The sequence below is a fragment of the Streptomyces sp. SJL17-4 genome, from assembly GCF_036826855.1.
Classification (GTDB): domain Bacteria; phylum Actinomycetota; class Actinomycetes; order Streptomycetales; family Streptomycetaceae; genus Streptomyces.
In genome coordinates this window covers 4,298,907-4,355,719 of record NZ_CP104578.1, presented here as the reverse complement: position 1 = coordinate 4,355,719, position 56,813 = coordinate 4,298,907, and the positions used below count along the sequence as shown (strand labels likewise).

Below are 56,813 nucleotides of genomic sequence, written 5' to 3'. Positions count from 1 at the left end.
GCGAAGGCGTCCGGCTCGGGCTCCTCCTCACCGGCCCGGGTCACCAGGTCGTCGACGCCGGTGAACTGGACGGTGCGCGCGTCGTCGCCGTACGGCAGGTGGCGGGACGGCCCCTCGGGCTCGGGCGCCGGGGTCTGGGCCCACACCCGGGGGTCGGGAGCGTGGTGGGGCGCGGCCGGCTGCTGGTAGAGCGGCTGCGGCTCCTGGTACGTGCCGGGCGGGGGCGGCGGATGCGCGGCGCGGTCGTAGAGCGCCTCGGTCACCGGGTCCTGCGCGGACAGGTCCTGGGCCCGGTACGGGTCGTGGGTGAAGACGTCCTGGACGTAGGGGTCCTGGGCGTAGGGGTTCTGCTGGTAGCCGTCCTGTGCGTAGCCGTCCGGCGTGTAGGGGGTGTGGCCTTGCGGGCCAGGGGAGCCCGGCGGCGGGGGCGGCACCGGCGGGTAGCCCGAGCCGGGGGGTGCCGGGGGCGGCCCACCGGACGGCGGCGTGCCGCCCGCGCCCTGGCCGCGGTCACCGTCGTACGGCGCGTTCATGGTTACCCCACCTCATCGTCCCCGGCCGACCGGCCACGACATCGCTCAACGGTCCACTTTCTCACTCGGGCCCGACGGGTTGCCGCTTTCGGGCCCGGTGTCCGGTGTCGGGTCACTCGGCTGCTCGGGTTCGTCCGCGGCGGGCTCCTCCGAAGGGGCTTCCGGCTCGCGCGGCGTGTCCGCCGTGGGCTCCGCCTCGTGATCCGCCCCGGATTCCGGCTGCGGCTCCGTCTCCTCCGGGGTGGTGTCGTCCGTCTCCGCCGCTTCGGCCTCGGCGTTCCGCGCGGCCACCCGCTTGCGCTGGCTGTACATCCGCACGCCGGCCAGGACGAGGAGGAGGACGCCACCGGCGATCACGAGCATCACCGTGGCGGTGATCTCGGAGACCTTCACGGTGAACGTCATCGGCTGACCGTAGGGGGTGCCGTCCTCGGTGTAGAGCTGGGCCGTCATCGGCACCTGGCCGTTGACATTGGCGGAGGCGGAGAACTTCACCGACTGGCTGTGGCCGCCGCTGATCTTCACGGGCAGCTCTTTGTACCGCTCGCCGTTCAGGTTGAGGCGGTTCTTGCTGCCGGAGGTGAGCCGCAGCACGAGATGTACGTCCTGCAGCAGCTTGTTCTGGACGGTCACGGGGATCGTCGCGCTGCGGCCGGAGAGGGTGAGGTCGGACTTGTCGACCAGCTGGACCCCCTCGGTGAGGGTCTGCAGATACTCCAGGACGTTGATCCGGTAGAGCGCGGCGGCTCGGGCCTGCCCCCGCCACGAGGTCGCCATCTCGCGGTTGATCGCGTTGGTGAACGGAGGCACGACGCGGTACTGGGCGGTGAGGATGACCTTGAAGTCGTCCAGCTCGTCGCGCGTGGTCTTCATGTCGCGGAAGGCCTGGACCGGAAGCTCCCGGTCGCGCAGCTTCTTGGGGTACCGGGAGCCGGCGGGCACCGCGGTGGAGGCGTCGGGGTCCGGCTTGGCGCCGGCGGCCGCCAGGAGGTCGCTCGGCTGGCTCCACCGCTTGGCGGAGAGACCGCGCAGGGCGGTCGCCATGGTCTGCGCCTGCGCGGCGGTCGGCACCCGCTGCGGGGCGACCACGATGCTGCGCTGGTCCTCCGGCTGTTCCAGGGTGATCGCGAGGGACTGGGCGAGGAACTCCTGGACCGCGAGGGTCGAGTTCTCCGTCCGGACCATGTCCCCCTCGAAGGTCGTGGACAGGAGCGCGTCGCTCACCACGGCGGTGGTGCCGTTGCTGAAGGGTCGGGCCGCGGTGGGCGTGTACGAGAGGTCGTCGCGGACGCTGTCGCTGCGGGCGATCACCTTGTCGGCGCCGGCCGAGGTCGCCACCGCCACGATGGACGGGTCGACGGCCCCGTCGACGGGCCAGGCGAAGTCGGTGGCGGGCTGGACGTGGAGGATGGTCTCGACCGTGGTTCCGGCGAGGGCGGTCGCCGACTGGAGGTGCTCCAGCGAGCCGGGGACGTCCTTGCCGCGGTGGGCGAGGGAGGCGAGGTCGGGGTCGGCGAAGGGCAGGGCGACGACCTTGTGGCCCTGGACGGCCTTCTCCAGCGCGTCCAGCCACCGCTCGGCGACGGCCTGGTGCTTGCCCGGGACGTGCAGGGTGCCGTCCTTGACGCGGTAGCCGTTCGCCATGGCATCGACGGAGGCCAGCAGATCCGGATCGACCACCCAGGTGACCGGGAGGTCCTTGCCCAGCGAGACGAGCTCGTCGAGCCGCCCGCCCGGCTTCAGCTCGGCCGCCAGGGTGTCGTCCTCGAACACCGGGGTCTGCTGGTCGTCGGTCGCCGTCTCGGCCGACACATGGGCCGAGGAGATCAGCGGCCAGAGGTAGGTGAGCTGGGTTCTCTTCTCGGTGGCCTCGGGCTGGTACGGGACGAAGGTCCGCTCGATGCCGAGCACCCGGTCGTAGCGGCGGTCCGAGGTCTGACCGGTGAGCGAGACGCCCAGCTGGTAGACGCCCGCCTCGTCGAGTCCGAGGTCGGAGACCGGCACGGAGAGGGAGAAGTCCGCACTGAGGCCGGGGCCCAGCCGGGGGATCTTGACCGTGGGGGCGTCTTCGAGGGGAGCGGGATCGCTGTCGTCCCGGTAGCCGGTGCGCCCCGTCACCTGCTCGATCTCACTGCGGCTCGTCATCTGCGGCCCGACGCGCAGGTTCACGGTCGCGTCGGTCACCGCCTTCTTGCCCCGGTTGGTCACCGTGCCGGTGACGGTGACCGTGTCCCCCTCGACGGGCGCGCTCGGCGCCAGCGTGTCGAGAGACACATCGACGGTCTTCGAGCCGGTGGCGTCTTCGGCGGCGAACGCCGGGGAGGACGTGGCCGGGGCCTGGAGGAGACCGGCGAGGAGCGGCGCGCCGAAGGCGACGGTGATCGTGCGCCGCAGCCATCGGCGGGCAGGTGAGGGACCGGTTCCCTGGATGTCTGCCGCCTCGGCCACGCGTTCGCCCGTCCTCGTCGTTGTCTCTGGTGTCAGTGGGGTAGGTGGTTCCCGGTTGCTGTGTCCAGGCATGGTAACGAGGCACGCTGGGAGCAAGTGCCGGGGACTGCTCCAGCCGATCTTCGACGGGACCCCTCCGGCGGCTCCCTGTGCACCGCCCACGGGAAAACGAGGACGTCGGCGCGGGCCGGGGCACGTACCCTTTTCTGTTGTGCCGAACGCCAACGAAGACACCCCGACTGCACTGAGCCAGGTGCAACGCCGCGCGGTCAGTGAACTGCTGCGTGTGTCCCCTGTCGCCGACGACCTCGCCCGCCGTTTCCAGGAGGCCGGCTTCAGCCTCGCGCTGGTCGGTGGCTCGGTACGGGACGCGTTGCTCGGCCGGCTCGGCAACGACCTGGACTTCACCACCGACGCCCGCCCCGAGGACGTACTGAAGATCGTCCGTCCGTGGGCCGACGCGGTGTGGGAGGTCGGCATCGCCTTCGGGACCGTCGGCTGCCAGAAAGAGGCCCGCGTCGGAGACGTCGATCAGAGCTACCAGATCGAGGTCACCACGTACCGCTCGGAGGCGTACGACCGGACCTCACGCAAGCCCGAGGTCTCCTACGGCGACTCCATCGACGAGGACCTCGTCCGGCGCGACTTCACCGTCAACGCCATGGCCGTGGCCCTGCCGGAGAAGGAGTTCATCGACCCGTACGGCGGCCTTGAGGACCTCGCCGCCCGGGTGCTGCGTACGCCGGGTACACCGGAGGCGTCCTTCTCCGACGACCCGCTGCGCATGATGCGGGCCGCGCGGTTCGCCGCTCAGCTGGACTTCGAGGTGGCCCCCGAGGTCGTCACGGCCATGAAGGAGATGTCCGGCCGGATCGAGATCGTCTCCGCCGAACGGGTCCGTGACGAACTCAACAAGCTGCTGCTCTCCTCCCACCCGAGGAAGGGCCTCGGGCTCCTCGTGGACACGGGCCTCGCCGACCATGTGCTCCCCGAGCTCCCGGCGCTGCGTCTGGAGAGCGATGAGCACCACCGCCACAAGGACGTCTACGAGCACTCCCTGACCGTGCTCGACCAGGCCATCGACCTGGAGGAGGACGGCCCCGACCTGGTGCTGCGCCTTGCGGCCCTGCTCCATGACATCGGCAAGCCGCGCACCCGCCGCTTCGAGAAGGACGGCCGGGTCTCCTTCCACCACCACGAGGTGGTGGGCGCGAAGATGACCAAGAAGCGCATGACCGCGCTCAAGTACTCCAACGAGATGATCAAGGACGTCTCGCGGCTCGTGGAGCTCCATCTCCGCTTCCACGGCTACGGGACCGGCGAATGGACCGACTCGGCCGTGCGCCGCTACGTCCGGGACGCCGGGCCGATGCTCTCGCGTCTGCACAAGCTGACCCGCTCGGACTGCACCACCCGCAACAAGCGCAAGGCGGGCGCGCTCTCCCGTGCCTACGACGGCCTGGAGGACCGCATCGCCCAGCTCCAGGAGCAGGAGGAGCTCGACGCGATCCGTCCCGACCTGGACGGCAACCAGATCCAGGAGATCCTGGGCATCGGTCCCGGTCCCGCCATCGGACAGGCGTACAAGTTCCTGCTGGAGCTCCGGCTGGAGAACGGGCCGATGGAGCACGACCAGGCCGTGGCCGCGCTCAAGGAGTGGTGGGCCGCGCAGGGCTGAGCCCGGTCCGCAGGCTGAGCCTCGTCCGCAGGCAGAGCCTCGTCCGCGCGTCGATGTTTCACGTGAAACATCGACGCGCGCGACAGCTGCGAGGGGTGGCGTTTCACGTGAAACATCACCCCTCCGCGCGTTCTCCGCGCAAGGCCAGCGCGATGACCGCGTAGAGCACGGCCACCAGCACGATCAGCAGGACGGAACGGCCGTCGGGCGGCAGCATCAGCGCCGCGACGCCGGCCGCGGCCACGAAGGCCACGTTGAACAACACGTCGTAGAGCGCGAAGACCCGGCCTCGGTAGGCGTCGTCCACGGAGGTCTGCACCACCGTGTCCGTCGCGATCTTGGATCCCTGGGTGGTGAGCCCGAGGACGAAGGCCGCGACGAAGAAGGGCGCCGGGGCGAAGGTCAGGCCGAGCAGCGGTTCGAGCACGGCGGCCGTCGCCGCGCACACCGTCATCCAGCCGAAGGGCCCGAACCGTCCCACCGCCCACGGGGAGAGCAGGGCCGCTGCGAAGAATCCCGCGCCCGAGGCGGCGACGGCGATCCCGAGGAGGCCGAGCCCTTCGGACTCCGTGGAGTCCCACTCGTAGCGGCAGAGCATGAGCACCGTGACGAGCAGGGCGCCGTAGCAGAAGCGCATGACACCCACCGCGGCGAGGGCGCGAGCGGCGGGGCGTCGCTCCGAGAGGTGTCGCAGTCCCTCGCCCAGCCCTCGGGCCGTGGAGGTCAGGGCGGAGATGAGCCGTTGGGGCACGAGGGCCGGATCGGGCCCCAGGAGCTCCCGGGACATCCGCAGGGAGGCGAGGGCGGCGCAGAGGTAGAGGACGGCGCCGAAGGCCACCACGGCCGCGTCGGACCTGTCGGCGATCAGCTGGATGCCGAACGCGAGACCGCCGCCCGCGGTCGCCGCGAGGGTACCGGCGGTGGGGGAGAGCGAATTCGCCACGACCAGCCGTTCGGCGTCGACGACCCGCGGGAGCGAGGCCGAGAGCCCCGCGAGGACGAAGCGGTTGACGGCCGTGACGGAGAGCGCGGAGGCGTAGAAGAGCCAGTCGGGGACGGAGGCGAGCACGAGTACGGCGGTCCCGCCGGCGAGGAGGGCCCGCAGGAGGTTGCCGTACAGGAAGACCTGGCGGCGCTGCCAGCGGTCGAGGAGCACACCGGCGAAGGGCCCGACGAGCGAGTACGGCAGCAGGAGGACCGCCATGGCGGAGGCGATCGCGGCCGGGGAGGTCTGTTTCTCGGGGGAGAACACGACGTACGTGGCCAGGGCCACCTGGTAGACGCCGTCGGCGCACTGGGAGAGCAGCCGGACGGCGAGCAGGCGGCGGAAGTTCGTCAGGCGCAGGAGTACGCGCAGATCACGTACGACGGACATGGCAGCAAGACTCACATACGAAGAGGGCCCCCGGGCAGTGCCGCGGGGACCCTCGATCGACAAGCGTGGGGCGCTTAGCGCTCGACCTCACCCTTGATGAACTTCTCGACGTTGGCCAGGGCCTCGTCGTCGAAGTACTGGACCGGCGGGCTCTTCATGAAGTAGCTCGACGCGGAGAGGATGGGGCCGCCGATGCCGCGGTCCTTGGCGATCTTCGCGGCGCGCAGGGCGTCGATGATGACACCCGCCGAGTTCGGGGAGTCCCACACCTCGAGCTTGTACTCCAGGTTCAGCGGAACGTCGCCGAAGGCACGGCCCTCGAGGCGCACGTACGCCCACTTGCGGTCGTCCAGCCAGGCCACGTAGTCCGAGGGACCGATGTGGACGTTCTTCTCGCCCAGCTCGCGGTCGGGGATCTGCGAGGTGACGGCCTGCGTCTTGGAGATCTTCTTGGACTCGAGGCGGTCGCGCTCGAGCATGTTCTTGAAGTCCATGTTGCCGCCGACGTTGAGCTGCATCGTGCGCTCAAGACGGACACCGCGGTCCTCGAACAGCTTCGCCATCACGCGGTGCGTGATGGTCGCGCCGACCTGCGACTTGATGTCGTCGCCGACGATCGGGACGCCCGCCTCGGTGAACTTGTCGGCCCACTCCTTGGTGCCGGCGATGAAGACCGGAAGGGCGTTGACGAAGGCGACCTTGGCGTCGATGGCGCACTGGGCGTAGAACTTCGCGGCGTCCTCGGAACCCACCGGCAGGTAGCAGATGAGAACGTCGACCTCGCGGTCCTTGAGGATCTGGACGACGTCCACCGGCTCCTCGGCGGACTCCTCGATGGTCAGGCGGTAGTACTTGCCGAGACCGTCGAGGGTGTGACCGCGCTGGACCGTGACGCCCTTGTTCGGGACGTCGCAGATCTTGATGGTGTTGTTCTCGCTGGCGCCGATGGCGTCCGAGAGGTCGAGGCCGACCTTCTTCGCGTCGACGTCGAAGGCGGCGACGAAGTCGATGTCACGGACGTGGTAGTCGCCGAACTGGACGTGCATCAGGCCGGGGACCTTGGCCGCCGGGTCGGCGTCCTTGTAGTACTCGACGCCCTGAACCAGCGAGGCGGCGCAGTTGCCCACGCCGACGATGGCTACGCGAACCGAACCCATTCCGGTTGCTCCCTGTGTGATCGTTGAAGCCCTGCAGTGCGCAGGGATTCACTTGGCGGTGTCGTCGGACGGATCCGGCCGGGTACTGCCCCCGTGCCGGGGCAGGCCGCCCGTTTCTCCAGAATCGTTGTCGTGCAGAGCGGGGGCGTCGGGGCCGGATCGCTGATCCCGCCCTGCCCGCTCGCTCTCGATGAGCTCGTTCAGCCAGCGCACTTCGCGCTCCACGGACTCCATACCGTGGCGCTGCAGCTCAAGCGTGTAGTCGTCGAGGCGCTCGCGGGTCCGGGCCAGGGAGGCGCGCATCTTCTCCAGGCGCTCCTCCAGCCGGCTGCGGCGGCCCTCGAGGACCCGCATCCGCACCTCGCGCTCGGTCTGCCCGAAGAAGGCGAAGCGTGCGGCGAAGTGCTCGTCCTCCCAGGCGTCCGGGCCGGTGTGGGACAGGAGCTCCTCGAAGTGCTCCTTACCCGCGGCCGTCAACCGGTAGACGATCTTGGCTCGGCGTCCTGCGAGTGAAGCGGCCAGGGCTTCCTCGGGAGCGCTGCCCGGTTCCTCGATCAACCAGCCGTTGGCGACCAGCGTCTTGAGGCAGGGATACAGCGTTCCGTAGCTGAAGGCCCGGAAGACGCCCAGCGAGGTGTTGAGGCGCTTCCGCAGCTCGTACCCGTGCATCGGAGCCTCGCGCAGCAGGCCGAGGACGGCGAACTCGAGAATGCCGGAGCGTCTGCTCATTCGTCGCCTCCTCCTTCGCCTTCGGAGCCCTTATGCCGTGCTGATGTATCGACTCGATACATCAGCACGATAGAACGGCCCCCGGGTCCCGACAAGTGGGACCGCCGTGACCGGCGTCACATCGTCAATTCACAGCGTTCGACTTGCCTGATTTGGGGTGAACTCCGGCCCTAGGTGGGTTTTGGCCGTGCGTAGTCTGTGCGGCATGCAGAACACCGGGAACCGAGCGCTGCCGCGGGGCGTCAGTGCTCCGGGTGACCGGCTGCGATACGGAGGGGCCTCCGATGGGGTTCCGGCCGTGCGCATTTCGGGGGGACCGGAACTCAACTGCCGCTTCCAGGCGTTCGCGCCTGCCCGAGGAGTAGTCGTTCGATGAGCGAGCATCGTCGCAAAATGCCGCCGCAGCAGCCGCCGACGGGCGGTCGCGCGGCGGCACGGCGCGCTGCCCAGCAGCCGGTGGGCCGCAGGTCGGCCCCGGTCCAAGACGTCGGTACGGGGGCCCCGTCGGCCTCGTACGGGCCTGCTTCCTCCCCCGGGGAGGAGCAGCGGCCCTACGGGGGTCGCGCGGAGGCCCGTAGGGCTGCCCAGCGCGGCAGCCGCCGGAGGGGAGCCGAGACCGGCCCCGGGGGGCCCGGTGGTCCCGGCGGGGGCGGGCGGCGTGGTGGCGGCGGCGGTGGCCGCGGCAGCGGTCCTGGTCGTGGCTCCGGTGGGCCGGGCAAGAAGCGGATCATCGACTACCCCCGTTACGGAAAGTACGGCTGGCGTCGCTGGATGCCGTCGTGGAAGCTCGTGACGGGTACGTTCCTGTTCTTCGTGGCGAGCCTGATGGGCGCGGCCGCCATCGCGTACTCGCGGGTGGACATTCCCAATGAGGCGCTGACGGCGAAGTCGCAGAACAACATCTACTACTGGGCCGACAAGACCCGCATGGTCGCGACGGGCAGCGGCACGAACCGCCAGATCGTCCCGTTCGACAAGATCCCGAAGTCCATGCAGAACGCCGTGATCTCGGCGGAGAACAAGACCTTCTGGGAGGACTCCGGAATCGACCCCATGGGTATCGGCCGTGCCGTGTGGAACATGGCCAAGGGCGGCGAGACCCAGGGTGGTTCGACGATCACCCAGCAGTACGTGAAGAACAACCGTCTTGACGACCAGTCGCAGACCCTCAGCCGGAAGGTGAAGGAACTCTTCATCTCCATGAAGGTCGGCGGCGAGGTCGAGAAGGACGAGATCATGGCCGGCTATCTGAACACCGCGTACTACGGACGTGGCGCCTACGGTGTCCAGGCGGCGGCCCGCGCGTACTTCAACGTCGACGCCGAGAAGCTCGACCCCAGCCAGGCGGCGCTGCTCGCCGCGGTCCTCAAGGGCGCGACGTACTACGACCCCGCCGGCTACCCCGAGATCGACTCCGAGGCCACGCCCGAGAAGAACACGGCGCGCGCCACCGAGCGGTGGTCGTGGATCCTCGACGAGATGCAGAAGGACGGGCACCTCCCGGCGGCGGAGCGTGCGAAGTACACGACGTTCCCCAAGGTCCAGGGGCCGAAGAAGAGCGCCAACCTGAGCGGTCAGATCGGCTATCTGGTCACCACCGCGAAGGCCAACATCAAGGCCCAGTTCGGTATCACCGAGCAGGATCTGGAGCGCGGCGGCTACGAGATCTACACCACCTTCGAGAAGAAGAAGGTGGACGCTCTCGAGGACTCGGTCACGAAGATCCTGGACGAGTACATCGACCCGGAGAAGCGCCCCGACACGGACACGAACGTGCAGTTCGGCGGAGCATCGGTCGACACGGCGACCGGGAAGATCGTCGCCATCTACGGTGGTGTCGACGCGACCAAGCACTTCAGGAGCAACGCGGACAACACCGGTGCCCAGGTCGGATCGACGTTCAAGCCGTTCGTGCTCGCCGCCGCGATGAAGGACGGGGTCCGGGACAAGGACCTGGGGCCGGTCCAGGACGCCTCCAGCCGCACGATCGTGGACCCGGACAAGAGCCGCTACTCCGGCAAGAACGAGTTGAAGATCCGCAAGTACAACGGCGAGATCTGGAAGGACGAGAAGGGCAAGGAGTGGCTCCAGACCAATGACGACGACGCGAGCTACAAGGACATGACCCTGCGTCGCGCCATGGTCCGGTCGGCCAACTCGCCGTACGTGCAGCTCGGCATGGACGTCGGCATCGACAAGGTCCGCAAGGCCGCCGTCGACGCGGGTCTGCGCCCCGACTCGCTCGTCGAGGGCGAGGTGCCCTCGTTCTCCCTCGGTATCTCCAGCCCGAGCGCCATCCGCATGGCCGGCGCCTACGCGACCTTCGCCAACGAGGGCGAGCAGAACGACCCCTACTCGGTGGAGAGCGTGAAGAAGGAGGGCGTCGTCATCCATCAGCACAAGGCGGACCCCAAGATCCCCTTCACCTCGGCCGTCGCCAACAACGTCACCGACGTCCTCCGTTCCGTCGTGGACGAGGACGAGGGCACCGGCAAGAAGGCCCGGATCCCGGGCCGCGAGGTGGCCGGCAAGACCGGTACCACCGACGGCAACAAGTCGGCCTGGTTCGTCGGATACACCCCGCAGCTGTCGACCGCGATCGACATGTACCGGTTCGACGACGACGAGACGAAGAAGAACCGCGAGTTCCAGAAGATGTACGGCACGGGTGACCAGCCGCAGATCCACGGTTCGTCGTTCCCGTCCCGGATCTGGCAGGACTACATGACCGAGGCCGTGGAGAGCTACCCGGCCAAGAGCTTCCCGGAGCCGGAGAAGCTGGAGGGCGCCGAGGCCGTCTTCGGCGGTGGCGCCGCCAGCCCGACGCCGACCCCGACGGCCACCCCGACGCCCACCGAGACCTCGGCCACGCCGACGACGACCGCGCCGACGACCACGCCGCCGCCGACGACGACCGCCCCGACGACGACGCGGACGCCGAAGCCGGGCAAGACGACCTGCGGCGTCTGGGGCTGGGGCTGCACCGAGGAACCGGGTGACCCGGGCGGCAACACGGGGGAGCCCACCACCACGCCACCCACGACCGACACACCGACCGGGACCGGCACACCGACGGACGACGGAAGCGGCCCGGGCGGGGGGAACGGCAAGCCCGACGACGGGTCCTGGGTCCCCTGATCCTCCGCCGGGGGCACTCCCCGGTCCCCCGCCGACGTGTGAACCGAGGGCCGTCGCGTCCGATCCGTACTTTCCTGTACGGGCCGGCCGCGGCGGCCCTCGCCGTTTTCCCGGAGGCGTACGGCAGGATGTCCCCCATGCCGAGCCTCCAGAAGACGAGCGCGCCGCAGGACCGGCCCCAGGGCCGCTCGCAGACGGTCATCCCCACCCACCGGGACAAGGTGGCCGCAGCGGGCAGCGAACTGATCGGCGGCCCCTACGGCCGTCGGGCGAGGACCGGCACCGGGCAGTTCACGCCGGTACGGGTGATCGCCCTCGTGGCCCTCGGCATGTTCGCCCTCGGCATGGTGCAGAAGCTGCCCTGCTACAACTGGGCCTGGTTCCGGGGCACGACCTCCCAGTACACCCACGCCTGCTACTCGGACATCCCGCACCTCTTCACGGGGCGGGGCTTCGCCGAGGGCCTGGTGCCCTACTTCGACCGGCTGAGCGGCGACATACCGTTCCTCGAGTACCCGGTCCTGACCGGGCTCTTCATGGAGGTCGCGGCCTGGCTGACGCCGGGCGGCGGCGACACGATGCAGCGCGAGCAGTCGTACTGGCTGGCCAACGCGGGTCTGCTGATGGTCTGCGCGGCCGTCCTCGCGGTCTGTGTGGCCCGTACGCACCGGCTGCGGCCCTGGGACGGGCTGCTCGTCGCGCTGGCGCCCTCGATCGCGCTGACCGCGACGATCAACTGGGACCTGCTGGCCGTCGCGCTGACGGCCGCCGCGATCCTGATGTGGTCGCGCGAGCGGCCGCTGGCCTTCGGGATCCTGCTCGGCCTGGCCACCGCCTCCAAGTTCTACCCGATACTGCTCCTCTGCCCGCTGCTGCTGCTCTGCTGGCGGGCCGGGAAGTGGCGGGAGTACGGGACCGCGGTGCTGGCGGCGGGCGGCGCGTGGCTGGTGGTGAACCTGCCCGTGATGCTGCTCGCACCGGAGGGCTGGAAGCAGTTCTACCTCTTCAGCCGGGACCGGAACGTCGACTTCGGTTCGATCTGGCTGCTGGTCAGCCAGCGGACGGGCGACGCGATAACGCCGGGCCAGGCCAACCTGTACGCGCTGCTGCTGATGGTGGCGGCGATCGCCGGGCTCGCCTACCTGGCGTTCACGGCGCCCCGCAGGCCCCGCTTCGTCCAGCTGGCGTTCCTGATCGTCGCCGCGTTCGTCCTGACCAACAAGGTCTACTCACCGCAGTACGTGCTGTGGCTGGTGCCGCTGGCGGCGCTCGCCCGGCCGCGCTGGCGCGACTTCCTGATCTGGCAGGCGTGCGAGGTCATGTACTTCGTGGGCGTCTGGATGTACCTGGCGTTCACGAACAGCGGCAACAAGCAGGGCCTGCCGGTGGACGGCTACCAGTTCGCGATCGTGCTGCACCTGCTCGGCACCCTGTACCTGTGCGTGATGGTCGTACGCGACATCCTCACGCCCGAGAGGGACCCGGTGCGGCAGGACGGCGCGGACGACCCCTCGGGGGGCGTCCTGGACGGCGCCGAGGACGTCTTTGTGGCGGGCAGGGCCGCCCATCCCGCCCGGCACGCGGCCCCGGTCGCCGAGGACGGGCCGCTGGTGGAATGGGGAACCCCCAGGAGCTGAGCTCCCGGGGGTGAGGGGCGACCGGCCGGCTCAGCGCTCGACGAGCCGGTCGAACTGCGTCGTGGTGTGGCGCAGATGGGCCACGAGCTCGTCGCCGACCCGGGGCTCCTGGGCGTCGGCCGGCACGAACAGGATCGACACCTGCATGTGCGGCGGCTCGGCGAACCAGCGCTGCTTCCCGGCCCACACGAAGGGCGAGAGGTTCCGGTTGACGGTGGCGAGACCGGCCCGTGCGACGCCCTTGGCGCGCGGCATGACGCCGTGCATGGCCTTCGGCGCCTCCAGGCCCACACCGTGCGAGGTGCCGCCGGCGACGACGACCAGCCAGCCGTCCGACGCGGCCTTCTGCTGGCGGTAGCCGAAGCGGTCGCCCTTGGCGACCCTGGTCACGTCGAGGACCGCGCCCCGGTACTCCGTGGACTCGTGGTCGCCCAGCCACAGCCGGGTGCCGATGCGGGCGCGGAAACGGGTCTGCGGGAACTGCTGCTGGAGCCGTGCCTGTTCCTCGGCCCGCAGGTGGCTGACGAACATGGTGTGCAGCGGCAGCCGGGCGGCGCGCAGCCGGTCCATCCAGCCGATGACCTCCTCGACGGCGTCGGTGCCGTCCGGGCGGTCCAGCGGGAGGTGGAGCGCGAAGCCCTCCAGGCGTACGTCCTCGATGGCGGAGTGGAGCTGCTGGAGCTCCTCCTCGCGGACGCCGTGCCGCTTCATCGAGCTCATGCACTCGATGACGACCCGGGCCCCCACCAGGGCGTGGACGCCGTCCACGGACGACACGGAGCGGATGACCCGGTCGGGCAGCGGAACCGGTTCCTCACCCCGGCGGAAGGGGGTGAGGACCAGCAGGTCGCCGCTGAACCAGTCCTTGATCCGCGCGGCCTCGTACGTGGTGCCCACGGCGAGCATGTCGGCGCCGAACCGGGCCGCCTCGTCAGCGAGGCGTTCGTGGCCGAAGCCGTAGCCGTTGCCCTTGCAGACGGGGATGACACCGGGGAACTGGTCGATGACGGTCTTCTGGTGCGCCCGCCAGCGAGCGGTGTCGACGTAGAGGGAGAGCGCCATGGCCGGCCCGGAACCTTTCTGATGGCAGCGGTGTATCAAAGGTATGTACGAGACTACGGAAACGTCAGCGGCACGGCACGGGTCAGCGGCGCGACATGTAGATGTCGAGCGCCTTGTGCAGCAGCTTGTTCAGCGGGAAGTCCCACTCGCCGACGTACTCGACGGCCTCGCCGCCCGTGCCCACCTTGAACTGGATGAGCCCGAAGAGGTGGTCGGTCTCGTCGAGCGAGTCCGAGATGCCCCGCAGGTCGTAGACGGTCGCGCCCATCGCGTAGGCGTCGCGCAGCATGCGCCACTGCATCGCGTTCGAGGGCCGGACCTCACGGCCGATGTTGTCGGAGGCGCCGTAGGAGTACCAGACGTGGCCGCCGACGACGAGCATCGTCGCCGCGGAGAGGTTCACGCCGTTGTGGCGGGCGAAGTAGAGCCGCATCCGGTTGGGGTCCTCGCTGTTGAGGACGGTCCACATGCGCTGGAAGTACGAGAGCGGACGCGGCCGGAAGTGGTCACGGACGGCCGTGATCTCGTACAGCCGCTGCCACTCGGCCAGGTCCTCGTAGCCGCCCTGGACGACCTCGACGCCGGCCTTCTCGGCCTTCTTGATGTTGCGGCGCCACAGCTGGTTGAAGCCCTTGAGGACATCGTCGAGCGAGCGGTTCGCGAGCGGGACCTGGAAGACGTAGCGGGGCTGCACGTCGCCGAAGCCGGCGCCGCCGTCCTCGGCCTGCTGCCAGCCCATCTTCCGCAGCCGGTCCGCCACTTCGAAGGCGCGCGGCTCGATGTGGGTGGCCTCGACGTCCTTGAGGCGCTTGACGTCCGGGTCCTGGATGCCGGACTTGATGGCGGCCGAGTCCCAGCGCCGGATGACGACCGGCGGGCCCATCTTCACCGAGAAGGCGCCCTGCTGCTTGAGGTGCGCCAGCATCGGCGTCAGCCAGTCGTCGAGGTTGGGCGCGTGCCAGTTGATGACCGGGCCCTCGGGCAGATAGGCCAGGTAGCGCTTGATCTTCGGGAGCTGGCGGTAGAGCACCAGGCCGACGCCGACGAGCTCGCCGTTCTTGTCGAACCAGCCGAGGTTCTCCGAGCGCCACTCGGTCTTCACATCAGCCCACGCCGGGACCTGGCAGTGGCTCGCCGCGGGCTGGCTCTGGATGTACGCCAGATGCTGCTCACGGCTGATGGTCCTCAGGGTCAGGCTCATGCGGGGCGCTCCTCGGCAGGTGTGTCCCCATCGGTCAGGGGCTCCGGCTCTCGCGCCGAAGCCTACTGTGACCGGGGAGCGCCCCGAATGGGTGTGTGCGTCCTGACGTGGCCCGGGGCTCAGCTGACTACCCCGCCGAAGAGCCCGCCGTGGGCCATGCCGAGGTAGAAGCCGAACGCCGACGCGCCGAGTCCGAGGATCAGCAGGAAGCGCTCGCGTGTCGTCACGGAGATGAACTGTCCGTAGCCGCCGGTCAGGATGCCGATGAGCCCCGTCCAGGAGCTGAGCAGGTGCAGGCTGTGGAACTGCGCGGTGACGAAGGCGATGACGCCGAGGAGCAGCGTCACTCCCACCAGGGCGTCCTGGATGGGGTGCGGTTTGCCGTCGGTGGCGAAGAGGGAGTGGCCGGGGTCGGGTCGCATTGCCTGTGCCATGGGGCACCTCCTGGCGTAGCTGCCGGAAGGCGGCGCATCGTAGCGCCGCCGACATCCGTTGTGTACAGATTGCGTCCCCTCGCCGGTGAATTTCAACCGCAGGGCGGTGAGCGGGTACTCTGTACGGTCTGCACCGGTGTCTGCCCTGGTCCGTCTGGATCCCGGCAGTCCCCCTCGTCCGCGAGGGGGACTGTCAGTGGTAGCGGATACCGTTGCTTACGCATCACGACCCTCCTGCCACGGAACGACCGTGGCCGCTGAGTCCAAAGGAGGTGGGTTCCACATGCGTCACTACGAAGTGATGGTCATCCTCGACCCCGATCTCGAGGAGCGCGCTGTCTCCCCGCTGATCGAGAACTTCCTTTCCGTCGTCCGTGAGGGCAACGGAAAGGTCGAGAAGGTCGACACCTGGGGCCGTCGTCGTCTCGCCTACGAGATCAAGAAGAAGCCCGAGGGCATCTACTCGGTCATCGACCTGCAGGCCGAGCCTGCGGTCGTCAAGGAGCTCGACCGACAGCTCAACCTGAACGAGTCGGTCCTCCGGACCAAGGTCCTCCGTCCCGAGACCCACTGAGCTTCTAGCTCAGTGGTCATCGGTTCCGAGTAGCAGCAAAGCAGCCAGAAGCAATCCCGCCGAGAGGTTCCCCCATGGCAGGCGAGACCGTCATCACGGTCGTCGGCAATCTTGTCGACGACCCCGAGCTGCGCTTCACCCCGTCCGGTGCGGCGGTCGCGAAGTTCCGTATCGCGTCCACCCCCCGCACCTTCGACCGTCAGACCAACGAGTGGAAGGACGGCGAAAGCCTCTTCCTCACCTGCTCGGTCTGGCGTCAGGCGGCGGAGAACGTCGCCGAGTCGCTTCAGCGAGGCATGCGCGTCGTCGTGCAGGGCCGACTGAAGCAGCGGTCCTATGAGGACCGTGAGGGCGTCAAGCGCACGGTCTACGAGCTGGACGTCGAGGAAGTCGGCCCCAGCCTCAAGAACGCCACGGCCAAGGTCACCAAGACCACCGGTCGAGGCGGCCAGGGTGGTTACGGCGGGGGCGGCGGCGGCCAGCAGGCCGGCGGCGGCGGTGGCAGCTGGGGTGGAAACTCCGGCGGTGGCCAGCAGGGTGGTGGCGGTGCTCCCGCCGACGACCCGTGGGCGACCGGCGGTCCCTCCTCCTCCGGCGGCGGCCAGCAGCAGGGCGGCGGAGGCGGCTGGGGTGGAAACTCCGGCGGCGGCTACTCGGACGAGCCCCCCTTCTAGGGCACGCCCTAGAAGCAGCTCGTACCCCCATTCTTGATCACACAGGAGAAACACCATGGCGAAGCCGCCTGTGCGCAAGCCTAAGAAGAAGGTCTGCGCGTTCTGCAAGGACAAGACCCAGTACGTGGACTACAAGGACACGAACATGCTGCGGAAGTTCATTTCCGACCGCGGCAAGATCCGTGCCCGCCGCGTGACCGGCAACTGCACGCAGCACCAGCGTGACGTCGCCACGGCCGTCAAGAACAGCCGTGAGATGGCGCTGCTGCCCTACACGTCCACCGCGCGATAAGGAAAGGGTGACCGAATAATGAAGATCATCCTGACCCACGAGGTCTCCGGCCTCGGCACCGCCGGCGACGTCGTCGACGTCAAGGACGGCTACGCCCGCAACTACCTGGTCCCGCGTGGTTTCGCGATCCGCTGGACCAAGGGTGGCGAGCAGGACGTGGCGCAGATCCGCCGCGCCCGCAAGATCCACGAGATCGCGACCATCGAGCAGGCCAACGAGATCAAGGCCAAGCTCGAGGGTACGAAGGTGCGCCTGGCCGTTCGCTCCGGCGACGCCGGCCGTCTCTTCGGCTCCGTGACCCCGGCCGACATCGCCTCGGCGATCAAGGCTGCGGGCGGCCCCGACGTCGACAAGCGTCGCGTCGAGCTCGGTTCGCCGATCAAGACCCTGGGCTCGCACCAGGTGTCCGTGCGTCTGCACGCCGACGTTGCCGCGAAGCTCGGCGTCGAGATCGTCGCCGCGTAACGCTGCCGTTGGCGCTCTGCGCTCAGCAGTGAGGAAGGGCCGCACCCCTCGGGGTGCGGCCCTTCCGCTGTGTCACGGGGTGTTTCACGTGAAACATTCAGCGCGTGGCGCCGGTGACGATCCAGCGGCCCGAGCGGGAGCGGAGCCACAGCGTGGCCATGCGGACGGTCATCATCAGCGTCATCGCCCACCAGAGTGCCGTCAGACCGCCGCCGAGCGCCGGGACCAGCAGGGCCACCGGGGCGAAGACGGCGAGCGTCAGGAGCATGGCCCAGGCCAGGTAGGGGCCGTCCCCCGCGCCCATCAGGACGCCGTCGAGAACGAAGACGACCCCGGAGATCGGCTGCGAGAGCGCGACCACGAGCAGAGCCGGGAGCAGGGTGTCCTGGACGGTGGTGTCGCCGGTGAAGAGCGGGATGAACAGAGGGCGGGCGAGGATGAGCAGCGCGCCGAGCACCACACCGGAGACCACGCCCCACTGGACCATGCGGCGGCAGACCTGGCGGGCGCCCTCGGCGTCGTTCGCCCCGAGATAGCGACCGATGATGGCCTGACCCGCGATGGCGATCGCGTCGAGGGCGAAGGCCATCAGGCTCCACAGGGACAGGATGATCTGGTGGGCAGCGACCTCGGCGTCGCCCATCCGGGCCGCGACGGCCGTGGCGATCATCAGGACCGCGCGGAGTGAGAGCGTACGGACGAGGAGCGGGACGCCGGCCTGGGCGGAGGCGCGTATGCCGGCCGCGTCGGGGCGGAGGGAGGCTCCGTGTCGCCGGGCGCCCCGGACGACCACGACGAGGTAGGCGACGGCCATGCCGCACTGGGCGATCACGGTGCCCCAGGCCGAGCCCGCGATCCCCAGACCGGCGCCGTAGACAAGGCCGACGTTGAGCGCGCCGTTGGCGGCGAAGCCGCCGATGGCCACGTAGAGCGGTGTACGCGTGTCCTGGAGGCCCCGCAGGACGCCGGTGGCGGCCAGGACCACCAGCATGGCGGGGATGCCGAGGCTGGAGATCCTGAGATACGTGACGGCGTAGGGTGCGGCGGTGTCGGAGGCCCCGAAGAGCTCGATGAGCCAGGGTGCTGTGGGCAGGGTCAGTGCGACGACGGCAGCGCCGAGGAGGAGGGCGAGCCAGATGCCGTCCATGCCCTGCCGGATCGCGGCCTGGAGGTCTCCGGCGCCGACGCGGCGGGAGACGGCGGCCGTCGTGGCGTAGGCGAGGAAGACGAAGACGCTGACGGCGGTGGACAGCAGGGCGGCGGCGATCGCGAGACCCGCGAGCTGAGGGGTGCCGAGATGGCCGACGATGGCGCTGTCGACCATGAGGAAAAGCGGCTCGGCGACAAGGGCACCGAAGGCCGGCAGGGCGAGGGAGACGATCTCGCGGTCGTGCTGTCGGCGGACGGCCTTCTTGGGTGTCGCGGGGGCCTGGGTCATGGGGTCAATCTAATCTTCCACAGGTAAGCGATGCAATGCTCTGTGATCCTTACTTGTGGAGGGCAAGGCGCTTCGGGTGTGGGTCGTTTGTTCTGATCTTGGTCCAGGGGGAAAAGTTTTTCTCCCCCACAGCCGGTGGATGGGAAAAGCGCAGGTCAGGACTGTGAGGGTGGGGGTGCTATGAGTTTGTCCACATGGCTGTCCCCCGCTCCGTGCACAGGTTCCGGCGAGTTCTCCACAGGCTGAGGCCCTTCACCCACAGGGCCTGTGGATAACCAGATTGGCTGACGCCTCTCGCGGGCCTACCGTGGTCCGGCGCCCGACGCGCCAGAAGCGGTCGCAAAGCCACTCGTTGATCAAGCCCGTGGCGTAAGAAAGAGTGGCATGGCGAGGTCCGCGGAGCGGACGGGAGGAGGTGCTTGGTGAGCATTCCCGAGCCCCTGGACGACCCTTGGGCCGACAGCGGACCGAGCGACCGACTGCCCACCCGTACCCGCGTTGACGGGCGCGGCCGCGGCCGTGGGCGGGACGACCAGCACGAGCGCGGCGGCGAAGGCGGGCCGTGGGACGGCGGGCTCTCCGGCTTCGAGCGTGTTCCCCCGCAGGACCTCGATGCCGAGCAGTCCGTCCTCGGCGGCATGCTGCTCTCCAAGGACGCCATCGCGGACGTCGTGGAGATCATCAAGGGCAACGACTTCTACAAGCCCGCCCACGAGACCGTCTACGCCGCGATCCTCGACCTCTACGCCAAGGGCGAGCCGGCCGACCCGATCACGGTCGGTGCCGAGCTCACGAAGCGCGGCGAGATCACCCGTGTCGGCGGTGCCTCCTATCTGCACACCCTGGTCCAGTCGGTACCGACGGCGGCCAACGCCTCGTACTACGCGGAGATCGTCCACGAGCGAGCCGTTCTGCGTCGCCTCGTCGAGGCCGGCACCAAGATCACGCAGATGGGCTACGCGGCCGATGGAGACGTCGACGAGATCGTGAACTCGGCCCAGGCCGAGATCTACGCGGTCACCGAGCAGCGGACCACCGAGGACTATCTGCCGCTCGGCGACATCATGGAGGGGGCGCTCGACGAGATCGAGGCGATCGGCTCCCGCAGCGGTGAGATGACCGGTGTGCCCACCGGCTTCACCGACCTGGACTCGCTCACCAACGGTTTGCACCCCGGCCAGATGATCATCATCGCGGCACGTCCCGCCATGGGTAAGTCGACCCTCGCGCTGGACTTCGCGCGGGCGGCCTCCATCAAGCACAACCTGCCCAGCGTCATCTTCTCCCTCGAAATGGGCCGCAACGAGATCGCGATGCGTCTGCTGTCGGCGGAGGCCCGGGTCGCGCTGCACCACATGCGCTCCGGCACGATGACCGACGAGGACTGGACCCGGCTCGCCCGCCGGATGCCGGACGTCTCCCAGGCCCCGCTGTACATCGACGACTCCCCGAACCTGTCGATGATGGAGATCCGCGCGAAGTGCCGCCGGCTCAAGCAGCGCAACGGCCTCAAGCTCGTCATCATCGACTATCTGCAGCTGATGCAGTCCGGTGGCTCGAAGCGGCAGGAGAGCCGTCAGCAAGAGGTCTCCGACATGTCGCGAAACCTGAAGCTGCTCGCCAAGGAGCTGGAGCTGCCCGTGATCGCGCTCTCCCAGCTGAACCGTGGTCCCGAACAGCGCACCGACAAGAAGCCGATGGTCTCCGACCTGCGTGAGTCCGGCTCGATCGAGCAGGACGCGGACATGGTCATCCTGCTGCACCGCGAGGACGCCTACGAGAAGGAGTCACCGCGAGCGGGCGAGGCCGACATCATCGTCGGCAAGCACCGTAACGGCCCGACGGCCACGATCACCGTGGCCTTCCAGGGCCACTACTCCCGCTTCGTGGACATGGCTCAGACCTGATCCTGCCCGAGGAGCGCGCGTGAGGCCGCTGGTCGGGGGATCGCGTTGGATGGGGCCCATGACGACAACCTTCGAAGCTCTGTTGCCCGGTACCGAGCGAGCTCTGCTGCATCGCGTCGCGGTCGCCCAGTCGGAGGGACGGACGCCCTCCTTCGTGGGGGCCGTGGTGCGCGACGGAGCGCTGGTGTGGAGCGGCTCGCGCAGTTGCGTGGACGGGCACGCGCCGGACGCCGACACCCAGTTCAGGATCGGGTCGATCACCAAGGTGTTCACCGCCGTGCTGGTGATGCGGCTGCGGGACGAAGGGCTTCTCAGCCTCAACGAACCGCTGGCGCGGCACCTCAAGGGCACCGGCGTCGGAGACGTGACGATCGCTCAGCTCCTCGGCCACAGCGGCGGTCTGGCGGCCGAGACGCCCGGTCAGTGGTGGGAGCGTTCGTCCGCAGCGCTGCGGCCGGAGCTTTCCGACGTCCTGGGGGAGCAGCCCTTCCGCCACGCGCCTGGGCGCCGTCACCACTACTCCAACCCCGGGTACACGCTCCTCGGTTCACTGGTCGAGGCCGTGCGGGGGGCGTCCTGGGAGGAGGCGCTGCGCCGCGAGATCCTGGAGCCGCTCGGGATGAGCCGGACGACGCTCGATCCGGTCGCCCCGCACGCGGGCGGCTGGGCGGTGCACCCCTGGGCCGATGTGATGCTGCCGGAGCCGTCCGAGGACCTCGGGCTGATGGCTCCGGCCGGGCAGCTCTGGTCGACGGCGGCGGATCTCGCCCGCTTCGCCGCCTTCCTCGCGGCCGGTGACGAGCGGGTGCTCGTCGCGGCCTCCGTGGCGGAGATGCGGGCCCCGGCCGCCGCGGCCGGGGAGGGCGACTGGGAGGGAGGCTACGGGCTCGGTCTCCAGCTGCTTCGCAAGGACGGGCGGACCCTGATCGGTCACACCGGTTCGCTCCCCGGCTTCGTCGCCGCCCTCTGGGTGAGCGTGGAGGACGGGCTCGCGGCGATCGCCCTCTCCAATGCCACCTCGGGGCCGCTGACGGGGGTCGTGGCCGCCGACCTCGTACGGATCGTGGCGGAGGCGGAACCGAAGTTCCCGGAGCCCTGGCGCCCGCTTCCGGAAGCCGAGGCGGACGAGGAGCTGCTGGCCTTGACGGGCCTCTGGTACTGGGGCACGTACGCCTACGGGCTCCGGATCTGCCCCGAGCGGAGTGTGGTGCTCGAACCCCTGCGGGGAGCCGGGCGGCGGGCCCGCTTCCGGGCCCTGCCCGAGGGCGGCTGGGTCGGGCTGAACGGCTACTACGAGGGGGAGACGCTCCGGGCGGTGCGGCGCGCCGACGGCAGCGTGAGCCATCTCGACCTCGGCTCCTTCGTCTTCACACGGGAGCCGTACGCGCCGACGGACGTGGTGCCCGGTGGCGTGGACGAGGCGGGCTGGCGCGGTCTCTGAGCCGTTCCGAACTGTTTCACGTGGAACAGAGCCCTTCTGTGCTGTTTCACGTGAAACAGCGCGCCGGGACGGTGGCCCGGCGCGCTGTTCTCCCGTTTCAGAGGCTCTTCTTGAAGCCCACGTGGGACGCCTCGAAGCCGAGGCGCTCGTAGAAGCGGTGGGCATCGGTGCGGGTGATGTCGGAGGTCAGCTGCACGAGCCGGCAGCCCTGCCGTCCGGACTCTGTGACGGCCCATTCGATGAGCTGGGATCCGAGACCGCTGCCGCGCTCGTCGGCGTGGACGCGGACGCCCTCGATGATCGAGCGGATGGTGCCCCGGCGGGAGAGCCCTGGGATGACCGTCAGCTGGAGGGTGCCGACGACTTTGTCCTCGCGGACCGCCACGACGACATGCTGGTTCGGGTCGCCCGCGAGGCGCTCGAACGCGGTGAGGTACGGGCTGAGGTCGTCCGGAGATTCACGCTGCGCGCCCAGGGGGTCGTCGGCGAGCATCGCGACGATGGCTTCGAGGTCCTCCGCGGTGGCGGGGCGTATCTCAAGATCGCTCATGCCCGCAGCGTACGCCGGGCCACTTATGCGGGAACGCCCACGCCTTCCACGACCCGGACCAGCGGGGCCAGCTCCGGATTCTTGGCGGCCTCGTCGAGGGCCTCGCGCAGGGCGCTGTCGTTGGTCGGGCGGGCCTCTGTCAGGAGCTTCTGGCCGGCCTCGGTGACATCCGTGTAGATGCCGCGCCGGTCGGTGGCGCAGAGGTACCGGGTGAGCAGTCCCCTGTCCTCGAGCCGGGTGACCAGTCGGGTCGTGGCGCTCTGGCTGAGGACGACCGCGTCGGCGACCTGCTTCATCTGGAGGTGCCCGCCCGGTCCGCTGTGCTGGCGGCTCAGGACGTCGAGGAGCGAGTACTCCCGCACGCTCAGACCGTGCCGACTCTCGAGAGCGCGCTCGATGTGCGACTCGATCCTGCCGTGCAGCAGGGAGAGGGCGCACCAGCGCTGGGAGAGCGCCGTGAGTGCGGGGTCCGTCGCGGTCATGGTCTCTCCTCGGTCTCTCCTCGGCACCGGAGTGGTTCTCGACCCAGGGTAAACGATGAGGCGCAATAATGCGCGTGTGCAAGTAAATCTGGCGGGTGGACCGGCCCCCGCCCGGCAGGGCGTGAACCGAACCCCGCGCTATCCGGCCGCGACGGTCAGGGGAGCAAAGCGGCGGCGCCAGTCGCCGGGGAGGTCGGGGAGGGAGCGGACCATCACCGCGTTGGAGGCGATCGAGTCGATGCCGTTCTCCTTCACCCAGCTCAGCAGGGCCGAGTGACGCACATCGATGTCGGTGCGCAGCGGGCGGTCGGTGGCGGCCGCGAGTGAGGCGATCAGGGCCTGGGCGGTGGCGGTGTCCCGGGCGATCAGGGGTCCGACGACATGGGTGTCCATGTTGGGCCAGGCCGCTGCGAAGCCGGTGATCTCGCCGTTTTCCTCCGCGACCCGGAGATGGTCGGCGAACGCGGGGAGCCGGGTGATCACATGGGTGCGGTCGAGGCCGAAGACCTCGTGGTCCAAGCGCAGGATCGCCTGGAGGTCCTCCGCTGTCGCCGGGCGGACCGGAACGGCCGGGGCGGGTGTGGTGAAGGTGAAGCGCCCGAGCACCATCTCCGCACGGCCCGTCTCCGTGAAGCCCAGCTGCTCGTAGAGGGGCTGTCCGAACGGCGTGGCGTGCAGGGTGAGCGGAGTGTCCCCGGCCTCCGCCAGGACGTGCTCCATGAGCCGGCGTCCCACCCCTTGGCGCGCGTACTGCTCGGCGACGAGCATCATGCCGATCGCGGCGAGCCCCGGGCCGTACGACGTCACCACGGAGCAGGTGATCAGCCCGGCTCCGGACGGGTCGTCGATGCCGTAGCCGGTGCCGGCGGTGAGGAGGAGGCCCCACTTGTGTTCCTCGCGCGGCCAGCCCCGGTTCTCGGAGAGGTCGGCGCAGGCGAGGAGGTCGTCCACGGTGAGGCGCCGGATGGGGAGCTGGGCGAGCGCGGAGGGGAGAATCGGCATGCTGTCAGGCTGGCCGACGTGGTGATCTTCCGTCCACCGCTTTAGCGGATCTGGCCGATACGTATGCGCGGCGTGGAGCAGGCGCGGAGCAGGTATGGAGCCGACACGGCGAGGGTGATCGGCTGGAAGAGGCGTTGATTCCACGTCGTGGGATGGAGACGATGTTTCACGTGAAACCGCGACAGCAGAGACTGCACTTCTTCGACCTCGACGGCACCCTGATCCGCGGGTCGGCCGCGGCGGTGGAGATCTCCCGGCAACTGGGCGTCGACGAGGAGATCGCCGCCCTGGAGGAGGGATTTCTGCAAGGGCTCACCCCGGACGAGTTCGCCGTCCGAGCCCGCGAGCTGTGGTCCGCGCTCACCGTGGACCAGGTCGCGGCGGCCTTCGAAGGGGCGCCCTGGCTGCTGGGCATCCGTGAGGTCTGGGCAGACATCCGGGACCGGGGCGACCGCTGCGCCGTCATCTCGCTCTCACCCGACTTCTTCGTCGAGCGGCTTCTCGACTGGGGTGCCGACGCCGCGCACGGATCGCACTGGCCGACCGTCCCCTTCACCGAGCCGATCCACCGGCCCGGCATCCTCAACGCGCTGGCGAAGGTGCGGATCGCACGGGAACTCTGTGCGGAGTACGGGGTGGATCCCGCACACTGCGTCGCGTACGGCGACTCGATGTCCGACGCGGAGCTCTTCGCGATCGTGCCGGACACCGTGGCGGTGAACGCGGACCACCATCTCGCCGGGCTCGCCCGTCACAGCTACACCGGAGGGGATCTGCGCGAGGCCTACGCCCTGGTCCGAAACAGCGCAGCTTAGTCAGAAACCCTGCCCTTTGGCCCGAGAACGCCGCTTTCCCTCCGAAGCGGTGTTCGGAGGGGTCATGCTGCGTCCACGGAAGCCGGCCAGCGCGAGGGCGAGGCACATCATGGATGCTCCGACCACCACGAGGGCAGCGGAGGACGGGGACGGGCCGGAGCGCCCGGCGGGGGACGGTAAGGAGCCCCGCCGTTCTGATGACGGAAACGAGCCCCGCCGTCCGGATGACGGGAACGAGCCCCGAATACCCGCGGAAGCCTCCGCCGACGCGGTACTCGTCCGCCGCACTCTCGCGGAGATCGCGCCGGTCGCCGACCGGGTGACCTCGTACTTCTACGCCCTGCTCTTCATAGGGAATCCGGGGCTGCGCGAGATGTTCCCCGCCGCCATGGACACCCAGCGCGACCGGCTCCTGAAGGCACTGCTCACCGCGACGGAGCACCTGGACGACACCCCGGTGCTCACCGCGTATCTGCAGCACCTCGGTAGGGGTCACCGCAAGTACGGCACCCACGCCGCCCACTACCCGGCCGTCGGAGAGGCCCTCATCGGCGCGCTCACGCGGTACGCGACGACGACCTGGGACGCGGAGACCCAGGCGGCCTGGGTCCGTACGTACACGACGATCTCCCAGATCATGATCGACGCGGCGGCGGAGGACGAGCGCTCGGCGCCCGCCTGGTGGCAGGTCGAGGTGGTCTCCCACGATCTGCGGACCCCGGACATCGCCGTCGTCACGCTCCGGCCCGATCAGCCGTACCCCTTCCTCGCGGGGCAGTACACGACGCTGGAGACCCCGTGGTGGCCACGGATATGGCGCCACTACTCGTTCGCCTCGGCGCCGCGGCCCGACGGACTGCTCTCCCTGCACGTGAAGGCGGTCCCGGCGGGCTGGGTGTCCAACGCGCTGGTCCACCGGGCGCGCCCCGGGGACGTCCTCCGCCTCGGCCCGCCGGCCGGCTCCATGACCGTCGACCACGACACGGACACCGGCCTGCTCTGTGTGGGTGGCGGCACCGGGATAGCTCCCATCAAGGCCCTGGTGGAGGACGTCGCCGAGCACGGGGACCGGCGCCCCGTCGACGTCTTCTACGGGGCGCGCAGCGGCCACGACCTCTACGACATCGACACGATGCTGCGGCTCCAGAAGACCTTCCCCTGGCTCTCCGTCCATCCGGTCACCGAGGAGCAGGGGCGGCTCCCGGAGGCCGTCTGCCGCTACGGCTCCTGGAGCGAACGCGACGCCTACCTCTCGGGGCCGCTCGGCATGGTCCGTCGCGGGGTGGACGCGCTGCGGGGAGCGGGCGTCCCCGCGGAGCGCATCCGGCACGACTTCCTCGCCGAACTGGCCCCGGTGGCCGACGATCAGCCCAGGTCGGGGGCGTGCATGGCGCGGACGCCCTCGATGTTGCCGTCGAGGTAGTGGCGCAACGAGAGGGGGACGAGGTGCACGGCGGCGATGCCGACCCGGCTGAAGGGCACCCGGACGATCTCGTACTCGCCGACGGGTTCGTTCATCTCGGGGCCGTGCCGCAGCGAGGTGTCCATGGAGTCGAGCCGGCAGACGAAGAAGTGCTGGACCTTCACCCCGGAGACCCCGCCGTCGACGATGTGCTCGACGGTGTCGACGAAGCAGGGCACCACATCGACGATCTTGGCACCGAGTTCCTCGTGGACCTCGCGGTGCAGGGCCTCGACGACGGTGGCGTCGGTGGGTTCCACACCGCCACCGGGCGTGACCCAGTAGGGATCCATCCCGGGCTTCGTGCGCTTGATGAGGATGAGGTCGTCCCCGTCGAGCAGGATGGCACGTGCGGTGCGCTTGATCACGGGCCGTTCGTTCATGGGCCGTTCGTTCATGGGAAGAAAATGGCCCGTCCGGGGTGTCCTGAAACGCGCCGTCCCCGGCGGAAACTCACCAGTCCCCCGCAGCCCTCAGCAGTTCCTCGTGCGCCCTGGCGATGGGCGACAGCGCGAGCGTTCCCGTCCGTACGACGAGGAAGTAGGTCCGCAGCGGAGGGACCGGGGGATCGAGCAGCGCCACGAGCCGGCCCTGCTCCAGGGCGTCCTCGCACAGATAGCGGGGCAGGACGGCGAGTCCGGCGCCGGAGGCCGCGGACTCCAGAACGGCGCGCAGATCGGGCGCGATCACGGTGGCGGCGACCGCCGGCTTGGTCTCGAAGACGCTCGCCCAGTAGCGGGCGACGAACGGCAGGGACTCGTGCACCTCGACCACCGGCAGCTGCTCCAGGACCACCGCGCCCTTGCGGAGGAGGACGTCGGGGGAGAGCCGGGCAGCCCATCGAGGGGCCGCGACCAGGACGTACTCCTCGTCGCAGAGTGGGGTGGAGACGAGCAGGCCGCCCCGGGGCCGGGCGGTGGCGACGGCCAGATCATGGTGACCCGCGGCGAGCCCGTCGAGGATCTCCTCGGTGTTGCCGAGGAACGACACCCGTACGGCGAGACCCTGGCCGACCAGCGGGGTGAGGGCGGGCAGGACGCGGAGCGCGGTGAACTCCGGGGGACCGGCGACATGGAGGGTACGGACGCCGCTCTCCTGGTCGAGGCCGGTCTCGGCGATCTCGACGAGGGCGTCCAGATGAGGAGCGGCGCGGTGGGCGAGTTCGTCGCCGATGGTGGTCGGCGTGACGCCGCGGGCCTGTCTGAGGAAGAGAGGGCGTCCGAGCTGTCGTTCGAGCGTCCGGATCTGGCTGGTGACGGCCGGCTGGGAGAGTCCGAGAAGCGCGGCGGCGCGGGTGAAGGAGCCGGCCCGGTGCACCGTGACGAACGTGCGCAGCAGGGCCAGATCCATGTCCGCCCCCTCCCGGCCGTGCGGCCGTTCGACTCAGGCGGTCGGCTGACTGCGCCTCAGGACCGTCCAACTATAAATAAGTCGATAGGTCTCTGTCGCTACCGTGATTGGACACTGACGCACAGTCAACTAGCCTTGTTCAGGCGGTCTCCGCGCGTGGAACCGAGGCGTTCCGAGCCACGAGGGGGGAGGCTCGGAGCGTCTCGTTCCGTGCGCCCGGGACCGCGCACGGCCGTGTCCCGGGCCCCAGTGGGCGGCGTCCGGAGGCCGGCGCACGGCCGTGTCCCGGAGCTGTCTACGCGCCGGCCTCGTCGAGAGCCCGCAGCACATCGGCGATCAGGTCCTCCGGGTCCTCGGCGCCGACCGAGAACCGGATGAAGCCCTCCGCGACCGCGTCCCCGCCCCAGCGCCCGCGCCGCTCCGCCGTGGAGCGCAGGCCGCCGAAGCTGGTCGCGTCGTCCACGATCCGCAGTTCCTCCAGGAACCGTTCGGCCTTCTTCCGGTCGGCCAGTTCGAAGGAGACCACGGGGCCGAAGCGCCGCATCTGCCGGGCGGCCACCGCGTGCGAGGGGTCGTCCGGCAGCCCCGGGTAGCGCAGCCCGGTCACGTCCGCCCGCCCCGCGAGGGTCTGCGCGAGCGCGAGCGCGGTGGAGCACTGGCGGTCGATCCGCAGCTGCAGCGTGGCGAGCGAACGGTGGGCGAGCCAGGCCTCCATGGGGCCGGGGATGGCCCCGACGATCTTGCGCCAGCGCCGTACCTCCGCCGCCCGCTCGGGATCACGGCAGCTGACATGGCCGAGCAGGATGTCGCCGTGCCCGGTCATGCCCTTGGTGTCGCTGGCCACGGAGAAGTCCGCGCCCAGTTCGAGCGGACGCTGGCCGAGCGGCGTGGCGAGGGTGTTGTCCACGGCCACGAGCGCCCCCGCGGCATGGGCTTCGCGCACCAGCCGCCGGATGTCGCAGACGTCGAGCCCGGGGTTGGACGGCGTCTCGATCCACAGCAGCCGGGCCCCTTCGAGGACGGCGAGCTGTCCGTCGCCGCCGGTGGGCGCGGTGCGGACCTCGACGCCGTACGCCCTCAGCTGCTCGTGCAGCAGGGGCACGGCCTGGTAGCCGTCGCTGGGCACCACCACGGCGTCGCCCGTCTTCAGCTGCGAGAGGAGGACTGCGGAGATCGCGGCCATGCCCGAGGCGAAGACCAGCGTCTCGACGCCCTGCTCCCCCGGCGCCTCCAGCTCGCCGATCGCCCGCTCCAGATGGGTCCACGTCGGGTTCTCGTCACGGCCGTACGCGTATCCGCCGGTCGGCTCGCCCGGCAGATGGAAGTGCGCGGCGAAGACCGGCCCCGGCAGGGTCGGCTCGTACTTCACGGGTTCGGGCAGCCCTGCCCGGACCGCGCGTGTGCCGTCGCCGTAGTGCTTGTCCGTCACGGTGTCCGTTCCTCCAGTTCACGACGTACGGCCGCGAGCAGTCCCCCGCTCGCGGCCTCCACCATCTCCAGGCACTCCTCGAAGTCCTCGCGGCCCCCGTAGTAGGGGTCGGGGACGTCGAGTCCGTCCCCGGCGGCCGGGTCGTAGGAGCGCAGCAGTCGTATCCGCGCCGCCTCTTCGGGCGTGCGGGCGAGCGCGCGGAGCTCTCGCAGATGCCCTTCGTCCAGCGCGATCACCAGGTCGAGGGCGGGGAACCAGGAGGCTCGGAACCGGCGGGCGGTGTGCGCCGAGGTGTAGCCGTTCTCCTCGAGAACGGCGACCGTGCGGTGGTCGGCGCCGTCGCCCTCGTGCCAGCCTCCGGTTCCGGCGCTGTCGACCTCCACCAGCCCGCCGAGACCGGCGTCCTCCACATGCCTGCGGAAGACGTGCTCGGCCATCGGCGAACGGCAGATGTTGCCGGTGCAGACGAAGCAGACGCGGTAGGTCATGGTCTCCACTCAGTCGCCGTCGGGGAGCACGACATTCAGCGCCCACGAGACGACGGAGATGATCAGACCGCCGAGGACGGCGGTCCAGAAGCCCTCGACGTGGAAGCTGAGGTCGAACTGCTCGGCCAGCCAGGAGGTGAGGAGCAGCATCAGGGCGTTGACCACGAGCGTGATCAGGCCGAGCGTCAGAATGAAGAGCGGAAGCGTCAGCAGCTTGACGATCGGCTTGACCAAGAAGTTCACGAGACCGAAGACCAGAGCGACGAGAATGAGCGTCAGGGCCTTCTTGCCGGTGCTCTCACCGGTCAGGGTGATGTCCTGGAGCAGCCAGATGGCCACTCCCAGGGCGCCCGCGTTGGCGAGCGTCTTGACTACGAAATTCATCATGTGTCTGATCGTGGCAGACATGATCGGGCCGAGGGCAGGGGCTGACAGGCGATGAAGGCATTCCGACTGGATGAACTGGAGGCGGAGCGTGCCGCGAACAAGGGCGCGTACCTCCAGTTCCTGCGGGAGCGGAACATGTCGGTGGGCCTGTACGCGCTGGACGCCGGGGAGCTCGACCCGCAGCAGCCGCATCGCCAGGACGAGGTGTACTTCGTGGTGAGCGGGCGGGCGGCGATCACGGTGGGGACGGAGACGACCCAGGTGGCGCGTGGCAGCGTGGTCTATGTGCCGGCCGGAGTGGAGCACAAGTTCCACCACATCAGCGAGGACCTGCGGGTGATGGTGGTCTTCTCCCCGCCGGAGGCCTGATCCTTCGGAGAGCCGGACCGCCCGAGATCTGAGAGCCGGACCGCCCGAGATCTGAGGGTCGGACCGGCGGAACCCCCTAGGGGGCGGATCAGGGGAGAGCGGGGGCCGCAGGGCCCCCGTGCGTCCCTTCCGGACCCTAGCCTTGAGGGTGTTCGGCGCAGAGTGTGCGGAACGGATCTTCGAGAGCGAGGGAGAGGACGATGGCCGTACAGGAGGTTCTCGCGGGGATGCCGTGGTGGGTGAAGTGGGTCGCCATACCCGCGCTCGCACTGCTCGTCTTCGGCGGACTGATCACCAGCGTCCTGGCCTTCGTGGTCGGACTGCTCTTCAAGGTGCTGCTCTTCGTGGCCCTCGTCGCCGGACTGATATACGTCGTAAGGAAGTTCACCTCCTCCGACCGTTCGCGCGAGGAGTGGTAGCACAAGCTACCGATCGGTATGAAGCCGACGGAGGGTATTAGCCCGGCCGGGGGAACGCTGGTCGAATCAGGGCGCGGGCCCAGGAGCTGCCACTAGAGTGGAATCCCTCCGCCGCGTTGGGGACTACAGGCGTAGACCTCCGTACTGACCAGCGGTTTCCCAGGCCCGGCGGGCGCGCGGGGGCGGCCCCCGCAGGCGGGTGCATTGCATCCGTCGTCACGCCTGGGGGTGACCTTTGGCCACGGCTACGCAAGCGGCTGCGCCTACTTTGATCGGCTCGGTGCAGCGCGCACTGAGACTCCTGGAGGCCGTGTCTTCCCATGCGGAAGGCGCCCCGGCCAAACAGCTCGCCCGTGAGACGGGCCTTCCGCTGCCCACCACGTACCACCTGCTCCGCACCCTGACGCACGAGGGCTATCTGGTCCGCGAGAAGGGTGTGTTCGTCCTTGGCGACGCCGCGGTCCGACTGGCCGGCGGCGGAGATGTGCAGAATCGTCGCATCAAGATCGAAGACTCCCTCGCCCGCTGGCGGGACGCGATCGGTGTGCCCGTCTACTTCGCCCTCTATCGCGAGGGGGAGATCGAGCTCGTCGCTGTCGCCGACACTCCTTCCGCCCCCGCGGTGGAGGAATGGGCCGACTTTCGCGAGACCGGTCACGCTCATGCGATCGGGCAGTGCCTGTTGAGTCAACTCGATCTGAAATCTCGTCAAGACCACCTTGACCGGCACCCGGTGGAAGCCATCACTCCGTACACGGTGCGTAACCGTCGAGCGCTTTTGGAGCGTTTGGGCGGTTTGGGGCGAATGGAGCCCTTGGTGGAGCGTCAGGAATATGCACTCGGCACAGTCTGTGCCGCAATCCCCATCACTGCGGGCTCCACGGCGGCCGCAATGGCCATTTCCCTCCCTCTTCACCAGGAAGAACGGTTGCTCCCAGCAGTCGAGCAGCTACGTACGGAGATCGGGAGGCTCTTCAGCTCGCTCGCTTTCTCTATCAGTATCTGAAAAATCACTCCTTGTGATCTGCTAGCGCTTCCAGCACGATTGCGTCAAGAGGGCCACGGGGGATCATTCCTGGCCGTTTCGGTCACAGCTTTCAGCAGCTGTGTTTACACAACTGCTTCATCTACTGCGGGGTACATGATGCGAGAGTCGGTTCAGGCCGAGGTCCTGATGAGCTTCCTCGTCTCCGAGGAGCTCTCCTTCAAGATCCCGGTTGAACTCCGATACGAGACCCGGGATCCCTACGCGGTGCGGATGACGTTCCACCTCCCCGGGGACGCGCCTGTGACCTGGGCGTTCGGTAGGGAGCTGCTGCTCGACGGGATCAACCGGCCGAGCGGGGACGGTGATGTGCACATCGCGCCGACGGAGCCCGAGGGCCTCTCGGACGTCTCCATCCGGCTCCAGGTCGGTGCCGATCGTGCCTTGTTCCGGGCGAGCGCGCCGCCGTTGGTCGCCTTCCTCGACCGTACGGACAAACTGGTGCCACTCGGTCAGGAAAGGACACTCGGCGACTTCGAGGACAACCTGGAGGCCGCGCTGGGCCGGATTCTCGCCGAGGAGAACGCGGGCCCGGCCGCCTGAGCCGGCCCGCGCCCCCGCGCGCACCGGCTCGGCGCACGTCCCGCGCCCCCGCCCGCACCAGCTCGGCCTACGTCCCGCGCCCCCGGCTTGGCGCACGTCCCGCGCCCCCGGCTCGGCGCGTGTCCCGCGCACCGGCTCGGCGCGTGTCGGCCGGCGGCCTCACTTCGCACGACGGCGTCGTCCACCCCGTGCCGCCGCCGCCGGCTTCCCGCTTCCCGTGCCCGGCCCGCCCCCGGCATCCGCGCGGTCGGCGGAGACCACCAGGGCCGCGAGGGCCGTGGTGAGCGGCACGGACGCGACCAGACCGATCGATCCGACGAGCGTCCGGACGATCTCCTCGGCGACCAGCTCGCTGTTGGCCACCGTCCCCATGCTGCTCTGAGCGATGGAGAAGAGCAGCAGCAGCGGGAGGGCGGCACCCGCGTAGGCGAGCACCAGTGTGTTCACGACCGAGGCGATGTGGTCGCGGCCGATCCGGATCCCGGCCCGGTACAGCGCGCGCGGCCCCATGCCCGGGTCGGCCTGCTTCAGCTCCCAGACCGCCGACGTCTGGGTGACCGTGACGTCGTCGAGCACACCGAGCGAACCGATGATCACCCCGGCCAGGAGCAGGCCGGACATGTCGATCTCGGGGTAGAGGCCGTGGATCAGGCCGGTGTTGTCGTCGGTGTTGCCGCTCAGCGAGGCCCAGCCGATGAACACCGAGCCGAGCAGACCGATCAGCAGCAGGGAGATCAGCGTCCCGAGCACCGCGACCGAGGTGCGGGCCGAGAGTCCGTGGCACATGTAGAGCGCGATCAGCATGATGGCGCTCGATCCGACCACCGCCACGACCAGCGGATTCGACCCGTCCAGGATCGCCGGCAGGATGAAGAACGTCAGGATCAGGAAGCTCACGACCAGCGCGACCAGGGCCATCACGCCCTTCAGCCGGCCGACGAGCACGACCGCGATGGCGAAGATCCCGGCGAGCACCGCCATCGGGACCTTCCGGTTCACATCGGTGACCGAGTACTGCAGGTCGCGCGGGGCGTCGGGGGCGTACGCCACCACCACACCCTGCCCCTCGTGCAGTTGGCGCGGGGCGTCCGGCTGCACGATCTCGGTGAACCTACGCCCCTTCTCCGGACCGCTGGTGACTTCGATCGTCGCCTTCTCGCACTCCCCCTGCTGGGCGTTGACCGCCTCGCGTCCCTGCGGGGTCGAGGTGTCACCGGTCGGTGGGACCTGCCCCGCGTTCACGGAGGCGCAGTCCACCTGCTGGACGGCGACGACCTTGCCCTGCTCGGTCTGCCGGTCGAAGCCGACGCCGGTGCGCTCGTGCGGCGGGGGGCCACCGGGCCACAGGACCACGAGCCCGACCACGACCGCCGTGGCGAAGGGGATGAGGATCGCGGCGATGACCCTGCGCAGATGCCGGGACACCGGCGTGGCGGGCCCATGGCTGTGGCTGTGCCCGTGGCTGTGCCCGTGGGATCCGTGTGCCGGACCGTGCCCATGAGAACCGTGTGCCTGAGCATGCTCGTGGGGGCCGTGGTCGTGGTCGTGGCCGTGCGGCTCGGGAGTCTGTTGGGGGGAAGTCACCGACCGATCATCGCAAGAACGGCAGGGGCCCACTGTTCAGCACGCCAGGGATGACGCTAGCGTGGTGGCACCTTTGCACACGCGGGAGCTCGGAGCACCGGGCTGAGAGGGCGCTGATCACCGTACGCGCGTACTGAATGTACGTACGGGAGGAGGCTGCGCCGACCGCCGAACCTGTTACCGGGTAATGCCGGCGTAGGGAGATCGGTCTCCATGACCATTCAGGATGCACGCACGCCTGCCTCCGAGCAGAACGACACTGCAGACGGCACCTCTGCCGACGGCGCCCGCACGCCGGGCTGGCACAAGGGGTACGTCCAGGGCTCGCGCCCCGACCTCAGGGTGCCGGTCCGTCAGGTGCACCTCACCAACGGCAAGGACGTCACGCTGTACGACACGTCCGGCCCGTACACCGACCCCACCGTCGACACCGACGTACGGCGGGGCCTTCCGCCGCTGCGCGAGAACTGGATCATCGGGCGCGGCGACACCGAGGAGTACGCGGGCCGCCCGGCCCGTCCCGAGGACGACGGCATCAAGCACACCTCGCCGCGCGGCGGGGGGCTCAAGAACCTCGACGCCGTCTTCCCCGGACGGCCGCGCGTGCCCCGCCGCGGCCGCGACGGCCAGGCCGTAACCCAGCTCGCGTACGCCCGCCGGGGTGAGATCACCCCGGAGATGGAGTACGTGGCGATCCGGGAGAACGTCTCCCCCGAGGTCGTACGGGAGGAGATCGCCGCGGGCCGCGCCGTGCTCCCGGCGAACGTCAACCACCCGGAGATCGAGCCGATGATCATCGGCAAGCGGTTCCTGGTGAAGGTCAACGCCAACATCGGCAACTCCGCCGTCACCTCCTCCATCGAGGAGGAGGTGGAGAAGATGACCTGGGCGACCAAGTGGGGCGCCGACACGGTCATGGACCTGTCCACCGGCCGCAACATCCACACCACCCGCGAGTGGGTCCTGCGCAACTCCCCGGTGCCCATCGGCACCGTGCCGCTCTACCAGGCGCTGGAGAAGGTCGACGGCCGGGCCGAGGACCTGACCTGGGAGATCTACAAGGACACGGTCATCGAGCAGGCCGAGCAGGGCGTGGACTACATGACGGTGCACGCCGGCGTACTCCTGCCGTATGTGCCCCTCACCGCGCGCCGCAAGACCGGCATCGTCTCGCGCGGCGGCTCGATCATGGCCGCCTGGTGTCTCGCGCACCACAAGGAGAACTTCCTCTACACGCACTTCGAGGAGCTCTGCGAGATCCTCGCGACGTACGACGTCACGTACTCGCTGGGCGACGGGCTGCGCCCCGGCTCGATCGCGGACGCCAACGACGCGGCGCAGTTCGCGGAGCTGCGCACGCTCGGCGAGTTGAACACGATCGCCAAGCGGCACAACGTGCAGACGATGATCGAGGGCCCCGGGCACGTCCCGATGCACAAGATCAAGGAGAACATCGACCTCCAGCAGGAGATCTGCGAGGAGGCGCCGTTCTACACGCTCGGCCCGCTGACCACGGATGTCGCGCCCGCGTACGACCACATCACCTCCGGCATCGGCGCGGCGATGATCGCCTGGTGGGGCACGGCGATGCTCTGCTACGTCACGCCCAAGGAGCACCTGGGCCTGCCGAACCGCGACGACGTGAAGACCGGTGTCATCACGTACAAGATCGCGGCCCACGCGGCGGACCTCGCCAAGGGGCACCCGGGTGCGCAGGAGTGGGACGACGCGCTGTCGGACGCGCGGTTCGAGTTCCGCTGGGAGGACCAGTTCAACCTGGCGCTCGACCCGGACACCGCGCGTGAGTTCCACGACGAGACGCTGCCGGCGGAGCCCGCGAAGACCGCGCACTTCTGCTCGATGTGCGGTCCGAAGTTCTGCTCGATGAAGATCAGCAGAAGCATCACAGAGCAGTTCGGCGGTGAAGCGGACGCCACCCCGGAGGAGATCGAGGCCGGGATGCTGGAGAAGTCGAAGGAGTTCGCGGCCTCCGGCAACCGCGTCTACCTGCCACTGGCGGACTGATCCGGCGACTGGAAGCACGAGATGGGCCCGCGACTCACGGGGGGAGTCACGGGCCCGCCTCCGATCCCGGCCCGACTGTTGGATCCCCTGCTTCGAATACATTCAGGCGCAGGCGCGCGGCCGACTGAGGCCGTATGCGGAGGGGGGATCGATGGGCAGCACCGGGGTGGTGCGGTGGAAGGCGACGGGCAAGGTGCGGTCGTTGGCATGGGACGGGGAGGACCTCGTCGACAGAGTGGACGGGGGACGGCGCTGGACGTCCGACGGCGTCGAGCACCCATCAGGACGCATGTACGCGTACCCCTTCGATCGGGCCGTCGTCTCGCCGTCCGGCCGGTACACCGTCGCGTACACCGAGCGGGGGACGAAGGCACTACTCCTCGACGGACAGCGGATCGTCCGTGAGCTCAACCGGAGCTGCTACCACGCCAAGGACTTCGACTACCCGGTGGTGCTGGGCGCGCTCTCCGACGGTCGGGAGGTGCTGGTGCACTGTCCCGACGCCTATGAAGTCATCGAAGTCGAGGACGTGGCAACGGGTGAGCGGCTCACTCATGGCGAGCGGACGCCGACTGACGTCTTCCATTCCAGGCTTGCCATGAGCCCCGACGGCAAGCGGCTCCTCTCGGCCGGCTGGCTGTGGAGTCCGTTCGGGATCGCCCGGGTGTACGACCTCGAACGGGCACTGACAGAGCCGACCGTGCTCGACGGTGAGGGCCTACTGCCGTCGTGGAGCTGGGTGGATGCCGAAATCGATGCCGCCTGTTGGCTCGACGGCGATCGCCTGGCGGTGGCGACGGGCGAGGACGAGGCCGACGATGACGACGCGGACGACCCGGCAACGCTGGGGCCCAGGCATTTGGGCGTGTGGTCGTTGTCGGAGCAGAGATGGCTGCACAGGCACCAGCTTGAGCTTCCGATGGGCACACTCATCGGGCACGGTGATGGCGTCATCGTGCTGTGCGAGCACCCGCGGCTGATCGATGCGCCCACGGGAGCCGTTCTTGCGGAGTGGCCGGAGGTCGGGGTCTCACCGCGCGTCGGCAGCTACGGGGTGAGGCACGTACCGACTCCCGTGGCTGCGCTTCATCCGGACGGTAGCCGTCTGGCGGTAGCCCAGCAGGACGGAATCGCGATCATTGCGCTTCCTCAGCCGGCTTCGCGTCCGTCTCCAGAGGAATCCTTCAGTCGATGAAGATCTCGCAGGACATCCGGCGGGAGCACGGTGGCGATCTGAAGGCGGACGAGATCGAGGCGGGGATGGCCGCGAAGTCGGCCGAGTTCGCGGCGACGGGCAACCGCGTGTACCTCCCGCTGGCGGACTGACCACCGCCCGGAGACCGAGCCGGCCCGCGACCCCGGGGGAGTCGCGGGCCGGTGGTTCGTCAGGGGCCAGGGGGGCCGGTGGGTGGGGTGGTGGCGGCGAGGACGTCGCGGAGGAAGGGCAGGATGCCCCGCTCGAGGAGGGCGCGGCGCCAGGCCTCCCGTGCGCGGGACAGCTCGTCGTCCGGTGCTGCCGCGGGTGGACCGCCCCTGTTCACCTCGGCGGGGCTGTTGCGCAGGGCCGTCACGAGGAGGCCGGCGGCCGCGCCGAGCAGTCCGGCGGCGGCGACCGCGCCGAAGACCAGGCCGGCCGTGAGCAGGGTGGCCCCGAACACCACGGTGGGGGCGATGGCGTGCAGGACCGCGCCGACCAGCAGGAAGATGACGGCCGCCGCACCCGCGAGGACGGGCACCATGACGGTGAGGATCGCGACCACGCCGGGGCCGGGGCCCGGACGGTCCGAAGACGCCGGTGTCCTGGTCCCGAGGGCCGCGCGATGCTGCTCGCGGACCTTCACGAAGTGGTCGTACTCGCTCGCCGCGGCGCTGGTGACCAGAGTTGTCGCGTTCAGGGTCAGGGCGCGCAGCTGGGCGAGCGTGAGCCGGGTTCCCGCCCCGGCGAGATCCGGACGTGCGTGGGCGGTGCTGAGTGCGTCGTCGAGGAGCCGCTCGTACTCGGCGCGGTCCTCGGTCAGCAGGTGCGGAGCCACGTTCATGTGCATCCCCCGATGCTCCGTAGGCCCGGATCAGCCGTGGGAAACGGTCGGTTGGGCGGAAACGGAGGAGAGCCTGCTACGGATGGACCCGATGGTATTGCGGTGGTGCCACACGCTGACAGGGTGTTTCCGGAATTCGCCTTCCCCGGATGCGGAGGGTTATGCGTCAGCCGTTCAGGGGGAGTTGGACGACCAGTAGCTTTCCGGCCATGGTCACTCCGCCGTCCATGGCGATCGCCAGACCGTCCGCGTACACGTGCGGTCCGTCGACGAGCGGGCCCGAATTGCCCTCGTCGTCCTCCGTGCCGACCTGGCCGAGGAGGTACGGGATGGGGCTGTGGCCGTGGACGATCCGGGAGCCGCCGTAGGTGGCGAGCAGCTCCTGGACGGCCTGCGGGCCGCCCTCGTCGCGGAACGCGAAGCGCTTGGTGAACTTCCGGAAGACGTCCCAGACCTCGTCGGCGTCGTTCCGGTTGAGGATCTCGTGGACCGTGTCGTTGACGTCCTCGATGGTCTGGCCGTAGTCGAGGTACGCGGTGGTGTCGGAGTGCACCAGGAGGTGGTCGTCCTCCCGCACCACGGCGTCGAGCCGGGACATCCACTGCAGATGGACGTCCTGGAGCCGGTCCATGTCGTGCTTCTGGCCGCCGTTGAGCAGCCAGGCGGCCTGGAAGGTGGCGGTGCCCGCGCCGGAGTTCACCGGGGTGTCGCCGAAGCGCTTGGCGCCGATGAGCAGCAGCTCGTGGTTGCCCATGAGGGCCTTGCAGTAGCCGCCGGCGGCGGCCGCCTCGGCGGAGAGGCGCATGACGAGGTCGATGACACCGATGCCGTCGGGGCCGCGGTCGGTGAAGTCGCCGAGGAACCAGAGGCGGGCGTTGCCGGCGGCCCAGCTGCCGTTCTCGTCGATGAGTCCCTGGGCGCGGAGGGCGGCGACGAGCTCGTCGAGATAGCCGTGGACGTCGCCGACGACGTAGAGCGGGCCGGGGCCTTCGCCGCTCGCGGGGGCGGGCTCGGCGGCGGGGGCGGGCTCGGCCGCGACCAGGACCTGGACCGTGTCGCCGCGGTTGATGACGGGGAGGTCGCGCTCGGTCGGGGTGTAGCCCTCGGGCATCCCGCCCTCGGGGAAGGCGTTGCCGGGGTGGCCGGTGGCGACGGAGACGATGGAGGAGGCGGTCGGGGCGGGGCCGGGGGCGTACGCGGGAGGGGTACGACGTCCCAGATGCAGGGTCGGCTCGGCCGGCGCGGGCGCCGGCGCGGGAGCGGACACGGACACGGCGGCTGCGGGTACGGGCGTAGCGACGGAGACCCCGAGTACGGCGGCCGTGGGTGCGGAGGGTGTGGCCACGGGTGCGCGCTCCGGGGGAGCGGGCTCGGCCGGTGGGAGCACCGGCAGAGGTTCCGTGGTCGTCGGATCGGTGGCATGGCCCTGTACGGGCACGCGGGCGTACGGCGGTACGCGGAAGTCACGCAATGTCGCCGTGCGCACCACGGGCTCCTGCCCGGCCCCCTGAGTCATGGACCCCTCCACCACCGTCGCGATGCCCTGCACATGGCGGACCGGCCTGGTCGGGGTGGTCCGCGATGTCGTGCGCCCATCATAGGAATGAGGGTCCTCCTGTGTGACGCACCAGGGGTGGTGAATCCGGGTCCACTCCGGGTTCACCGGTTGTTTCGCCCGAATTGAGAAGGTCGAGTCCAGGGTTGAGGCCGGTTCGGTGGCCGGTTTCGCCGTCCCGGCCCACGGGCAGGGGCGGGGACGGCGGATTCGGTGGCGCCGGTTGGCGGGGTGTCAGTCCTTCGCGGGTGAGCGCGGCGGGCTGACGGTGGTGCGCGGTGGACGGCGCTGCGAGGAGGTGCGGACGATGAGTTCGGTCGGTATCACCTGCTCGACCGGGCCGTCGGTGTCGATCCCTTCGATGGCGTCGATGAGGAGCTGGACGACGGCCGTGCCGATCCTGCGCGGCTTGAGTGAGAGCGTCGTGATGGGCGGTTCGGTGGTGGCGTAGACGGTCGACTCGCTGCAGCAGACCAGCAGCAGGTCGTCCGGGACGCGCAGCCCGTAGCGGCGCGCGGCCGCGAGGAGGTCGGTTCCGTTGGGGTCGAAGAGGCCGTACACGGCGTCGGGCCGGTCCGGTCGGGCGAGCAGCCGGTCGGCCGCGACGGCGCCCGCGCACGGGTCGTGCGCCGGATAGGCCTCGTAGACGGGGTCCTGGCCCACCCGCTCGCACCAGTTGAGGTACGCGGTGGTGGACAGACGGGTGTAGGTGTCGGTGGTGGTTCCGGTGAGGAGACCGATGCGGCGGGCGCCGGCGTCGGCGAGGTGGTCGAGCAGATCGAGGACGGCGGCTTCGTGGTCGTTGTCGACCCAGGCGGTGACCGGAAGGGTGCCGGCGGGGCGCCCGTCGGAGACGACGGGCAGGCCCTGCCGGACCAGTTCGGTGACGACCGGGTCGTGGTCGGAGGGGTCGATGACGACGGTGCCGTCGAGGGCGACGTTCGACCAGACGTCATGGCGGGAGGTGGCGGGGAGGATGACCAGGGCGTAGCCCCGCGCGAGCGCCGCCGATGTGGCTGCTCTGGCCATCTCCGCGAAGTACGCGAATTCGGTGAAGGTGAAAGGTTCATCCCCGTATGTGGTCACGGTCAGGCCGATGAGTCCCGACTTCCCCGTGCGGAGCGTGCGGGCCGCCGCGGACGGGCGGTAGCCCAGCCGGTCGGCGACCTCGCGCACGTGACGGCGGGTGGCGTCGGGGAGTCGGCCCTTGCCGTTGAGCGCGTCGGAGACAGTCGTGATGGAGACCCCGGCGGCGGCGGCCACGTCCCGGATGCCTGCCCGGCCCTGCCGGCTTCCCCGGGTCTGTGCCCGGCTCACCTGGTGCTTCCCTGCTGCTGTCATGGCGAGCCGATAGTAGGGCGATGAGGGGCGGTTGGGCCGGTCGCATATGCAGGCGTTGACAGGCACGTTTCTGCATGGCCGAAAGGCGTCAATAGGTAAGGAATCCAAGGTAGTTAGGGCATTCGCCATGGGACCAGTGGTTGCCGAACGGCGTAGGCCTGGAGTGGGGGCGAGGTCTCGAAGAGGTCTCAACTCACCTCTACGGGGGATGCGCGCCACGGCGCCCGCCACCGGCGCGCACCACCCGGATGCGCGCTCCCCCGGTTCGGGGCCGCGCCGGAGGGCGGTTCGGGGCGGCTCGGAGGGTGCTCGGGGAGGGTTGCTCGGAGGGTGCCCGGGGAGGGCGGCTCGGGGGTGGCTCGGAGGGTGCCCGGGGGGCGGTTCGGGCGTCGCTCCCGGAGGTCGTGTCCTCAGCGTGTCCCTCCTGTTGTCCACAGCCCATTCGCAGCGGAGGGGAATCCTCTTAAGGTGAGGAGTATTGGCGGTACGGACGGTCGAGGAGGCCACAGAGTGAGCGAGACCAGCGGGACCAGCGGGACGAGCACGGGCCCGAAGCTGCGCGCCGAGCTGGACGGCGTCCCCACCTACAAGCCGGGCAGGCCGGCGGCCTCGGGCGGGCCCGTGGCCTTCAAGCTGTCCTCCAACGAGAACCCGTATCCGCCGCTGCCGGGGGTCATGGAGACCACGCTGGCCGCCGCCGCGAACTTCAACCGCTACCCGGACATGGCCTGCACGGGGCTGACCGAGGAACTGGCGGACCGTTTCGGCGTGCCCGTCTCGCACCTGGCCACCGGCACCGGCTCGGTCGGCGTCGCCCAGTCGCTCCTGCAGGCCACCTCCGGCCCCGGCGACGAGGTCATCTACGCCTGGCGCTCCTTCGAGGCGTACCCGATCATCACGCAGATCAGCGGGGCCACCTCGGTGCAGGTGCCGCTGACCGAGGGCGAGGTGCACGACCTCGACGCGATGGCCGCGGCGATCACCGACAGGACCCGGCTGATCTTCGTCTGCAACCCCAACAACCCCACGGGCACCGCGGTGCGCCGGGCCGAGCTGGAGCGCTTCCTCGACCGAGTGCCCTCCGACGTCCTGGTCGTGATCGACGAGGCGTACCGCGAGTTCGTCCGGGACTCCGACATCCCGGACGGCATCGAGCTCTACCGCGACCGGCCGAACGTCGCCGTGCTGCGGACCTTCTCCAAGGCGTACGGCCTGGCGGGACTGCGGGTCGGCTTCGCCGTCGCCCATGAGCCGGTGGCGGCTGCGCTGCGCAAGACGGCGGTGCCGTTCGGAGTGAGCCAGCTGGCGCAGGACGCGGCGGTGGCCTCGCTGCGGGCCGAGGACGAACTGCTCGGGCGGGTCGGCTCCTTGGTGGCCGAGCGCGAGCGGGTCCACGCGGGGCTCGTGGGGCAGGGCTGGACCGTGGCGGACACCCAGGCGAACTTCGTCTGGCTGCGGCTCGGCGAGCGGACCCTGGACTTCGCGGCGGAGTGCGAGCGGCACGGGGTGATGGTGCGGCCGTTCGCCGGCGAGGGCGTGCGCGTCACGATCGGCGAGACCGAGGCGAACGACCTGTTCCTGAAGACGGCCGAGGGCTTCCGCAAGGAGGTCTGATCACTTCGGTCTGATCACTCGCCGACGCCGACGCCGACGCCGACGCTGAGAGCCCCCATGAGCGCCGCGCTCATGGGGGTTTTCGATAGGGGGCCCCCGCTTGTACGTACGGATTTCGTATGAGCAATAATGCTTGTGAATGTGAACGCGTTCACAAGCGTGTCCTGTTTCATCCCGTAATGGGTGGGATCAGCGGGGCAAACTGCCGATGTGACCACGGCGATGTAAGGAGAAAACGACGTGGACCTCGCTCTGGCGCCAGAGACCTTGGCGCGCTGGCAGTTCGGCATCACCACCGTCTACCACTTCCTCTTCGTCCCTCTGACGATCTCCCTCGCCGCTCTCACCGCGGGTCTCCAGACCGCATGGGTCCGGACGGAGAACGAGAAGTACCTCAGGGCGACGAAGTTCTGGGGGAAGCTCTTCCTGATCAACATCGCCATGGGTGTCGTCACCGGCATCGTGCAGGAGTTCCAGTTCGGCATGAACTGGTCCGACTACTCGCGCTTCGTCGGTGACATCTTCGGTGCGCCACTCGCCTTCGAGGCGCTGATCGCCTTCTTCTTCGAGTCGACCTTCATCGGTCTGTGGATCTTCGGCTGGGACAAGCTCCCCCAGCGGATCCACCTCGCCTGCATCTGGATGGTGTCGATCGGCACGATCCTCTCCGCGTACTTCATCCTCGCGGCCAACTCCTGGATGCAGCACCCGGTGGGTTACCGGATCAACGAGGAGCGCGGCCGGGCCGAGCTCACCGACTTCTGGCACGTGCTCACCCAGAACACCGCCCTCACCCAGTTCTTCCACACCATGACGGCGGCCTTCCTGGTCGGCGGCGCGTTCATGGTCGGCATCTCCGCCTTCCACCTGGCGCGCAAGAAGCACATCCCGGTCATGCGGACCTCGCTGCGGCTCGGCCTGATCACCCTGATCATCGCCGGTCTCGGCACCGCCGTCAGCGGTGACCTGCTCGGCAAGGTCATGTTCAAGCAGCAGCCCATGAAGATGGCCGCCGCCGAGGCGCTCTGGGACGGCGAGGCGCCCGCTCCGTTCTCGATCTTCGCGTACGGCGATGTCGACAAGGGCCACAACAAGGTGGCCATAGAGATCCCGGGCCTGCTGTCGTTCCTGGCGAACGACGACTTCACCTCGTACGTCCCGGGCATCAACGACATCAACAAGGCCGAGCAGGAGAAGTTCGGCCCCGGCGACTACCGGCCCAACATCCCGGTCGCCTACTGGGGCTTCCGCTGGATGATCGGCTTCGGCATGGCCTCGCTGACCATCGGCATGATCGGCCTCTGGCTGACCCGCAAGAAGTTCATGCTGGCACCGGGGCTGCGGACCGGTGAGGACGAAGTGCCGAACCTGGTCCTGTTCAAGCGGAAGGCGCTCAGCCCCCGCCTGGGCAAGTGGTACTGGATCGTCGCCCTCTGGACCATGGCGTTCCCCCTGATCGCCAACTCCTGGGGCTGGATCTTCACCGAGATGGGCCGCCAGCCCTGGGTCGTCTACGGCGTGCTGCGTACCCGGGACGCGGTCTCCCCCGGCACCACCACGGGCGAGGTGCTCACCTCGATGATCGTCTTCACCGCGCTCTACGCCGTCCTCGCCGTGATCGAGGTCAAGCTCCTCGTGAAGTACATCAAGGCCGGCCCGCCGGAGCTCACCGAGGACGACCTCAACCCGCCCACCAAGATCGGCGGGGACTCTCGTGACCCCGACCGCCCCATGGCCTTCTCGTACTGAGGCTCAGGAGATCGAGGCATGGAACTCCACGACGTCTGGTTCGTACTCATCGCCGTCCTCTGGATCGGCTACTTCTTCCTCGAGGGCTTCGACTTCGGGGTCGGGATCCTCACCAAGCTGCTCGCCCGCGGCCGGCCCGAGAAGCGCGTCCTCATCAACACCATCGGACCCGTCTGGGACGGCAACGAGGTGTGGCTGCTCACCGCGGGAGGCGCGACCTTCGCCGCGTTCCCCGAGTGGTACGCGACGCTCTTCTCCGGCTTCTACCTGCCCCTGCTGATCATCCTGGTCTGCCTGATCATCCGCGGTGTCGCCTTCGAGTATCGGGTGAAGCGGCCCGAGGAGAACTGGCAGCGCAACTGGGAGCAGGCCATCTTCTGGACCTCGCTGATCCCCGCGTTCCTCTGGGGTGTGGCCTTCGGCAACATCGTCCGGGGCGTGAAGATCGACGCGAACATGGAGTTCGTCGGGAGCTTCTGGGAGCTGCTCAACCCGTACGCGCTCCTCGGCGGCCTGGTCACGCTGACGCTCTTCACCTTCCACGGCGCGGTCTTCGTCTCGCTCAAGACCGTCGGCGACATCCGGACCCGGGCACGGGCGCTCGCGCTCAAGCTGGGCCTGGTCACGGCGCTGGTCGCACTCGGCTTCCTGAGCTGGACCCAGATCGACACCGGGGACAGCTGGAGCCTCGCGGCGATGCTGATCGCCGTGGTGGCCCTGGTCGGGGCGATCGGCGCGATCAAGGTGGGGCGCGAAGGATGGTCGTTCGCGCTCTCGGGCGTCACCATCACCGCCGCCGTGGCGATGCTCTTCCTCGCGCTCTTTCCGGACGTCATGCCGTCTTCACTCAACCCGGAGTGGAGCCTTACCGTGACGAACGCGTCGTCGAGCCCGTACACGCTCAAGATCATGACGTGGTGCGCGGCGATCGCGACCCCGCTGGTGCTGCTCTACCAGAGCTGGACCTACTGGGTGTTCCGCAAGCGGATCGGTACGCAGCACCTCGCCGAGTCCCACTAGCCGGCCCTTTCCAGGGAGCATGTTTCACGTGAAACCGATCGATCCGCGCCTGCTCCGGTACGCCAGGGCCACCCGTGTCTTCCTGATCGCGGTGGTCACCCTCGGCCTTGTCGGGGCGGCGCTGGTCATCGCCCAGGCGATGCTCATCGCCGAGATCGTGGTGGGGTCCTTCCAGAAGGGCCAGTCGGTTTCCGCCCTGACCACCCCCCTGCTGCTGCTCGCGGGCATCGCGGCGGCACGGGGGCTGGTCTCCTGGCTGACCGAGCTCGCCGCCCACCGGGCGAGCGCGGCGGTCAAGTCCGAACTCCGCGGCCGGCTTCTCGTCCGTGCGGCCACGCTCGGGCCGGGCTGGCTGAGCGGCCAGAAGGCCGGCTCGCTGATCGCCCTCGCCACGCGCGGTGTGGACGCCCTCGACGACTACTTCGCCCGCTATCTGCCCCAGCTCGGGCTCGCGATCGTCGTGCCCGTGGCCGTGCTGGCCCGGATCGTCACCGAGGACTGGGTCTCGGCGGCGATCATCGTCGTCACCCTGCCGCTCATCCCGGTCTTCATGATCCTCATCGGCTGGTACACCCAGGCCCGGATGGACCGGCAGTGGAAGCTGCTCTCCCGGCTCTCCGGGCACTTCCTGGACGTGGTGGCAGGGCTTCCCACCCTCAAGATCTTCGGCCGCGCGAAGGCCCAGGCCGAGTCGATCCGCGCGATCACCTCGGAGTACCGCCGGGCGACCATGCGCACGCTGCGGATCGCCTTCCTCTCCTCCTTCGCGCTGGAACTCCTCGCGACCCTCTCGGTCGCGCTCGTCGCCGTGACCATCGGCATGCGGCTCGTCCACGGCGAACTCGATCTGTACACCGGTCTCGTCATCCTGATCCTGGCGCCCGAGGCGTATCTGCCGCTGCGGCAGGTCGGCGCGCAGTTCCACGCGGCGGCGGAGGGGCTCGCGGCGGCCGAGGAGATCTTCGACGTCCTGGAGGAGCCGGTACGGGACGGGGGCGCGAACCCGGCCCCGGACTCCGTACGGCTGGAGCTGGAGGGCGTGACCGTACGTCATTCCGGGCGCACCGAGCCCTCGCTGGACGCGCTGTCCTTGACGGTCGAGCCCGGGGAGACGGTGGCCCTGGTCGGGCCGAGCGGGGCCGGTAAGTCGACGCTGCTCGATGTCGTCCTCGGGTTCGCCGTCCCGGAGGAGGGCGGTTCCGTACGGGTCGGGGGCGAGCCGCTCGCCTCGCTGGACCCGGAGGCCTGGCGGTCGCGGATCGCCTGGGTGCCGCAGCGGCCGTACCTCTTCGCGGGGACGATCGCCGAGAACGTCCGGCTCGCCCGCCCGGACGCCTCGGACGAGGCCGTACGCGAGGCCCTGCGGGACGCCGGGGCGGACGGGTTCGTCTCGGGGCTGCCGCAGGGGCTCGACACCTCGCTCGGCGAGGACGGGGCCGGACTGTCGGCGGGGCAGCGGCAGCGGCTCGCGCTGGCGCGGGGATTCCTCGCCGACCGGCCGGTGCTGCTGCTCGACGAGCCGACGGCGGCGCTGGACGGCGAGACGGAGGCGGGGGTCGTCGACGCGGTGCGCCGGCTGGCGGCCGGGCGGACGGTGCTGTTGGTGGCCCATCGGCCCGCGCTGCTTGCGGTGGCGGACCGGGTGGTGACGGTCGGCGGCGCCGCGCCTGGAGGTGTCGCGATCGGTGCGGGCGCCGACATGGCGGAGGTGCCAGGGGCAGCCGTCCAGGGCGACGAGGGCGTCGGCTCCGACGCCGGTGCGGGGATGTACCCACCGCCCCAGGCGGAACAGGTGCCCACCACCGGGGGGTCGGTTCTCACGCGTGTCCGGGGCATGGCTGGGGAGCTCAAGGGGCGGATGGGGCTCGCTCTGCTCCTCGGGAGCCTGGCGCTCGGATCCGCCGTGGGGCTCATGGCCGTGTCCGGGTGGCTCATCTCGCGTGCCTCCGAACAGCCGCCCGTGCTCTATCTGATGGTGGCCGTCACCGCCACGCGCGCGTTCGGCATCGGGCGGGCCGTCTTCCGGTACGCCGAGCGGCTCGTCTCGCACGACGCCGTCCTCCGGATGCTCGCCGAACTCAGGGTCTCCGTCTACCGGCGTCTGGAGCGGATCGCGCCCGCCGGGCTGCGCCGCACGCGCCGCGGGGATCTGCTCTCCCGGCTCGTCCAGGACGTCGACGCGCTCCAGGACTACTGGCTCCGCTGGCTGCTCCCGGCGGGCGCCGCGCTCGTCGTGGGGGTCGCCTCCGCGGGGTTCACCGCCTGGCTGCTGCCCGAGGCCGGTGCCGTCCTCGCCGTGGGCCTGCTCGTCGCGGGTGTCCTCGTGCCGGCGGTCAGCGGCGCCCTCGCCCGCCGTGCCGAACGGCGGCTCGCCCCCGCGCGCGGCGCCCTGGCGACCGCCGTGGCCGATCTGCTCCGCGGCTGCGCCGAACTGACCGTGGCCGGCGCCCTGCGGGACCGGATCGAACGGACGCGGACCGCCGACCGCACCCTCACCGGCATCGCCTCCCGGCAGGCCGCGGCCGCCGCACTCGGCGCCGGACTCTCCGCCCTGGTCTGCGGCCTGACGGTCGCGGCCGCCGCGGTCGTCGGCGTCCAGGCCGTGGTGGACGGGCGGCTCGCCGGGGTGGCCCTCGCCGTGGTCGTCCTCACGCCGCTCGCCGCCTTCGAGGCCGTCACCGGGCTGCCGCTCGCCGTCCAATACCGGCAGCGCGTCAAGCACAGTGCCGAGCGGGTCTTCGAGGTGCTCGACTCCCCCGTCCCCGTACACGAGCCGGCCCGGCCCGCGACTCCCCCGGCGAACGCGTTCCCGCTGGAACTGTCCGGGCTCTCCGCCCGGCACGCCGGGCAGGACCGGGAGGCGCTCGCCGACTTCCGGCTCACCCTGGAGGCCGGACGCAGGGTCGCCGTCGTCGGTGCCTCGGGCTCCGGGAAGACCACGCTCGCCCAGGTGCTGCTGCGGTTCCTGGACGTGGAGCAGGGCATGTACCGGCTCGGCGGGGTGCCCGCCTGGGAGCTCGACGGCGACGCCGTGCGGCGGCTCGTCGGCCTCTGCGCCCAGGACGCCCACCTCTTCGACAGCTCCGTCCGCGAGAACCTGCGGCTCGCCCGTACCGGGGCGAGCGACGAGGAACTGCGCGAGGCACTGCGCCGCGCCCGGCTGCTCGACTGGGTCGACCGACTCCCGGAGGGGCTCGACACGCTCGTGGGCGAGCACGGATCCCGGCTGTCCGGCGGTCAGCGGCAGCGCCTGGCGCTCGCCCGCGCCCTGCTCGCCGACTTCCCCGTCCTCGTCCTCGACGAGCCGGCCGAGCACCTGGACCTGGCCACCGCCGACGCGCTCACCGACGATCTGCTCCGGGCCACCGAGGGCCGGACGACCGTCCTCATCACCCACCGGCTGCACGGACTCGACGCGGTCGACGAGGTGCTCGTCCTGGACGAGGGCAGGACCGTGCAGCGCGGCCCGTACGCCGAGCTCGCCGAGGCGGACGGACCGCTGCGCCGGATGCTGGAACAGGAGCGGGAGACCGATCTACTGGCCGTCGGCGTGGTCGCAGGTGCGGGCGCGGGTGCGGGAGCGGGCGCGGCGGCGGGCGCGGGGACAGAGACCGGGAGCGACCGGGAGCACCTCGGGCCGCGACCGTAGGCACCGGCTGACTTTTCTCGCCAAATAGGACTTACTAGGCTCAAGTCCATGACCGCCGCAGCGTCCGACGCCTCGGACCCCCTGGAAGCCGCCACCCAGGCCACCCGCAGCCTCCAGGGGCTGTCCACGGAGCTCACCGCCCGCGTGCCACAGCTCCTGGAAGCCATGCGCTCGGTGGGTACCGGGCTCGAACTCCACTCCACCCTCGACCGCATCTGCGAGACCGCCGCCGAGCTCGCCGACGCCCGCTACGCCGCCATCGGCGTCGTCGACGAAGAGGGCAAGGGTCTGTCCGACTTCGTCACCTTCGGCGTCGGTGAGGAGGTGGCCCACCGGATCGGGCACCGCCCCGACGGGCACGCCGGGCTGCTCGGCGCGCTCATCCGTGACCCCCAGACGATCCGCCTCGCCGACCTCTCCGCCGATCCGCGCGCGGCCGGCTTCCCTCCCGGACATCCGCCGATGCGGACCTTCCTCGGTGTTCCCATCAGGGTCCAGGGCGAGATCTTCGGCAATCTGTACCTCGCGGAGAAGCACGGCGGCGGCGAGTTCAACGACTACGACGTCCACATGGTCCGGGTGCTCGCCACCGAGGCGGGCATCGCCATCGGCAACGCCCGCCTGTACGAGGCCGCCCGCCAGCGCGAACGGTGGATCGACGGCTCCGTCGCCGTCACCACCGCGCTGCTCTCCGGCGGAGACGCGGACGACGCCCTCACGGTCGTCGCCGAGCAGGCCCGCCGCCTCGCCGACGCCGACGCGGGGATCGTGATGCTGCCCGCCGAGGACGGCGGCCTGGAGATCGTCGCCGTCTCCTCCCCCCGGTCCACGAAGTCGCTGGGCGTGGTGATCCCGCCGGAGAGCGCCGTGGTGCGGCGGCTCCTGGAGGGCGAGGCGGTCTTCGTGGCGGACGCCTCGACGGACCCGCGCATGGTCAGCCGGCTGACCTCCCCGTACGGCCCCAGCATGATGCTGCCGCTGCAGAGCGGCGGGCGGGTGCTCGGCGCGCTCGCCACGCCCCGGGTGCGGGGCGGGCGGCAGTTCACCGAGACGGAGCGGACGCTCGCCACCCAGTTCGCCTCGCAGGCGGCGCTGGCCCTGATGATGGCCGACGCACAGCGGGACCGGGAGCGCCTCGCCGTGTACGAGGACCGCGACCGGATCGCGCGTGACCTGCACGATCTCGTCATCCAGCGGCTGTTCGCCACCGGCATGATGCTGGAGAGCGCCCAGCGCCGGTCGATCGTGCCGGCCGTGCGCGAGGGCGTCGGCAAGGCCGTGGACGAGCTGGACGTGACCATCCAGGAGATCCGTACGGCGATCTTCGCGCTCCAGCAGGGTCCCGCCGAGGCCCCGTCGGGGCTGCGGACCCGCGTCCTGCGGGAGATCAACATGGCGGCCGTACCGCTCGGCTTCAAACCCGCGCACCGCTTCCTCGGCGCGATCGACGCCACGGTCGGCGAGCTCACCGGCAAGAACCTCATCGCCGCCCTCCGCGAGGCGCTGTCCAACGCCTTCCGGCACGCGGAGGCGAGCCGGATCGAGGTGGTCGTCGACGCGGGCGTCACCCTGCCCGACGGCTCCTCCGGGGTACGGCTCGAAGTCGCCGACGACGGCATCGGCATCCCGGCGGGCGGGCGGCGCAGCGGCCTGCGCAACCTGGCGCGCCGGGCCGAGTCGCTGGGCGGCGCGAGCTGGTGCGGGCCGGGCATCGGGGAGGACGGCGGCGGGACGACGGTGGTGTGGGAGGCGCCGCTGTAGGCCTGAGAGCTGTGGGCCGCTCCCCCCCCGGCCGCCCGTGGGCTCGGGCGTCGGGCCGCCGGGTGTGTGTCGGTCCTGCGGGTGTGGTGCGTCTCAGTCCTGCGAGTGGGTCTCAGCCCTGCGGTGCCGGGGTTCCGGCCGCGCGCAGTGCCTCGGCCACCAGCTGTTCGACGACGACGGCCACCCCGTCCTCGTTGTTGCCGACCGTACGGCCGGAGGCGGCGGCGATCACGTCGGGGTGGGCCGTGCCCATGGCGTAGGAACGGCCCGCCCAGCTCAGCATCTCGATGTCGTTGGGCATGTCGCCGAAGGCCGCGACCTCGGCGGCCGTGATCCCGCGCTCGGCGCAGCACCGGGCCAGGGTGGACGCCTTGGAGACGCCGAGGCCGCTGATCTCGATGAGGGCGGAGGGGCCCGAGCGGGTGAACGAGGCCCGGTCTCCGGCGGCCCCTCTGGCCAGTGCCAGGAACGCGTCGGGGTCGAGGTCCGGGTGTTTGGCGAGCAGTTTCAGGACCGGGGCCGCGGCGCCGGGCGCCTCCTCGAAGAGGAGCTTCTCGGCGGTGGCGACGGTCGCGCCGGGGTCGAGATGGAACGGCGGGTAGTGCGGCTCGTAGTGGATGCCGGTGGTGAGCTCGACCGCGAAGGAGGTCCCGGGCGCGGCGGCGCGGAGGGCCACGACGACGTCCATGGCGGCCGGCCGCTCCAGCGGGCGCACCTCGACGAAGGTGCCTCCGGCGTGGAGGTCGACGACCGCGGCGCCGTTGGCGCAGATCGCGAGGCCGTGGCCGTGGACGTGGTCGCTGACGACATCCATCCAGCGGGCGGGGCGGCCGGTGACGAAGAAGACCTCGATCCCGGCCTGCTCGGCGGCGGCGAGGGCGGCGACCGTGCGCTCGGACAGGGACTTGTCGTCGCGCAGGAGCGTGCCGTCGAGGTCGGTGGCGATCAGTCGGACCGTCGGGGCGGGGGTGCGCGGGGAACGGGGAGAGGTCACCGCACCATTCTTCCGCACCGAGCGCACGGGCGTGCGGGGAGCCGCACATATGAGTGGCCGGTTTTCGGGCGGGCTTTTCCCCGGCGGCCGGGTGCTTACGCCCCGACGTGGCCGTAAACGTCCGTTCGTTTTCGGGCTGACGGGGAAGATCCCTGAGAGCTGATGACGTCTCAAGGGGGGCGGGGCATGGGCTCGGGCCGGAGAAACGACGAGTGCGACTCCTGCGGTGCGCCGTACGGGACGTGGGTCCCGAGTCTCGGCATGTTCCTCTGCCCGGAGTGCGAGGGAGCGGGCGCGGCGCAGCCCGCCCGGGACCCGGTGCTGGTGGGAGACGTTCTGGCGGGTCTGGTCGACGCCGCGTCGTTCGTGGTGCGCGGCGGTGGCGTCGTACGGGACGCCCGCTTCGGGGAGGCGGTACGGGACGTCCGGCGCGCGGCCGTCGGCGTACCGGAGCCCCGGTCCGGGGGGTCCACACCCTCCGCGCCGAGAGCGGTGGGTCCGGCCACCTCGGCCTGCCGGAGGTGCGGGGGCCAGGGTGCCTGGCACCGGACGCTCCGGGGCCGCTGGATCATGATCGAACCCGGGGAGCTGACGACCGCCGCCGTCCCGGCCGGCAGCCGGTGGCGCGTCGCGGGGGACGGAACCGCGGTCAATCTGGGCTCCGCCGTCCCGTCCGACACATGCCGGGTCAGTCACTTCGACGTCTGCGCGGCGGGTCCGGAACCGGTCGGGTCCCTCGTCCTGCTGGCCCTGTGGCGGGCCCACGCCCGGCGGATCGCCTGATCCACCGGGCGAACGCCCACTCGGCGACCGGAACGCCTCGATGACCGGAACGCCGCGACGACCGAAACGCCGCGACGACCGAATGCCCCGACGACCGAATCTCGACGGCGCGCCGTCAGCGCAGCTGAGCGAGCGCCTCCGCGGCGATCCGCTCGAAGACCTGCTGGTCGGCGGCGAAGTCCGAGTCCGGGATCGGCCAGTGGATCACGATCTCGGTGAAGCCCAGCTCGCGGTGGCGCCCCGCGAAGTCGACGAACGCGTCCACGGACTCCAGCGGCCGGCCCCGGTCCGGGGTGAAGCCCGTCAGGAGGACCTTGTCGAGCTCGGCCACCTCACGTCCGGTATCGGCGCACGCCTTGCCGAGCTTCTCGATCTGGCCGCGCAGCGCCGCCACCGACTGCTCCGGGGTGCCTGCCTCGAAGATCTTCGGGTCACCCGTCGTCACCCACGCCTGCCCGTACCGCGCCGCCAGCTTCAGCCCGCGCGGACCGGTCGCCGCGACCGCGAACGGCAGCCGGGGGCGCTGGACGCAGCCGGGAATGTTCCGGGCCTCGTCCGCCGAGTAGAAGGTTCCCCGCTCCGTCACCGCGTCCTCGGTGAGGAGCCGGTCGAGCAGCGGCACGAACTCGGCGAAACGGTCCGCGCGCTCCTTCGGCGTCCACGGCTCCTGCCCCAGCGCGGTGGCGTCGAAGCCATTGCCGCCCGCGCCGATGCCGAGCGTGATCCGGCCGCCGGAGATGTCGTCGAGAGCCATCAGCTCCTTGGCGAGCGTCACCGGGTGGCGGAAGTTCGGCGAGGTCACGAGCGTGCCGAGCCGGATCCGCTCGGTCGCCGTCGCCGCCGCCGTGAGGGTGGGCAGAGCTCCGAACCACGGGCCGTCCCGGAAGGTCCGCCAGGACAGGTGGTCATAGGTGTAAGCGGCGTGGAAGCCGAGTTCTTCGGCCCGCTGCCAGGTCTTCTGTCCCTCCCTCCACCGGTGGATGGGGAGGATCACCGTACTCAAGCGCATGGCTGCCACGATACGCGCGGGAAGGTCAGCGGACGGTGCGGTTCATCCAGGGGGTGAGCGAGGCGCCGGGCACGAGCTCCTTGTACGTCTCGTCGCCGGGCAGCGGGACGACCAGCCACCAGCCGGGCGGGAAGAAACGTCCCTTCACGTGGGCGGTGCCGCCGTGGACCGCGCGGACGAAGGCGGGGACGGAGTCGCGGGGGACGTCCGCGAACTCGATGCCGTCGACGATGATCCGGGCGTCGTCCTCGGGGAAGATCTGCACGGTGACGGAGGGCGAGCCGCCCAGTTCGACATAGGCCTCGTGCGGCAGCGAGCCGTCGTCGTCGAGGACCGTGAACGCGCCGGAGGACGTACGCCGGGACGTCTGGTCCGCCCCGATGTCGTCGGTCACCGTCATCTCCAGGTCGAACTCCCGGGCGAGCTCGCGGATCGCGACGACGGCCGCTTCGGCGCTGGGCAGGTGCGGGTGAACCATGGGAACGATCATGCCTCAGCCGGGAAGGCGGAGGAACTCCGGCGGGACGGAGTCCGCGAGCCAGACCCCGTTGGCGCTGACGCGGAAGACATGTCCGGCCCGGTGCATGGCACCGGCGTCGACGGCGATCACGACCGGCCGTCCGCGGCGGGCGCCGACCCGCGTCGCCGTCTCCCGGTCGGGGGAGAGGTGGACGTGGTGGCGGGCCATCGGGCGCAGCCCCTCCGCCCGGATCGCGGGGAGCGCCGCGGCGACCGTACCGTGGTAGAGGTACGCGGGCGGTTCCGCGGGCGGCAGGTCGAGGTCCACCTCGACGGTGTGGCCCTGGCTGGCGCGGATGCGGCTGCCCTCGACGGCGAAGCGCTTCTTGTCGTTGGTCGCGACGACGTGGTCGAGTTCCGCGCGGGTGATCGGGAAGTTGTTCCGGGCGAGGGCCGCGAGCAGCGCGTCGATCTCCGTCCACCCCTGCGGGTCGAGGACGAGGCCGATGCGCTCGGGCTGGTGGCGCAGATGCTTGGAGAGGTACTTCGAGATCTTCACCGTACGACGTTCGTCCGGTGGTTGTTGTCGGGTCATTCGGTCAGCATGGCGGAGGCCGGATCGCCGGACCATTGTTTTTCATACACAGGTTTGATCCACAGCCAAAGTGAGTTATCCACAGGCTAGTTGGCGATTCTGTGGACAACGGGCCTTGTTTTTCAGGTGGATTGAGTAAGTTCGCCATCTTTTGGGCTGGTTGAGGTAAGCGCGTCCAATGTCCTTTTGTGGATCTCCCGTTCTGTCGCGGCCGCGACGAAGGCCGCGACCTTCTCCGGACCCACCAGGTCCTGAACGGCCCGCACCGTCCCGGCCGGTAGCGCCACCGTCCGCGGCTCGTCGTCCTTCACCGGCGGTGCGTGGGGCGAGAGATGGATCTGGAGGTGCTGGGTGGCCAACAACTGCATCGCGCGCGCCAGTTCGGCGTCCACCGTCTGCTGGGCGAGCGGCCGGAGGCGCCGGACCATCGTCGCCGCCTCGTTCGCGTCCGCGTCCGTCGGCGGCCGGTGCTCCAGATAGCGCGCGAAGACGTGCTCGGTCGTGAACTCCAGGAAACGGGAGGCTATGTGCTCCACCTGATCCCGAAGTTCCCTCAGGTGCCCGGTGATTGCCGAGAGCGGTACCCCCGCCGCGTACAACTCGGCGGCCACGGCGAGCTCCTGGGGGCTCGGTACGAGGTACTCCTCCGTCTCACGGTCCGGAAGCGGCTCCAGTACGCCGAGCTCGACGGCCTCCAGAATGGCCGCCTCGTCCGGCGTGCCGCCGAAGCGGGCCTCGAGCTCCGCGCGGGAGATCCGGTCCGCCTCCTCGTCCGTCCACGGGCCGTGCACCTCCGCGACCAGACCGAGCACCCCGCCGAGTCCCCGGCCGGTGTCCCAGGCCTCCAGGAGCTCCTTGATCGAGGCCAGGGTGTAGCCCCGGTCGAGGAGGTCGGCGATCTGCCGGAGCCGCGCGAGGTGCGCGTCCCCGTACACGTTCGACCTGCCCCGCCGCTCCGGGCGGGGCAGCAGCCCGCGGTCCTGGTAGGCGCGGATCGTCCGGACCGTGGCCCCGCTGTGATGGGCGAGATCCTCGATCCGGTACTCCGGCCGTGCTGATTGCTCGGACAAACCCGCTCCCACCGACCGCTCGCTCCACCCCGCCGCCGCGGGGCCCTCCTGCAGGGGATCGATCGTACGACCGTCCGCGCCGGCCGGCCCTACGCCGGCGGCTGCCACCGCGCGAAGGCCCGCAGTGTCCCCGGGCTGAGCCGCGACAGGAAGTGCGCGCCCCGTGCCTCGGGTGTCACCGGGACGACCGCGCGGTTGTGCAGGACCGCCCCCAGGATCGCGTCCGCGACCTTCTCCGGCGGGAAGTTCCGCAGGCCGTACAACCGGGACGCCTTCCGCTGGCGCCGCTTCTCCTCCGCCTCGTCGGTGACCCCCGCGAACCGTGCGGTCGCCGTGATGTTGGTGTTGACGATGCCGGGGCATATCGCGGACACCCCGATGCCCTGGTCGGCCAGTTCGGCGCGCAGGCACTCGCTGAGCATCAGCACCGCTGCCTTCGACGTGCTGTACGCGGGCAGGGCACGGGAGGGCTGGAAGGCCGCGGCGGACGCGGTGTTGACGATGTGGCCGCCCTGGCCGCGCGCCGTCATCTGCGCGCCGAAGACCCGGGACCCGTGGATCACGCCCCACAGATTGACGTCGAGGACCCGCTTCCACTCCTCGCTGGTCGTGTCGAAGAAGGAGCCGGTGAGCCCGATGCCCGCGTTGTTGACGAGGACGTCGACGATTCCGTACTCGCTCGCCACCTTGGCGGCGAGCTTCTCCATCGCCTGCTCGTCGGCGACGTCGACGGTCTCGCCCCAGGCCTCCGGGGCGCCGATCAGCCGGGCCATCTCGGCCGTGCGGACCGCGCCCTCGGCGTCCCGGTCGACGGCGACGACCCGGGCGCCGGCCTCCGCGAACGCGAAGGCGGTGGCCCGTCCGATGCCGCTGGCCGCCCCGGTCACCAGGACCAGCTGGCCGCCGAACCGCTCCGCGTACGCCGGCTTCACCCCGCTCTTCGCCACCGTCGCGGCGACGGGCGCGGGTGCCTTCGTCGCCGGTTCCTCGTTGGCCCGGACGAACTCGCCGATCCAGGCGGACAGTTGGTCGGGCCGGGTGC

50 protein-coding genes, 1 pseudogene and 1 riboswitch (2 of these 52 cut by a window edge) are annotated in these 56,813 nt (G+C 70.1%); of the genes and pseudogenes, 24 read left to right on the top strand and 27 right to left on the bottom strand.

All coding sequences use genetic code 11. The features are described from left to right. Both murJ and N5875_RS19480 read right to left on the bottom strand, forming a co-directional pair. Nucleotides 1-533: the start of a murein biosynthesis integral membrane protein MurJ gene (murJ, locus tag N5875_RS19485; RefSeq protein ID WP_318208263.1), read on the bottom strand. It extends 1,720 nt beyond the left edge of the window; only the first 533 of its 2,253 coding nucleotides appear in the window; its start codon is at nt 531-533; its stop codon lies beyond the left edge, outside the window. A 45-nt stretch (nt 534-578) separates the two neighbouring features. Beyond that, nucleotides 579-2,981 (bottom strand): DUF6049 family protein, encoded by a 2,403-nt coding sequence (locus N5875_RS19480; RefSeq protein ID WP_338495134.1) that lies wholly within the window; start codon nt 2,979-2,981, stop codon nt 579-581. Between the two features lie 211 nt (nt 2,982-3,192). On the opposite strand from N5875_RS19480, the gene N5875_RS19475 reads away from it, so the two are divergent. After that, nucleotides 3,193-4,659 carry a CCA tRNA nucleotidyltransferase gene (locus N5875_RS19475; RefSeq protein ID WP_318208265.1) on the top strand — a complete coding sequence of 489 codons (1,467 nt, stop codon included), beginning with the start codon at nt 3,193-3,195 and terminating at the stop codon, nt 4,657-4,659. 115 nt (nt 4,660-4,774) lie between these two features. Here the strand turns inward: N5875_RS19475 and N5875_RS19470 are convergent, their stop codons facing one another. The 3 genes from N5875_RS19470 to N5875_RS19460 all read right to left on the bottom strand — a co-directional run bounded on the left by N5875_RS19470 (nt 4,775) and on the right by N5875_RS19460 (nt 7,920). Further along, nucleotides 4,775-6,034 (bottom strand): MFS transporter, encoded by a 1,260-nt coding sequence (locus tag N5875_RS19470; RefSeq protein ID WP_338495132.1) that lies wholly within the window; start codon nt 6,032-6,034, stop codon nt 4,775-4,777. A gap of 74 nt (nt 6,035-6,108) precedes the next feature. Beyond that, entirely contained in the window at nt 6,109-7,191 is a 1,083-nt protein-coding gene (locus N5875_RS19465) for an inositol-3-phosphate synthase (RefSeq protein WP_030317948.1), read from the bottom strand. Between the two features lie 48 nt (nt 7,192-7,239). Then, nucleotides 7,240-7,920 carry a PadR family transcriptional regulator gene (locus N5875_RS19460; protein WP_189833684.1) on the bottom strand — a complete coding sequence of 227 codons (681 nt, stop codon included), beginning with the start codon at nt 7,918-7,920 and terminating at the stop codon, nt 7,240-7,242. A gap of 372 nt (nt 7,921-8,292) precedes the next feature. On the opposite strand from N5875_RS19460, the gene N5875_RS19455 reads away from it, so the two are divergent. After that, nucleotides 8,293-11,058, top strand: coding sequence for a transglycosylase domain-containing protein (locus N5875_RS19455; protein WP_318208267.1), 2,766 nt, complete (start codon nt 8,293-8,295; stop codon nt 11,056-11,058). A 137-nt stretch (nt 11,059-11,195) separates the two neighbouring features. Further along, nucleotides 11,196-12,695, top strand: coding sequence for a glycosyltransferase 87 family protein (locus N5875_RS19450; protein ID WP_338495128.1), 1,500 nt, complete (start codon nt 11,196-11,198; stop codon nt 12,693-12,695). Between the two features lie 30 nt (nt 12,696-12,725). Here N5875_RS19450 and N5875_RS19445 read toward each other — a convergent pair whose 3' ends face one another. The 3 genes from N5875_RS19445 to N5875_RS19435 all read right to left on the bottom strand — a co-directional run bounded on the left by N5875_RS19445 (nt 12,726) and on the right by N5875_RS19435 (nt 15,392). Then, nucleotides 12,726-13,757 (bottom strand): alanine racemase, encoded by a 1,032-nt coding sequence (locus tag N5875_RS19445; RefSeq protein ID WP_318208269.1) that lies wholly within the window; start codon nt 13,755-13,757, stop codon nt 12,726-12,728. Nucleotides 13,758-13,839: 82 nt separating this feature from the next. Beyond that, nucleotides 13,840-14,958: a peptidoglycan bridge formation glycyltransferase FemA/FemB family protein gene (locus tag N5875_RS19440; protein ID WP_030317960.1), complete on the bottom strand. Its 1,119-nt coding sequence runs from the start codon at nt 14,956-14,958 to the stop codon at nt 13,840-13,842. Nucleotides 14,959-15,077: 119 nt separating this feature from the next. Beyond that, on the bottom strand, nt 15,078-15,392 hold the full coding sequence (locus tag N5875_RS19435; RefSeq protein ID WP_318208270.1) for a hypothetical protein: 315 nt from the start codon (nt 15,390-15,392) through the stop codon (nt 15,078-15,080). A 283-nt stretch (nt 15,393-15,675) separates the two neighbouring features. Here N5875_RS19435 and rpsF point away from each other — a divergent pair, with 283 nt between their 5' ends. From rpsF to rplI, 4 genes are all read left to right on the top strand, one after another. Beyond that, on the top strand, nt 15,676-15,966 hold the full coding sequence (gene rpsF, locus N5875_RS19430; RefSeq protein WP_015034882.1) for a 30S ribosomal protein S6: 291 nt from the start codon (nt 15,676-15,678) through the stop codon (nt 15,964-15,966). A 74-nt stretch (nt 15,967-16,040) separates the two neighbouring features. After that, on the top strand, nt 16,041-16,640 hold the full coding sequence (locus N5875_RS19425; protein ID WP_318208271.1) for a single-stranded DNA-binding protein: 600 nt from the start codon (nt 16,041-16,043) through the stop codon (nt 16,638-16,640). Between the two features lie 55 nt (nt 16,641-16,695). Further along, nucleotides 16,696-16,932, top strand: a complete 237-nt coding sequence (gene rpsR, locus N5875_RS19420) for a 30S ribosomal protein S18 (RefSeq protein ID WP_003967857.1) — start codon at nt 16,696-16,698, stop codon at nt 16,930-16,932. Between the two features lie 18 nt (nt 16,933-16,950). After that, complete coding sequence (gene rplI / locus N5875_RS19415; protein WP_030317964.1) at nt 16,951-17,397, top strand: 50S ribosomal protein L9; 447 nt, start codon at nt 16,951-16,953, stop codon at nt 17,395-17,397. Nucleotides 17,398-17,494: 97 nt separating this feature from the next. Here the strand turns inward: rplI and N5875_RS19410 are convergent, their stop codons facing one another. Next, nucleotides 17,495-18,835, bottom strand: coding sequence for an MATE family efflux transporter (locus N5875_RS19410; protein WP_318208272.1), 1,341 nt, complete (start codon nt 18,833-18,835; stop codon nt 17,495-17,497). A 422-nt stretch (nt 18,836-19,257) separates the two neighbouring features. Here N5875_RS19410 and dnaB point away from each other — a divergent pair, with 422 nt between their 5' ends. Next, entirely contained in the window at nt 19,258-20,742 is a 1,485-nt protein-coding gene (gene dnaB / locus N5875_RS19405; protein WP_318208273.1) for a replicative DNA helicase, read from the top strand. 58 nt (nt 20,743-20,800) lie between these two features. After that, complete coding sequence (locus N5875_RS19400; RefSeq protein ID WP_338495117.1) at nt 20,801-22,183, top strand: serine hydrolase domain-containing protein; 1,383 nt, start codon at nt 20,801-20,803, stop codon at nt 22,181-22,183. Between the two features lie 97 nt (nt 22,184-22,280). Here the strand turns inward: N5875_RS19400 and N5875_RS19395 are convergent, their stop codons facing one another. The 3 genes from N5875_RS19395 to N5875_RS19385 all read right to left on the bottom strand — a co-directional run bounded on the left by N5875_RS19395 (nt 22,281) and on the right by N5875_RS19385 (nt 24,217). Next, complete coding sequence (locus tag N5875_RS19395; protein WP_338495116.1) at nt 22,281-22,733, bottom strand: GNAT family N-acetyltransferase; 453 nt, start codon at nt 22,731-22,733, stop codon at nt 22,281-22,283. Nucleotides 22,734-22,756: 23 nt separating this feature from the next. Continuing rightward, nucleotides 22,757-23,215 carry a MarR family transcriptional regulator gene (locus N5875_RS19390; RefSeq protein WP_318208276.1) on the bottom strand — a complete coding sequence of 153 codons (459 nt, stop codon included), beginning with the start codon at nt 23,213-23,215 and terminating at the stop codon, nt 22,757-22,759. Between the two features lie 138 nt (nt 23,216-23,353). Beyond that, nucleotides 23,354-24,217 carry a GNAT family N-acetyltransferase gene (locus N5875_RS19385; RefSeq protein ID WP_318208277.1) on the bottom strand — a complete coding sequence of 288 codons (864 nt, stop codon included), beginning with the start codon at nt 24,215-24,217 and terminating at the stop codon, nt 23,354-23,356. A 161-nt stretch (nt 24,218-24,378) separates the two neighbouring features. Between N5875_RS19385 and N5875_RS19380 the strand changes: the two genes are divergently transcribed. After that, the gene (locus tag N5875_RS19380) at nt 24,379-25,032 is read left to right on the top strand and encodes an HAD-IB family phosphatase (protein ID WP_318208278.1); all 654 of its coding nucleotides are present in this window, start codon (nt 24,379-24,381) and stop codon (nt 25,030-25,032) included. A 64-nt stretch (nt 25,033-25,096) separates the two neighbouring features. Then, nucleotides 25,097-26,455, top strand: coding sequence for a globin domain-containing protein (locus N5875_RS19375; RefSeq protein ID WP_338495112.1), 1,359 nt, complete (start codon nt 25,097-25,099; stop codon nt 26,453-26,455). On the opposite strand, the gene N5875_RS19370 is transcribed toward N5875_RS19375, so the two are convergent. From N5875_RS19370 to N5875_RS19350, 5 genes are all read right to left on the bottom strand, one after another. After that, a complete protein-coding gene (locus N5875_RS19370) occupies nt 26,398-26,877 on the bottom strand; it encodes an NUDIX hydrolase (protein ID WP_318208604.1) in 480 nt (159 codons plus the stop codon). The genes N5875_RS19375 and N5875_RS19370 overlap by 58 nt on opposite strands. Before the next feature lie 70 nt (nt 26,878-26,947). Beyond that, a complete protein-coding gene (locus N5875_RS19365; protein ID WP_338495110.1) occupies nt 26,948-27,844 on the bottom strand; it encodes a LysR family transcriptional regulator in 897 nt (298 codons plus the stop codon). A gap of 295 nt (nt 27,845-28,139) precedes the next feature. Beyond that, nucleotides 28,140-29,273, bottom strand: coding sequence for a cystathionine gamma-lyase (locus tag N5875_RS19360; protein WP_338495108.1), 1,134 nt, complete (start codon nt 29,271-29,273; stop codon nt 28,140-28,142). Then, nucleotides 29,270-29,761 (bottom strand): low molecular weight protein-tyrosine-phosphatase, encoded by a 492-nt coding sequence (locus N5875_RS19355; protein WP_318208282.1) that lies wholly within the window; start codon nt 29,759-29,761, stop codon nt 29,270-29,272. The genes N5875_RS19360 and N5875_RS19355 overlap by 4 nt, the downstream gene beginning before the upstream one ends. Before the next feature lie 9 nt (nt 29,762-29,770). Continuing rightward, nucleotides 29,771-30,148: a phage holin family protein gene (locus N5875_RS19350; RefSeq protein ID WP_318208283.1), complete on the bottom strand. Its 378-nt coding sequence runs from the start codon at nt 30,146-30,148 to the stop codon at nt 29,771-29,773. 51 nt (nt 30,149-30,199) lie between these two features. Here N5875_RS19350 and N5875_RS19345 point away from each other — a divergent pair, with 51 nt between their 5' ends. The 4 genes from N5875_RS19345 (at nt 30,200) to N5875_RS19330 (ending at nt 32,524) form a co-directional block, all read left to right on the top strand. After that, nucleotides 30,200-30,517, top strand: a complete 318-nt coding sequence (locus N5875_RS19345) for a cupin domain-containing protein (RefSeq protein ID WP_030317985.1) — start codon at nt 30,200-30,202, stop codon at nt 30,515-30,517. 200 nt (nt 30,518-30,717) lie between these two features. Beyond that, nucleotides 30,718-30,936: a DUF5326 family protein gene (locus tag N5875_RS19340; protein ID WP_318208284.1), complete on the top strand. Its 219-nt coding sequence runs from the start codon at nt 30,718-30,720 to the stop codon at nt 30,934-30,936. 235 nt (nt 30,937-31,171) lie between these two features. Continuing rightward, a complete protein-coding gene (locus N5875_RS19335) occupies nt 31,172-31,942 on the top strand; it encodes a helix-turn-helix domain-containing protein (RefSeq protein ID WP_318208285.1) in 771 nt (256 codons plus the stop codon). Between the two features lie 138 nt (nt 31,943-32,080). Beyond that, the gene (locus tag N5875_RS19330) at nt 32,081-32,524 is read left to right on the top strand and encodes an SsgA family sporulation/cell division regulator (protein ID WP_318208605.1); all 444 of its coding nucleotides are present in this window, start codon (nt 32,081-32,083) and stop codon (nt 32,522-32,524) included. Between the two features lie 159 nt (nt 32,525-32,683). On the opposite strand, the gene N5875_RS19325 is transcribed toward N5875_RS19330, so the two are convergent. Further along, nucleotides 32,684-34,141, bottom strand: coding sequence for a YibE/F family protein (locus N5875_RS19325; RefSeq protein WP_338495104.1), 1,458 nt, complete (start codon nt 34,139-34,141; stop codon nt 32,684-32,686). Between the two features lie 38 nt (nt 34,142-34,179). Further along, nucleotides 34,180-34,327, top strand: a riboswitch (TPP riboswitch). Here N5875_RS19325 and thiC point away from each other — a divergent pair. From thiC to N5875_RS19310, 3 genes and pseudogenes are all read left to right on the top strand, one after another. Continuing rightward, on the top strand, nt 34,322-36,133 hold the full coding sequence (gene thiC / locus N5875_RS19320) for a phosphomethylpyrimidine synthase ThiC (RefSeq protein ID WP_338495103.1): 1,812 nt from the start codon (nt 34,322-34,324) through the stop codon (nt 36,131-36,133). Its footprint overlaps the riboswitch before it by 6 nt. A 151-nt stretch (nt 36,134-36,284) precedes the next feature. Beyond that, on the top strand, nt 36,285-37,328 hold the full coding sequence (locus tag N5875_RS19315; protein WP_338495102.1) for a hypothetical protein: 1,044 nt from the start codon (nt 36,285-36,287) through the stop codon (nt 37,326-37,328). Then, nucleotides 37,322-37,459: pseudogene (locus tag N5875_RS19310) on the top strand (thiamine biosynthesis protein ThiC); the annotation flags it as partial. The gene N5875_RS19315 and the pseudogene N5875_RS19310, both read left to right, overlap by 7 nt. Before the next feature lie 59 nt (nt 37,460-37,518). Here the strand turns inward: N5875_RS19310 and N5875_RS19305 are convergent. The 3 genes from N5875_RS19305 to N5875_RS19295 all read right to left on the bottom strand — a co-directional run bounded on the left by N5875_RS19305 (nt 37,519) and on the right by N5875_RS19295 (nt 41,068). Next, complete coding sequence (locus N5875_RS19305; RefSeq protein WP_338495101.1) at nt 37,519-38,178, bottom strand: hypothetical protein; 660 nt, start codon at nt 38,176-38,178, stop codon at nt 37,519-37,521. Nucleotides 38,179-38,338: 160 nt separating this feature from the next. Beyond that, nucleotides 38,339-39,703, bottom strand: coding sequence for a metallophosphoesterase (locus N5875_RS19300; protein ID WP_338499203.1), 1,365 nt, complete (start codon nt 39,701-39,703; stop codon nt 38,339-38,341). A gap of 258 nt (nt 39,704-39,961) precedes the next feature. Continuing rightward, nucleotides 39,962-41,068 carry a LacI family DNA-binding transcriptional regulator gene (locus N5875_RS19295; RefSeq protein WP_318208290.1) on the bottom strand — a complete coding sequence of 369 codons (1,107 nt, stop codon included), beginning with the start codon at nt 41,066-41,068 and terminating at the stop codon, nt 39,962-39,964. A 510-nt stretch (nt 41,069-41,578) separates the two neighbouring features. On the opposite strand from N5875_RS19295, the gene hisC reads away from it, so the two are divergent. The 5 genes from hisC (at nt 41,579) to N5875_RS19270 (ending at nt 50,861) form a co-directional block, all read left to right on the top strand. Next, nucleotides 41,579-42,682 (top strand): histidinol-phosphate transaminase, encoded by a 1,104-nt coding sequence (gene hisC / locus N5875_RS19290; protein ID WP_318208291.1) that lies wholly within the window; start codon nt 41,579-41,581, stop codon nt 42,680-42,682. 240 nt (nt 42,683-42,922) lie between these two features. Beyond that, complete coding sequence (locus N5875_RS19285) at nt 42,923-44,431, top strand: cytochrome ubiquinol oxidase subunit I (protein ID WP_318208292.1); 1,509 nt, start codon at nt 42,923-42,925, stop codon at nt 44,429-44,431. Between the two features lie 18 nt (nt 44,432-44,449). Next, nucleotides 44,450-45,451 carry a cytochrome d ubiquinol oxidase subunit II gene (gene cydB / locus N5875_RS19280; RefSeq protein ID WP_318208293.1) on the top strand — a complete coding sequence of 334 codons (1,002 nt, stop codon included), beginning with the start codon at nt 44,450-44,452 and terminating at the stop codon, nt 45,449-45,451. 28 nt (nt 45,452-45,479) lie between these two features. Further along, the gene (gene cydD, locus N5875_RS19275; protein ID WP_338495098.1) at nt 45,480-49,100 is read left to right on the top strand and encodes a thiol reductant ABC exporter subunit CydD; all 3,621 of its coding nucleotides are present in this window, start codon (nt 45,480-45,482) and stop codon (nt 49,098-49,100) included. A gap of 48 nt (nt 49,101-49,148) precedes the next feature. Then, nucleotides 49,149-50,861, top strand: a complete 1,713-nt coding sequence (locus N5875_RS19270) for a GAF domain-containing protein (protein WP_318208295.1) — start codon at nt 49,149-49,151, stop codon at nt 50,859-50,861. 112 nt (nt 50,862-50,973) lie between these two features. On the opposite strand, the gene N5875_RS19265 is transcribed toward N5875_RS19270, so the two are convergent. Then, complete coding sequence (locus N5875_RS19265) at nt 50,974-51,855, bottom strand: HAD hydrolase family protein (protein WP_318208296.1); 882 nt, start codon at nt 51,853-51,855, stop codon at nt 50,974-50,976. A gap of 261 nt (nt 51,856-52,116) precedes the next feature. Here N5875_RS19265 and N5875_RS19260 point away from each other — a divergent pair, with 261 nt between their 5' ends. Beyond that, a complete protein-coding gene (locus N5875_RS19260; protein ID WP_338495096.1) occupies nt 52,117-52,638 on the top strand; it encodes a DUF6083 domain-containing protein in 522 nt (173 codons plus the stop codon). Between the two features lie 115 nt (nt 52,639-52,753). On the opposite strand, the gene N5875_RS19255 is transcribed toward N5875_RS19260, so the two are convergent. From N5875_RS19255 to N5875_RS19235, 5 genes are all read right to left on the bottom strand, one after another. Beyond that, complete coding sequence (locus N5875_RS19255; RefSeq protein ID WP_338495094.1) at nt 52,754-53,647, bottom strand: LLM class flavin-dependent oxidoreductase; 894 nt, start codon at nt 53,645-53,647, stop codon at nt 52,754-52,756. Between the two features lie 25 nt (nt 53,648-53,672). Beyond that, nucleotides 53,673-54,125, bottom strand: a complete 453-nt coding sequence (locus N5875_RS19250; protein WP_338495093.1) for a hypothetical protein — start codon at nt 54,123-54,125, stop codon at nt 53,673-53,675. A gap of 15 nt (nt 54,126-54,140) precedes the next feature. Continuing rightward, the gene (locus tag N5875_RS19245; protein WP_318208300.1) at nt 54,141-54,701 is read right to left on the bottom strand and encodes an RNA 2'-phosphotransferase; all 561 of its coding nucleotides are present in this window, start codon (nt 54,699-54,701) and stop codon (nt 54,141-54,143) included. Nucleotides 54,702-54,823: 122 nt separating this feature from the next. Further along, a complete protein-coding gene (locus N5875_RS19240) occupies nt 54,824-55,771 on the bottom strand; it encodes a MerR family transcriptional regulator (protein ID WP_318208301.1) in 948 nt (315 codons plus the stop codon). Nucleotides 55,772-55,860: 89 nt separating this feature from the next. After that, nucleotides 55,861-56,813, bottom strand: the 3' portion of a protein-coding gene (locus tag N5875_RS19235) for an SDR family oxidoreductase (protein ID WP_318208302.1). It continues 841 nt past the right edge of the window; the window shows 953 of its 1,794 coding nt (coding positions 842-1,794); its start codon lies off the right edge, out of view — the gene reads right to left on this strand; its stop codon occupies nt 55,861-55,863.

Excerpts from the sequence above, each read along its gene's own strand:
- N5875_RS19470 (WP_338495132.1), bottom strand. The coding sequence starts at position 6,034 with ATGTCCGTCGTACGTGATCTGCGCGTACTCCTGCGCCTGACGAACTTC.
- N5875_RS19465 (WP_030317948.1), bottom strand. The coding sequence starts at position 7,191 with ATGGGTTCGGTTCGCGTAGCCATCGTCGGCGTGGGCAACTGCGCCGCC.
- N5875_RS19460 (WP_189833684.1), bottom strand. The coding sequence starts at position 7,920 with ATGAGCAGACGCTCCGGCATTCTCGAGTTCGCCGTCCTCGGCCTGCTG.
- N5875_RS19455 (WP_318208267.1), top strand. The coding sequence starts at position 8,293 with ATGAGCGAGCATCGTCGCAAAATGCCGCCGCAGCAGCCGCCGACGGGC.
- N5875_RS19450 (WP_338495128.1), top strand. The coding sequence starts at position 11,196 with ATGCCGAGCCTCCAGAAGACGAGCGCGCCGCAGGACCGGCCCCAGGGC.
- N5875_RS19445 (WP_318208269.1), bottom strand. The coding sequence starts at position 13,757 with ATGGCGCTCTCCCTCTACGTCGACACCGCTCGCTGGCGGGCGCACCAG.
- N5875_RS19440 (WP_030317960.1), bottom strand. The coding sequence starts at position 14,958 with ATGAGCCTGACCCTGAGGACCATCAGCCGTGAGCAGCATCTGGCGTAC.
- N5875_RS19435 (WP_318208270.1), bottom strand. The coding sequence starts at position 15,392 with ATGGCACAGGCAATGCGACCCGACCCCGGCCACTCCCTCTTCGCCACC.
- rpsF (WP_015034882.1), top strand. The coding sequence starts at position 15,676 with ATGCGTCACTACGAAGTGATGGTCATCCTCGACCCCGATCTCGAGGAG.
- N5875_RS19425 (WP_318208271.1), top strand. The coding sequence starts at position 16,041 with ATGGCAGGCGAGACCGTCATCACGGTCGTCGGCAATCTTGTCGACGAC.
- rpsR (WP_003967857.1), top strand. The coding sequence starts at position 16,696 with ATGGCGAAGCCGCCTGTGCGCAAGCCTAAGAAGAAGGTCTGCGCGTTC.
- rplI (WP_030317964.1), top strand. The coding sequence starts at position 16,951 with ATGAAGATCATCCTGACCCACGAGGTCTCCGGCCTCGGCACCGCCGGC.
- N5875_RS19410 (WP_318208272.1), bottom strand. The coding sequence starts at position 18,835 with ATGACCCAGGCCCCCGCGACACCCAAGAAGGCCGTCCGCCGACAGCAC.
- N5875_RS19400 (WP_338495117.1), top strand. The coding sequence starts at position 20,801 with ATGACGACAACCTTCGAAGCTCTGTTGCCCGGTACCGAGCGAGCTCTG.
- N5875_RS19395 (WP_338495116.1), bottom strand. The coding sequence starts at position 22,733 with ATGAGCGATCTTGAGATACGCCCCGCCACCGCGGAGGACCTCGAAGCC.
- N5875_RS19390 (WP_318208276.1), bottom strand. The coding sequence starts at position 23,215 with ATGACCGCGACGGACCCCGCACTCACGGCGCTCTCCCAGCGCTGGTGC.
- N5875_RS19385 (WP_318208277.1), bottom strand. The coding sequence starts at position 24,217 with ATGCCGATTCTCCCCTCCGCGCTCGCCCAGCTCCCCATCCGGCGCCTC.
- N5875_RS19380 (WP_318208278.1), top strand. The coding sequence starts at position 24,379 with ATGTTTCACGTGAAACCGCGACAGCAGAGACTGCACTTCTTCGACCTC.
- N5875_RS19375 (WP_338495112.1), top strand. The coding sequence starts at position 25,097 with ATGCTGCGTCCACGGAAGCCGGCCAGCGCGAGGGCGAGGCACATCATG.
- N5875_RS19370 (WP_318208604.1), bottom strand. The coding sequence starts at position 26,877 with ATGAACGAACGGCCCGTGATCAAGCGCACCGCACGTGCCATCCTGCTC.
- N5875_RS19365 (WP_338495110.1), bottom strand. The coding sequence starts at position 27,844 with ATGGATCTGGCCCTGCTGCGCACGTTCGTCACGGTGCACCGGGCCGGC.
- N5875_RS19355 (WP_318208282.1), bottom strand. The coding sequence starts at position 29,761 with ATGACCTACCGCGTCTGCTTCGTCTGCACCGGCAACATCTGCCGTTCG.
- N5875_RS19350 (WP_318208283.1), bottom strand. The coding sequence starts at position 30,148 with ATGATGAATTTCGTAGTCAAGACGCTCGCCAACGCGGGCGCCCTGGGA.
- N5875_RS19345 (WP_030317985.1), top strand. The coding sequence starts at position 30,200 with ATGAAGGCATTCCGACTGGATGAACTGGAGGCGGAGCGTGCCGCGAAC.
- N5875_RS19340 (WP_318208284.1), top strand. The coding sequence starts at position 30,718 with ATGGCCGTACAGGAGGTTCTCGCGGGGATGCCGTGGTGGGTGAAGTGG.
- N5875_RS19330 (WP_318208605.1), top strand. The coding sequence starts at position 32,081 with ATGCGAGAGTCGGTTCAGGCCGAGGTCCTGATGAGCTTCCTCGTCTCC.
- thiC (WP_338495103.1), top strand. The coding sequence starts at position 34,322 with ATGACCATTCAGGATGCACGCACGCCTGCCTCCGAGCAGAACGACACT.
- N5875_RS19315 (WP_338495102.1), top strand. The coding sequence starts at position 36,285 with ATGGGCAGCACCGGGGTGGTGCGGTGGAAGGCGACGGGCAAGGTGCGG.
- N5875_RS19305 (WP_338495101.1), bottom strand. The coding sequence starts at position 38,178 with ATGCACATGAACGTGGCTCCGCACCTGCTGACCGAGGACCGCGCCGAG.
- N5875_RS19295 (WP_318208290.1), bottom strand. The coding sequence starts at position 41,068 with ATGACAGCAGCAGGGAAGCACCAGGTGAGCCGGGCACAGACCCGGGGA.
- cydB (WP_318208293.1), top strand. The coding sequence starts at position 44,450 with ATGGAACTCCACGACGTCTGGTTCGTACTCATCGCCGTCCTCTGGATC.
- N5875_RS19270 (WP_318208295.1), top strand. The coding sequence starts at position 49,149 with ATGACCGCCGCAGCGTCCGACGCCTCGGACCCCCTGGAAGCCGCCACC.
- N5875_RS19260 (WP_338495096.1), top strand. The coding sequence starts at position 52,117 with ATGTTCCTCTGCCCGGAGTGCGAGGGAGCGGGCGCGGCGCAGCCCGCC.
- N5875_RS19255 (WP_338495094.1), bottom strand. The coding sequence starts at position 53,647 with ATGCGCTTGAGTACGGTGATCCTCCCCATCCACCGGTGGAGGGAGGGA.
- N5875_RS19250 (WP_338495093.1), bottom strand. The coding sequence starts at position 54,125 with ATGGTTCACCCGCACCTGCCCAGCGCCGAAGCGGCCGTCGTCGCGATC.
- N5875_RS19245 (WP_318208300.1), bottom strand. The coding sequence starts at position 54,701 with ATGACCCGACAACAACCACCGGACGAACGTCGTACGGTGAAGATCTCG.